Source organism: Sphingobium scionense, from assembly GCF_014197035.1.
GTDB lineage: Bacteria > Pseudomonadota > Alphaproteobacteria > Sphingomonadales > Sphingomonadaceae > Sphingobium > Sphingobium scionense.
The window spans coordinates 1-56,725 of sequence record NZ_JACIEU010000021.1; the positions used below are offsets into that span (position 1 = coordinate 1).

A 56,725-nucleotide genomic window follows, 5' to 3' on the forward strand; every position below is an offset into this window, starting at 1 on the left:
AGCGCAAGGAAGCCCGTCACATCAACGTTCCGCCATCCTGACAGGGGGTCCCTTTTGCGCGCCGATAAGGGGTCCCGTTTGCACGCCGATTGACAATTCTCGCGATACCCCGAGGCATATGCCCAGTCGAGCACAGTGCCGATCCGCTGACGAACACGTCGCGCTGTCTCAGGTTTGGCTAGCCAGATGTCCGAAAGCAGATTGCGGATCATCGGACCGGTAATCTCATGAACCGGGAGATCACCGATTTGTGGGAAGACGTAGGTTTCGAGGGTCTGGTGCCACTGCTTCCCATGCTTCTCATTCCGCCATGTCTTGCTGTGGGCGGCGATCACCTTGGCTGCAGCCTGCCGAAATGTCGGAATGCCTTCAGCCTTGCGGCGTTCAAATATCGGATCCAGGCCAAGTTCTACCCAAGCGCGGATCTCGCGCGCACGTTCCCTTGCTGTCGCCAGTGAAACTTTCGACGCGCTTCCCAGGCCAAAGTCACGACGATGGCCATTCTTTTGTACCCGGCACATCCAACTCTTGCCGCCGCCGGGCTGAATAATCAGAAATAGCCCGTCGCCATCGCCAAGCCGCCCAGGACGTTTTGCTGCCTTTACAGCGGTAGCGGAAAGCTTTCCCATGCCACCAATTCTCCCACATTCTTTCCCACATTACCAATCGGTCACTGGTGGACGAGCAGGGATAGCCGTGGACGCGAATCACGTTCAAACCCTTGGAAAACTTAGGGTTTTGCGATTTGATACGGATGCGAAAGGACAGGATGGTGGCGGAAGCGGTGGGATTCGAACCCACGGTGAGCTTGCACCCACGGCGGTTTTCAAGACCGCTGCCTTAAACCACTCGGCCACACTTCCGTTGCGACGCTTCCTAGCGAAGCCGGCGAACAAGCCAAGGGCAAAAATGACAATATTGAGGGGAATGGTCGCCCATTCGCGCCTTCGTATCGGATAGGGGTTTCGCCGGTCGCCCTGGCTGTGCCACAAAAGGTCATGGCAGATTCTCGGTTCAATTCGCTGGCCATTGCGCTGATGATGGGTTTTTCGACGGTTGTGGCGGGATTTGCTGCGCCGCAAGTCGCGATCGCGCAGGATGATGGTGATTTTCGGACCTATCTCGAATCGCTGCGCCCCAAGGCGCGCGCGATGGGCATTCGCGATGCGACGCTGGATGCCGTTTTTCCGACGCTGACGATCAATCCCCGCGTTGTGGCGCTCGACCAGAGCCAACCGGGCGGTGGCGCCTATTCACCCATTCCCAATTTCGAACCCTATCGCCGGCAGCATGTCGATGCGGCGCGGATCAGCCGGGGACGGGCGGTCTATTCCGCCAATCGCGCGCGGCTGGCGGGGATCGAGGCGGAAACCGGCGTGCCCGAGGAAATCATGGTCGCGATTTTCGGCCATGAGACCAATTATGGCTCCTACACCGGCGATTTCGACCTGATCCGGTCGCTGGCCACCCTCGCGCATGAGGGGCGCCGCCGGACCTTGTTCGAGCCGGAATTGCTCGCCACGCTCAAGATGCTGAACGATGGCGTGCCGCGCAGTCGGCTGGTGGGGAGTTGGGCCGGCGCCACCGGCTATCCGCAATTCCTGCCGTCGGTCTATCTCAAGCTGGCCAAGGATGGCGACGGCGATGGCAGGGCAGACATCTGGACCAGCCAGGCGGATGCCCTCGCCTCGATCGCCAATTATTTCGTCGCGGCCGGGTGGCGCCGTGGCCAGCCCTGGGGCGTGGCCGTCAGTGTTCCGTCCGGTTTCAACCGCGCATCAGTGGCCGCCCGCACGACGGCGCCGCGCTGTCCGCGGGTATTCAACCGCCACAGCCGCTGGCTGACGATGGCCGAATGGCGCAAGCTGGGCCTGTTCCCGGCCAGTGGCATCTGGCCGGCGGACACTGTCATGGCGACCCTGCTGGAGCCGGATGGGCCGGGCAAGACCGCCTATCTGCTGACCAGCAATTATCGCGCGATCCTGGACTATAATTGCTCGAATTTCTACGCTCTTTCCGTGGGGTTGCTGGCTGATGCGGTCAAGCAATAGGAACTGGCTCACACTGGGCGGGGCAGGAATCCTGCTGGCGTCGTGCGGCGGCGAGCAGGCCAATGTGCCGCCGGCGCCGCGCCCCGTTCTGCCGGTGTCGGCGCCAGCGGTTGCCGACGAACCGGTCAAGATCGGCGAGCCCTATAATGTGGGGGGCAAGACCTATGTCCCGGCCGACCCGATCCATTATGACGAGGTCGGTTATGCCAGCTGGTATGGCGAAGAGGCGATGGGCAAACCGACGGCCAATGGCGAGGCTTTCGTGCCCTCGGCGATCAGCGGCGCGCACAAGACCTTGCCCCTGCCAAGCTATGTCGAGGTTACGGCACTGAACAGCGGCCGCACGATCCTGGTCAGGCTCAATGACCGTGGTCCGTTCAGCGACGATAAGCTCATCGACCTGTCGCGCGGCGCGGCCGAACAATTGGGCATTACCGGCGATGGCGCGGCGCCCGTTCGCGTCCGCCGGGTCAATCCGCCCGAGCAGGAAAAGGCGCTGCTGCGTGCCCACCACCGCGCGCCTGAGCGGATCGAGACGCCCCAGCCCCTGCTGAAGGTGCTGCAACGGCGTCTGGCGGAAGCCCCTGCAAGCCAGCCGCAGCAGCCCCAGGCCGCACGCCCCGTCGTTCAGGCGCTGCCGGCCGCGAGCAGTCCCAGTCGTCCCGGCGCGTCCTTCGATACGTCCACGCCGCGCATTCCCAAGCCGGCCTCGAAGACCACGGCACCGGCAAAACCGGTATCGGCAAAACCGGTATCAGGTGGCTATGTGGTTCAGGTTGCAGCTCTTTCTTCCCAGAGCCGGGCCGAGGCGCTGGCCAGGCAGATCGGCGCCCATGCCGTGGCCGCCGGTCCGGTCTGGCGAGTGCGCTATGGTCCCTATCCCTCGCAGGAGGCTGCGCAGGCCGGCGTGAAGGCGGCGGCGGCGAAGGGCTTTGCGAATGTCCGTGTCATGGCTAATGACGCGCGCTAATCATAGCGATGCATCCAGCGAATCTATCCAGTCGAAGGCTTGAGTTCATGAAGAAAACCGTTGCCGCCACTCTCTTCGTTGCGCTGCTGGCCCAGCCGCTGGTTGCCGCGGCCCCGCCCTATACGAGCGAGGCGCCGATCGCCTATATGAAGGATCTGTCGTCGGGCGCGGTGCTTTACGACAAGGGCGGCGAAACACGCATGCCGCCGGCGTCGCTGGCGAAGATGATGACCGCCCATGTCGCCTTTCGCCTGATCCAGAAGGGCGAATTGAAGCTCGACACCAAGTTCACGGTCCGCCCGGAAACCTGGCAGCAATGGCACGGCCCCAAGGCGGGATCGACCATGTTCCTGTCGGTGGGTGAGCAGGTGTCGGTCGAAAATCTGCTGCACGGCATCGTCACCCTGTCCGGCAATGACGCCTGCGTCGTCCTGGCCGAGGGCATCGCCGGCACCGAGCAGGCGTTCGTTGCGCTGATGAACGAGGAGGCCAAGCGCATGGGCCTCAAGAACAGCCATTTCGGCACCAGCAATGGCTGGCCCGACGAGGGCGTGACCTACGTTACAGCCGAAGACCTCGCCAAACTGGCCGAGGCGACGATCGTCGAGACGCCGGATCTCTACAAGAAATTCTACGCCACCCGTTCCTTCACCTGGGGCAAGACAATGGGTGGCACCGATATCGCGCAAGGCAATCGCAACCCGATCCTGGGCAAGATCCCCGGCGCAGATGGTCTCAAGACCGGCCATACCGAGGAAGCCGGTTTCGGCTTTACCGGTTCGGCCGAACAGGATGGTCGTCGCCTGGTGATGGTGGTTGCGGGCCTGACCAGCTTCAATGGCCGCATCACCGAATCCGTCCGCTTCATGGATTGGGGCTTCCGCGCCTGGAAGGCGCAGCCGCTGTTCAAGAAGGGCCAGACGGTCGAAACGGCCGAGGTCCAGCAGGGCAGCGCATCGACCGTGTCGCTGGTCGCGCCGCAGAATATGGCCGTCACCATGCCGCGCACGGCATCGGCCAATGTGAAGGTCAAGGTCGTCTATACCGGCCCGATCAAGGCGCCGATCGTCAAGGGCCAGCAGATCGCACAGCTTATCGTCCAGACCCCGGATACGCCGCCGCAAGTGCTGCCGCTGGTCGCCGGTGAGGATGTCGCGGAAGCGGGCATTTTCGGTCGTTTGTGGAATGGTTTGAAGTCCTTCTTCGGGTGAGTTGCGGCCGTTTCATCACGCTGGAAGGCGGCGAGGGTGCCGGTAAATCGACCCAGCTTCGTGCGCTGGCGTCGGTGTTGCGGGCGCGCGGGCTGGAAGTTGTCGAAACCCGCGAACCGGGCGGCAGCGAAGGGGCGGAAGCGATCCGTGCCATGCTGCTGACCGGCGGCGCAGACCGCTGGAATGCCCGCGCCGAAGCGCTATTGTTCGCGGCTGCGCGCGCGGATCATATCGAAAAGACGATCCGGCCGGCGCTGGCCCGTGGCGCCTGGGTGCTGTCCGATCGCTTTCTCGACAGTAGCCGTGCCTATCAGGGGCAGGGCGAGTTGACGGACGAGGACATATTAGCGCTGCATCGCATCGGCAGCGCCGGATTCCTGCCCGATCGCACCTTGTTCCTGACCCTGCCAGAGGCCGAGGCGGAAGCCCGCGCCCATGCCCGCGACGGCGACGTGTCGGACCGGATCGGTGGCCGCGACCGCAGCTTTCATCGCGCCGTGGCCGATGCGTTCGTTCGCTTTGCAGCCGATGAGCCGGCACGCGTCCGCGCGATTGACGCATCGGGCGCGGCTGAGGCTGTAACTGCTCGACTGCTGGCCGCGCTGGACGACCTGCTGTCATGACGTCACTTGTCGGGCATGAAGTCCAAGCGCAGACGCTGCTGGTGGCAGCAAGCAGTGGGCGCATGCATCATGGCTGGATCTTGAGCGGGCCACGCGGCATCGGCAAGGCGAGCTTTGCCCGCGCCATGGCCATGCGCCTGCTGGCGGACGCGGCTGGCCCGAAGATTGCGGGCGAGGGGCTCGACGTTCCCGAAAGCCACCCGATCCGCCGCTTGATCGAGGCGAGCGCCCATCCCGATTATGCCGAACTCGCCCCGCTGGAAAAGGACGGCGTTACCGCGCGGAACATCAGCGTCGATCAGGTGCGCGGACTCCAACGGTTGATCCAGTCGGCGCCGTCGCTCTCCTCCCGTCGCATCGTCGTGATCGACAGTGCTGACGATCTCGAGCGCGGCGCCGCCAATGCGCTGCTCAAGACATTGGAAGAGCCGCCGGCGGACATGATCTTCCTGCTGGTCAGCCATGCGCCCGGCCGGCTGCTGCCGACCATTCGCTCGCGCTGCCGCACGATGCGTTTTGATCCGCTGTCGGACGGGGCCGTCGCCACGGTGCTTCGCCGCCAGGATGAGAGCCTGTCCGGGCCGGAGCTGGACGCGCTGTTGCGGGCTGGGGAGGGGGCTCCCGGTCGCGCTCTGCGCTATGCCGGTCTCGACCTTGCCGGGCTGGAGACATCGCTGCAGGCGATCGCCGCCAATGGCGATCCGGGCAATCGCGAACGGCTGCGCCTTGCCAAGGCATTGTCGGGTAAGGCAGCCAAGCCGCGTTACGAAGCCTTTCTGGAGCGCGCGCCGGCCTTTATCGCGCAAGCGGCTCGGACACGGTACGGCCCGACGCTCGGCAGCGCGCTCGATCATTGGGAAGCGGCCCGGCATCTGGCGGGCGGTGCGGTCATCCTGTCGCTCGACCCGGCCTCGGTCGTTTTCGAGCTGGGCGGCCATGTTGCCGCACTGGCTGAGGCGGCGACCTGAAAAGCGGCTTTGCGGCGACGCGAACAGCCGCTAGGGAAGCTGCATGTCGCAGCCTTACACCATCACCACCGCCATCTCCTATCCCAACGGCCGTCCGCATATCGGCCATGCCTATGAGGTGATCGCCACCGACGCGATCGCCCGGTTCCAGCGGATGATGGGCCGCGACGTCTTCTTTCAGACCGGAACCGACGAACATGGGCTGAAAATGGCCCAGACGGCGCGCAACCGGGGCATCGAGCCGCGCGAACTCGCCGATGAGATGTCGTCCCATTTCAAGCAGATGAACGATAGTCTGAATATCAGCTATGATCGTTTCATCCGCACCAGCGAACCCGATCATCACCGCGCCAGCCAGGCCATCTGGCAGGCGATGGAGGCCAATGGCGACCTGTATCTGGGCCGCTATGAAGGCTGGTATTCGGTCCGCGACGAAGCTTTCTATGACGAGAAGGAAATCACCGACGGCGAGGGCGGCGTAAAGCTGTCGCCGCAGGGAACGCCGGTCGAATGGACCGTCGAGGAAAGCTGGTTCTTCCGCCTGTCCAAATATCAGGACAAGCTGCTGGACCTCTATAACAGCCAGCCCGACTTCATCCGCCCGGAAAGCCGCCGCAACGAAATCCTGCGCTTCGTCGAGGGCGGCCTGTCCGATCTCAGCATCTCGCGCACCAGCTTCGACTGGGGCGTCAAGGTGCCCGGCGCCGACGGCCATGTCATGTATGTCTGGGTCGACGCGCTGACCAACTATATCACCGGCTGCGGCTATCCCGACGATGCCGAACGGATGGCGTGCTATTGGGCCGAAGGTGGCGATATCACCCATATCATCGGTAAGGATATCGTCCGTTTTCATACGGTTTATTGGCCAGCCTTCCTGATGAGCGCGAAGCTGCCGCTACCCAAGCAGGTGTTCGGCCATGGCTTCCTGCTGAACCGCGGCGAGAAGATGTCCAAGTCGGTCGGCAATGTCGCCGATCCGATGGAATTGGCCGAACGCTTCGGCGTCGACCAGCTGCGCTATTTCCTGCTGTCCGAAGTGACTTTCGGCAATGACGGCAGCTATAGCGCCGAAGCGATCGTCCAGCGCTCCAACAGTGACCTCGGCAATGCGTTCGGCAATCTCGCCCAGCGCACGCTGAGCTTCATCGCGAAAAATCTGGAAGGCCGCCTCCCGGCCATCAACGGCCATGACGCCGCCGATACGGAATTGTTCGCGCTGATCGACAAGGTGGTGCGCAGCGACATGCCCGCCGCCATGGCCGATCTGGCGCCGTCGGTGGCGATCGATGCCTGGCTGCGCGCCGCCTTTGCCTGCAACCAATATATCGACGCGCAGGCGCCCTGGTCGCTGCGCAAGACCGATCCGCAGCGGATGGAGACGGTACTGGCCACCCTCTATATCGCCATCGCCCAACTGGCAGTCGCGATCCAGCCGGTAATCCCGGCCAGCGCCACCGCGCTGCTCGACCATATGGGCGTGCCAGCGGACAAGCGCAGCTATGGCGCGATCGGCGATCATTGGTATAGCGATCTGGCCGAAAGCGATTTCGTGCTGGCCGCGCCCAAGCCGCTCTTCCCGCGCCTGGAACTAACCGAAGCGGACGCCTGACGCATGTTGATCGACAGCCATTGCCACCTCAATTACAAGGGGTTGATCGAGGATCAGCATAATGTGCTGGAACGCGCCCGCGGGCGCGGTGTCGATCTGATGCTCAATATCGCCACCCGCGAAAGCGAGTGGGACGATGTGCTGGGCACGGCGGTGCGCGAGGCGGATGTCTGGGCGACCGTCGGCATCCACCCGCATGAGGCGGACGAGCATCCCCATGTCGACACCGCCAAGCTGGTCGATCGCGCGGCCCATCCGCGCGTCGTCGGCATCGGCGAGACGGGACTCGATTATTATTACGACCATAGCGATCGCGAGCGGCAGCAGAAGAGCTTCCGCAGCCATATCGCCGCCTGCCGCGAGACCGGCCTGCCGCTGATCGTCCATACCCGCGAAGCGGAAGAGGATACGCTGGCGATCATGCGGGACGAGATGGGGAAGGGGGCCTATAGTGGCGTCATCCACTGTTTCACCGCCAGCGGCGCCTTCGCCGATGCGGCGATGGACCTCGGTTTCTACATCAGCATTTCGGGCATCGTGACCTTCAAGAGCGCGAAGGATCTGCAGGAAACGGCCGCACGCCTGCCGCTCGACCGGCTGCTGGTGGAGACGGACTCGCCCTTCCTTGCCCCGGTGCCCCATCGCGGCAAACCGTGCGAACCGGCCTTTGTCGCCGACACGGCGCGCTTCCTGGCCGATCTGCGCGGTGAGAGCATCGGTGATCTGGCAGCAGCCACATCGGCCAATTTCCTGCGCCTCTTTGCCAAGATCGAGGGTCAGCCGCAGGCATGAGCCTCAAGCTGACCATCCTTGGCAGCGGCACATCCTCCGGCGTTCCCCGGATCGGCAATGACTGGGGTGCCTGCGACCCGACGGAGCCGCGCAACCGCCGCACCCGCGTCTCGATCCTGGTAGAGAGCGCGACGACACGGATATTGATCGACACCTCGCCCGACATGCGCGCGCAGTTGCTGGCGGCCGACGTGATCGACATCGATGCGATCCTGTGGACGCATGATCATGCCGATCACAGCCATGGCATCGATGATGTTCGCCAGTTGTTCCACCACCGTGGCAATCCGATCCCCGGCTATGCCCGCGCCCAGACGATGCGCCTGCTCCAGGCGCGTTTCGCCTATGCCTTTGCGGGGAGGGGGGGCTATCCCCCGATCATCAGCCCACATGATCTGCCCGACGGCCTTAGGATCGGCGATATCGACATTGCCTGCACCGATATGCCCCATGGCGACATCTACTCGACTGGATTCCGCTTCAGTCATGGTGAAAGCCATATTGGATATGCTACGGATTTTCATACCATAACACCTGGCATGCTAGCCTTGTTCGAGGCGCTCGATATCTGGGTGGTCGATGCGCTGCGTGCCCGGCCCCATCCCACCCATGCCCATCTGGAAATGACATTGGCGGGGATCATGGCGACCCGGCCCAAGCGCGCGATCCTGACCCATATGGACCAGAGCATGGACTATGCGACCCTGTGCGCCACGCTCCCCAAAGGGGTGGAGCCGGGCTATGACGGGCTGGTGATCGACCTTAACGACGGAGCACCCCACTGATGGACGGCACGGATCAGGCGATGTCCAGCATCTGGTATCTGCTCGCCCTGGTCCTGGTCGGCTCCGCGCTCATTGGCCGCCGCATCGCGCTGGGCAGCTTCGTGCGGATGGCGCTGCTCTGGGTGCTGATCTTCGGCGCCCTGCTCGGCCTCTTCACCTTCGCCCAGAAGGCGGGACTGATGCCGGCACGGTTCGCAGCGGAGGAGGGGGCCTTGCTCCAGCCGCAGAACAGTGCCGAGGCCATGTCACAGCCCGCGCCGCAGCCGGCCCCACCACCGATCCAGTCCGATGGGCAGGTGGTGCGCATTCCCGTGGCGCCGGACGGCCATTATTGGGTCGAGGGCATGGTCAACGGCATGTCCGCCCGCTTCCTGATCGACAGTGGCGCGACCATCACCGCCCTTTCGGAAAATACCGCTCGCGCCACCGGCCTCAATATCGACATGAATGCGCCCCCGATCCCGCTCAACACCGCCAATGGCAAGATCGACGCCCGCCGCGGCAGCATCTCGACGCTGACGGTTGGGCCGCTGCGCGCCAATGATGTCGAGGTCGTCGTCTCGCCGGCGCTGGGCGACGTCAATGTCATCGGCATGAACATGCTGTCCCGTCTCAAAAGCTGGAGCGTTGAAAATGGTGAAATGGTGCTGACGCCATGACGTCACATTTGGCTCAGGGGGATGGGGCACCCGACAAGCGAACCCGGCTCAAGGCGATCATCGGCGGTTCCACCGGCAATCTGGTCGAATGGTATGACTGGTATGCCTATGCCGCCTTCACTCTTTATTTTGCGCCGCACTTCTTCCCGAGCGAGGATCGCACCGCCCAGTTGCTGAGTGCCGCCGGCATCTTTGCCGTCGGCTTCCTGATGCGACCGATCGGCGCCTGGCTGATGGGCGTCTATGCCGACCGCCATGGCCGCAAGAGCGGCCTGACGCTGTCGGTGTCGCTGATGTGCGCCGGATCGCTGCTGATCGCAGTGACGCCAGGCTATGAGGTGATCGGCGTTGGCGCGCCGCTGCTGCTCGTTCTTGCCCGGCTGATGCAGGGCCTCTCGATCGGCGGCGAATATGGCGCCAGCGCGACCTATCTCACCGAAATGGCCGGCAAGGACCGGCGCGGATTCTATTCCAGCTTCCAATATGTGACGCTGATCGCCGGGCAACTGGTGGCGATCTGCGTGCTGCTGCTGCTCCAGTCGATCCTGACCGAGGCACAGCTTGACGCCTGGGGCTGGCGCATTCCTTTTGCCATCGGTGGCGGGCTGGCGGTCATCGTCTTCTGGCTGCGGCGCGGCCTCGCCGAAACGCAAAGCTATCACGCGGCAAAGGCCGAAGGTGCCCCGAAATCCGGCTTCATCGAACTCATCACCAGTCATCCGCGCGAGACGCTGACGGTGATGCTGCTGACCGCCGGCGGCACGATCGCCTTCTATGCCTATTCCATCTACATGCAGAAATTCCTCGTCAACACGGCCGGTTTCTCTCGGCAAACTGCATCGGAAATCAATGGGATAACATTGTTCCTTTTCATGTTGTTGCAACCTCTGGCCGGCGCCTTGTCCGACCGGATCGGACGCAAGCCGCTGATGATCGGCTTCGGCATCATGGGCGTGTTCTGTACCTATCCGATCTTCGCGACCCTGGCCGTGACGCGCGATCCCTTGGTCGCCGGGCTGCTGGTCATGGCGGGCCTCGTGATTGTCACCGGCTACACCTCGATCAACGCCGTAGTGAAGGCCGAGCTGTTTCCCGCGCATATCCGCGCACTGGGCGTGGCACTGCCTTACGCGCTGGCCAATACCTTGTTCGGTGGCACGGCGGAATTCGTGGCGCTCTGGTTTAAACAGTCCGGGATGGAGTCCGCTTTCTATATCTATGTCAGCGTCATGATCGCGATCTCGCTGACCGTCTATGTCCGCATGCGCGACACCAAAGCCCATAGCCGCATCCTGGAGGATTGAGATGGGTGAAACGAAAGACCTGCCATCAATCCGATCCATGATTTAACATAATATATATTATCGAACTTAAATTTGTGGAGCCCGGATGCCCCCGCTCCAGATCGGCGATTCCATCCGGTCAGCATGGACAGGAAATCTTTGCGCAATTTCCTGTCCATGCCATGTCGCAGACATAGCTAAGCCGGGCTGATACCTTCTCTCCCGCTATGTCGGATCATAGAACTCAGGGCCGCAACACCCAGCCGCCATCAACATGGACCGTCTGGCCGGTAATCCAGCGCCCCGCTTCGGAGCAAAGGAGCAATGCCGTGCCGACCAGTTCGTCCGGCTCGCCGCGCGGACGCAGGGCACAGCTCATCTGCAGGAACTGGATGAACGGGGAATCGTCGGGCACCAGCATCTTGCCGGCGTCCGATGTGACATTGCCCGGCGCGATCGCGTTGCAGGTGATATTGTCCTTGCCGAACTGCTTGGCGAGCGTGGTGGTGAGCCCCACCAGCGCCAGCTTGGAAATGCCGTAGAGACCCGTCGCCGGGAAGGCGCCGCCCGAGGTCTGGTTGATGATGCGTCCGCCGCCGCGCGCGCGCATCGAGGGGATCACCGCGCGTGCACACAGCAGCGCGCCGTTCAGATTGACGGCAAAGGCCCGGTTCCAGGCCTCCAGGCTGACGGCTTCGACATTGTCGTAACTGATATCGACCATCAGCGCGGCATTGTTGATGAGGATGTCGACACCGCCAAAGGCATCACTCGCCGCCGTCGCCATGGCCAGCGTCGAGGCCTCGTCGGCGACATCGACTTGGACGGCAACGGCCCGCCCGCCACCGGCGACGATCTCGTCAGCCACCGCCTGCGCGCCTTCGCCATTGAGGTCAGCAACGACGACTGCGGCGCCGGCCGCCGCCAGCCCCAGCGCATAGGCCCGGCCGATGGAATTGCCGCGCCCGCCGGCGCCGGTGACGATCGCAACTTTGCCGTCGAGGCGGAACTGATCGAGGGTGAAGGACATGGTTGGATCTCCTGAAATGGTCAGTCGCCGCAGGCGGCGGCTAGGAAGGGGGTCGCAGCCTGAGACAAGGATTCAGCTCCGGCATGATCGGGTAGGCTGGTCATCAGCAGGCCGACATCCTTGCGCAGCAGCGGTGCGCCATGGGCAAAGGCGCCGGGGGTCGGCAGCCGGGCATAAACCTCGAAACCAAAGCTGCGGCCGCTGCTCGCCTTGATGAGATCGCGCAGGGGCGCGTCGTCCAGGTCCAGCGCCCTGCCCGCCTCCATCGCGGCATGGGCCAGCCCCATATTGGCCGCCATCAGCGCGTTGTTGACGATCTTGGCGCGTTGCCCAGCCCCGACATCGCCCATCCGCACGATCAGGCCGGCAAAGCTTTCCAGCACCGGCCGGGCCGCTTCATAGGTCTTGGTCGTGCCGCCGCACATCACGGTCAAACTGCCTGCCGCGGCGGCCGGGCCACCGCCGCTGACCGGCGCATCGAGGAAGGCGATGCCGCGTGCCGCGCAGCGTTCGGCCAGTGCCACGCAATGGTCGGGCAATATGGTCGAATGGATGACGATCCGACTGCCCGGCCGCATCGCTGGCAGCAATTGCTCGACGATCGCCGCCACACCGGCGTCATCGACAACACAAATGCCGACATGATCGCAGGTCGATCCCAAAGCCGCGATATCCGGGGCCGCCGTTGCGCCATTTGCGAGAAAAGGCGCCAGCGCATCGGGGCGGCGTGCCCAGAGCTTGAGCGGATAGCCGGCGGCGGTGATGCGCTCGGCCATGGGGCCGCCCTGGCTGCCAAGGCCGATGAAGCCGATCCGTTCCATCCCGCTCATCCTGCGGTGATCCCGGCATCGATCGAGATGCAATTGCCATGGAAGCCACGCCCTGCCGGCGAGGCGAGCAGGGCCACCATGTCGGCGACGTCATCGACCTCGACCGTGCCGCGCATCCCGGAAAAGCGCTTGAGCAGTTCGAAGTCGCAGCCTTCGGGTGGCCGAAAATTGGTGGCGATATTGGTGATCATGCCACCGGGCGCGACGGCATTGATACGGATCGGCTGCTTCTGAAACTCCATCGCCATCGCCTTGGTGAGGTTGAGAAGGCCGGCTTTCGACGCGCAATAGGCGGCCGCATAGGCTTCGCCGATGAAGGCGGCCGAGGAGACCACGTTCACGATCGCGCCGTTCACCTTGAGCAGATGCGGGATCGCCGCCTGCGACAGCAGGAAGGGCGCGGTCAGGTTGACCGCGAGCGTCTTGTCCCACAGCGGCTTGGGCATGTCGGGCGAATTGGAGAGATAGATGAGGCCGGCGACATTGCACAGCGCATCAAGCTGGCCGAAATGGGCGACAGCCGCATCAACGGCGGCCCGACAAGCATCAGGATCGGCCAGATCGACGATCGCAACCTGATGATCGCCCTGGGGAAGCAGGTTTTTCGTTTCGGTCAGCCCTTCGGCGTTGACGTCGACCAGGCAAAGCCTTGCGCCGGCCTGCGCCAGTTTCAATGCCGTCGCACGGCCCAGCCCGGACGCAGCCCCTGTCACCAGCGCAACCTTGCCGGTCATGTCGATTGCAATGCTCATGGCTTGCCCCCCTCCTTCTCGTTCCAGGCCAGCCCCTTGGCGACCTTCCCGGCCATTTCCAGCACTACGCCCTGGATCACCGATGCCTTGGGCCAGCCGGCATGGACAGCATATTGGAGGACGAACTCGTGCAACTCGGCAGCGGTGCAATTGCCGCTCGCCATGGCGGCGTGGAAATGGCTGGCGATCGGCACGGTGGCAGCAGAGTCCGCAACGCCAACCAGGGTCAGGAAGCGGCGTGACCGCTGGTCGAGGCCCGACCGGCCCCACATCTCGCCGAACACGAAGTTCAATATGCCATCCTGCAGATAGGGAAGGCCATTGCCGACACGCGGGCCATCGAAGGTCATCACCGCGCGAAACTCGGCAAAGCCCTGCTCCATCCGCTGCTGCGGATCCCAGGGCGCGGCCCGGATCGGCGACAAGGCAACCTGCGCCAGCCCCTCTTCCGCTTCGACCCGGTCGATCGCCGCATCGATCGCGCCACCCTTGTCCCAGCCTGCATAGACCGCGACATGCAGCGCGGCCTCGCGCAATTCGGCCTGGGTCAGCGCACCGGTCGCCAGCGCACCGCGGACATAGCCGTCCAGCCGATCAGTCGGCGCGGTCGCGCCAGCGGCAGAGGCCAGCGCGATCAGGAAGCGCGCGCGCCGATCCAGCCCCGGACGCGACCAGATTTCGGCATAGATGAAATCGCGCCAGCTTTCCGCCACCGGCGATCGGGGCGCGGGACCATCTCGCCCGGTCAGTTCGGCCTGAAGGCTGCTGCCCAGTGCGCTGCGCGCTGCGGGATCGCACAGGCTCATTGCCCGCCCTCCGGTGCGGCCATGCTCATCCAGACATTCTTGGGCTGGAGGAATTCATGCAGCCCCTCGACCCCGCCCAGCCGGCCATGGCCGCTCTTCTTGAATCCGCCGAAAGGACAGTTGGGCTGCATCGCCTCGCCCGAACCATTCACATGGATCATGCCGGCCTGCAGCTCGCGCGCCAGATGATGGGCACGGCGCAAATTCTGCGTGTGGACATAGGCGCCAAGGCCATAGTCGGTGCCGTTGGCCAGCGCGATCGCCTCATCCTCGTCATCGAACGGGGTCGCGACCAGCACCGGACCGAACACCTCATTCTGCGCGATCTCACACTGGTCCGGCACGTCGGCCAGGATCGTTACCGGCAGGAAGAAACCATCGGCGAAATCCCCGTCCAGACGCTGGCCGCCCGCGATGATGCGGCCGCCATCGGCGACGCCCCGCGCCACCATCCCGCTGATCCGATCGAGCGCAGTCTGGCTGATCACTGGCCCCAGCACCGTCGCGGGATCGAAAGGGTCACCCGATTGCACATGGCCGGCCATCGCGCCGATCAGGTCGAGATAGCGATCATAGATGCCGCGCTGGACCAGCAGGCGCGTGCCGTTGACACAGCCCTGTCCATTGGAGGAAATCGCCCCGGTCAGCCCCTTCTTCGCCGCGAGCATCAGGTCGGCATCATCGAACACGACCACGGCCGACTTGCCGCCCAGTTCCAGGCCTACCGGCTTGAGCGACTGGGCCGCATTGGCAAGCACCTGGCGCGCGGTCGCGCCCGATCCGATGAATTCGATCTTGTCGATGCCGGGATGGCTGACCATCGCCGCGCCGACATCGGCGCCGCCCGTGACCAGATTGACCACGCCGTCGGGCAGGCCGGCCTCATGCAGCAGGTCGATCAGTTGCATCACGCTATAGGGGGCAAGTTCCGGCGCCTTGATGACCACGCAATTGCCCGCCGCCAGCACCGGCGCCAGCACCATGGTCGCGGCGAACAGCGGACCGTTCCACGGCACGATGATACCGATCACGCCATAGGGATCATAGCTGACATAATCATGGGCCGGCGCGCCCCACATCGGGATGGTGCGTCCATGCAGCTTGTCGCACCAGCCGCCGAAGTAACGGAATTTCTGGGCGGCATCATAACCCATATAGGGCGCGACCATCGCCACCGATCCATTCTCGGCGATCAGGCTCGGGGCGAATTCTGCCGACTTCGCTTCCAGCAGCGCCGCGATGCGGAACATGAGGTCGCGCCTTTTGTCGCCCGGCATGGCGCGCCACGCCGGAAACGCCTTGCGCGCAGCGGCGGTGGCCCGGTCGACATGCCCTGCATCCGCCAGCGCCAGTTCCTGCGTCACCTTGCCGGTGCCGGGATAGACATGGACGTGGCGCGCCGGGCCGGTCGGCACCTCCCGCTGCCCGCCGATGATGACGGGGTAACGCGGCAACGCGTCGATCACGGGATTTCTGAATGCCATGGCTCTCTCCTCTTTCGGCAAGGACGGCCCCTGCACGGCGCCGCCACCGAATGTGCAGCGATTCTTGAGAGGGATATTAATATGCGCATTATTAGATCATCAAGGCGATGATCCCGAGTATCGCCCTTGCGAAATTTCATTCAATATGCGCATTAATTTGCATGAACCTGATCCAGCACAATGCCCAGACAGAACCATCAATCGGTAAGCGGCAGATCGTCCGCAATGCGGCTGATGCCCTGCGCCGACGTATCCTTGCCGCACCGGCCGGCGAACAGATCGGCTCCCTTCCGACCCTTGCCCGCGAGCTGGAGGTCGGCATCGTCACGATCCAGCAGGCTGCGCGCATCCTGGAGCATGAAGGCCTGCTGGAGGTTCGGCGGGGACCGGGCGGCGGCTATTATGGCCGGCGACCACAAATGGCCGATCTGGAACGGATGCTCGGCGCCTATCTGTGCGGTGAGCCCGGCTCCTGGCGCGAGATACTCGATATCACCTCGCTGCTGTTCAATCGGCTCTGCGCGGCGGCGGCCCGATGTGATGACATGGCGCTCCGCAGGGAACTGGTGGATCTGCGCGGCCAGATCGACACGTGCGACAGCATGGACGGGCTGGGCCGACTGGAAGGGCGGCTTCAGGATATCTTGTTCCGAATGGTCAGCCAGCCCTTATTCGAACTGCTCACACGCGTCGCGCTGGGAAGCGCACGCGACGTCGAGCGAGAGGGCAACGGCACGGACATGTTTGATCTGAATGCGTGGCGCCATGGTCGCATGCGCATTATTGATGCGATTGCCGGTCTGGATCCTGCTCTTGCGCACTTCGAGGCGGATCGGCAGAATCGTCAAATTCTGGCCGGCCTGTTCGGGTTTGAATGATCTGAACCAACAGATCATGTGATTGATCCGATCGCCGCCGATCAAGTCATTTTGAACCCGCGTCAAAAAACGATCAAGTGGGCTGGCTATGCCTCAGCCGAAACTTTATCGCCAACCTTTCCTCGTCTCACATCAGGATCTTCATGTCCGACACCAGCAAAGCCAGTCCCGCCGATATCATGCCGATCGCCGATGTCATGGCGCGGCTGCGCGATCCGGAAACGGGCTGCCCCTGGGACATTGAACAGGATTTTGCGAGCATCGCCCCCTACACGATCGAGGAAGCCTATGAAGTGGCCGATGCGATCGATCGCAACGACATGGCGGACCTGCGCGACGAACTGGGCGATCTGCTGCTGCAGGTCGTGTTCCACAGCCGCATCGCCGAACAGGCCGGCCATTTCCGCTTGCAGGATGTGATCGACAGCATCGCGGCCAAGATGATCCGGCGCCATCCCCATGTCTTTGGCGAAGGCGCCCGCCGCGAAGATGGCCACGCCCAATGGGAAAGCATCAAGGCGGCCGAGCGCGCCGACAAGATCCCCGACCCGAGTGCCATGGCCGGTGTCGCGCAGGCGCTCCCCGCGCTGCTGCGCGCCGAAAAACTGCAGAAGCGGGCCGCCCGCACCGGCTTTGACTGGCCCGACGCCCAGGGCGCGATCGCCAAGATCCATGAGGAACTGGACGAGGTCACCAGCGCGACCAGCCATGCCCATCGGGAAGAAGAGGTCGGCGACCTGCTCTTTGCCGTCGTGAACCTCGCACGCCATCTCAAGATTGACCCCGAAGTCGCGCTGCGTGGCGGAAATACCAAGTTCGATCGTCGTTTTCGTCAGATGGAGGCGATCGCTGGCGATGCGTTCGTCGGCCTGTCGCTAGACGAGAAGGAAGCGCTATGGCAGCAGGCGAAGCAGGCGGAATAATCAGGCCGGTCACGCCGGCGGATGATGACGCGATCTGGGCAATCCTGGAACCAGTGCTGCGCGCTGGTGAAACCCTGGCGGTCGATCGCGCCATCAGCCGCGAAGACGCGCTTGCCCTCTGGCTGTCCCTGGACCGCACCGTCCGCATCGTCGAGGAGGATGGCACCCTGCTCGGCATCTTCTACATCCGCGCCAATCAGGCCGGCGGTGGCCGCCATGTCGCCAATGCCGGCTATGTCACCGCAGGTCACGCAACCGGACGCGGCGTTGCCCGACGCATGTGCGCCGCCTCGTTCGATCTGGCGCGCGACCTGGGTTTCAGCGCGATGCAGTATAATTTCGTGGTTTCCTCCAACAGTCGCGCGGTCGCGCTGTGGCAGGCGATGGGCTTTGCCATTGTCGGCCGCGTGCCCGGCGCCTTTGTCCATCCGGCACTGGGTCCGGTCGACACATTTGTGATGCATCGTTACCTTTGACGCGCGGCTTGTGCAGCGGCATAGGGCGCGCAATCGCGACCATCGCGCATAGGGGGTATCTGGTGTCAATTTCGCTGTCCGGGCCGGCCATGGCCCCTTCCCTTCTTTTGCCTGGTTGCACACGATGAACGGCTCCACCACGGGCTGGCTGGAACGCCGTTTCCAGATCTCCGAACGCGGCAGCAGCTTGCGCACGGAAATCGTCGCCGGCATCACCACCTTCCTCACCATGGCCTATATCGTGCTGGTCAATCCGGCGATCCTGGGTGAGGCCGGCATGCCGCTGGTCGGCGTGGCCGCCGCAACCTGTTTCGCCGCCGCTTTCGCCAGCATCCTGATGGGGATGGTCGCCAATGTGCCGCTCGCGCTGGCGCCGGGCATGGGGCTCAACGCCTATTTCACCTATTCGGTGGTGCTGGGCCTCGGCATTCCCTGGCCGGTCGCGCTGGGCTGCGTCTTCCTCTCGGGCGTCGCCTTTCTGGCGCTGACCCTCGCGGGCATCCGCCAGATGATCCTGGCCGCCATTCCGCCCCATCTGCTGGCCGCAGTCGCCGGCGGCATCGGCCTCTTCATCGCGTTCATCGGCCTACGCAATGCGGGCATCGTCGTCTCCAACAGCGCCACCTCGGTCGCGCTCGGCGATCTTCGCTCGGCGCCGGTGCTGCTGACCCTGTTCGGCCTGACGCTGATCGCCGGCCTGTCGATCCGCAAGGTGCGGGGCGCGATCCTGATCGGTATCGTTGCCACCACCCTGCTCGGCTGGCTGGTCGGCGCCCTGCATTTCACGCCGACGCCCTATGATGCGTCCGCGCTCGGCAGCACCGCCTTTCATCTCGATCTTGGCGCGGTCTTTGCCGGTAGCCACGGCATTGGCGTGCTCGAGATCATCTTCGTCTTCCTGTTCGTCGACCTGTTCGACAATCTGGGCACGTTGATGGCGGTGACCAAGCGCGCAGGCCTCGCTCGCCCCGACGGAAGCGTGCCCAACCTCAACCGCATCCTGATCGCCGACGCCGCCGCCACCATGGTCGGCGCGACCGCGGGCACCAGCACCGTCACCTCCTATGTCGAAAGCGCGGCGGGGGTCGCAGCCGGCGGCCGCACCGGCCTTACCGCCGTCGTCACCGGCATCCTGTTCCTGCTCACCATCTTCGCTGCCCCCTATGCCGGCCTGGTGCCGCTCTATGCCACCGCGCCGGCCTTGATCCTGGTCGGCAGCCTGATGATGGCGCCGTTGGTGGAAGTCAGTTGGGAAGAGCCGTTCGAGGCGGTCCCCGCCTTCCTCACCCTCGCCCTCATCCCGCTCACCTTCTCGATCGCCAATGGCATTGCCTTCGGCATCGTCGCCCATGCGATCCTGAAGCTGCTGCGCGGCGCGATGAGCCGCACCGACTGGCTGCTGTTCCTGCTCGCCATCCTGATCGTCATCCGCTTTGCCTGGGTCGCCGCTGCATGAAATTTCTCCTCGTCCTTGTCGGCCTGCTGACCGCCGCGCCCGCCCTCGCCCAAAAGCTGGACGACCAGCCCCGCACCGCGATCATGACGGCATTCCCGCCCGAACATGCGGCGCTCGTCGGCCGTATCGAGCAGCCCCGCACGGTGCGCGTCAATGGCGTGCCGGTGACACTCGGCCAGATGGGCGGAAAGCCCGTGCTGCTGGTCGAAAGTGGCGTCAGCATGGTCAATGCCGCCATGACCACTCAATGGCTGGTCGATCGCTTTGCGGTGAAGCGCATCCTCTTTTCCGGCATTGCGGGCGGGATCGATCCGTCGCTGCATATCGGCGATGTCGTCGTCGCGGCCGATTGGGGCCAGTTCATGGAAAGTACGATCGCGCGCGAGGCGCCGGGCGGCTATGCGCCGATCTTCCGCACGCCGGGCAATGACCTGCCCAATTATGGCATGATCTTCCCGCGCGATGTGGAAGCCGGCAACGATGTCGAGGCCAAGAGCTGGCACCGCACTTTCCCGGCCGACCCTGCCCTGCTTGCTATCGCCCGCGCCCTTTCCTCGTCGGAAAGCTTGGCCCGCTGCGCCGATGCGACCGCCGCCAAATGCCTGCCTCACCAACCCAGCCTGCATGTCGGCGGTCGCGGTATCAGCGGTCCCGCCTTCATGGATAATGCCGCCTATCGCCAATATCTGTTCGCCACCTTCCAGGCGCAGGTGCTGGACATGGAAAGCGCTGCCGTGGCGCAGGTTGCCTATGCCAACCGCGTCCCCTTCCTCGCCTTCCGCAGCTTGTCGGATCTGGCGGGCGGCGATGCGGAACAGAACCAGATGAGCGCCTTCATGGCGCTCGCCTCGGCCAACTCCGCGCGCGTGGTGCAGGATTTCGTGGCGCGACTGCCCGATTAACGGTCGCGCTTCAGGAAGCGGGCGAGGCCGGAGTCGGACAGGCGGACATCCACCTGTATTTCCGCCTCGCTCGGCCGGGTCGCCAGCACCTCGCCATGCTCATGCAGCCAGGCGAGGGCCGCCCCATCGGCGATCGGCAACCGCAGGCTGTGGACCCGGGCACCGCGCGTCAGCCGGCTGCTGATCGCCCGCTGCAACCCGTCGACCCCCTCGCCGGTCAATGCCGAGATGATGACGACATCATCATGACGCGCCGCAATCTCGCGCGCCTGCGCGGCATTCTCCGCGTCGAGCAGGTCCAGCTTGTTCCATGCCTCGATGATCGGTGGTGGATCGGCCTCGCCTTCGCCGCGCTCCAGCGCCCCTTCGCCAGCGACGCCCAATTCGCTCAGCACATCCAGCACATCGTCGCGCTGCGCCTCGGTATCGGGATGGGCGATGTCGCGGACATGGACGATGATGTCGGCCGACAGCACTTCCTCCAGCGTCGCGCGGAAAGCCGCGATCAACTGGGTCGGAAGATCGGACACGAAACCCACCGTGTCGGACAGGATCGCCTTGTCGAGGCCCGGCAACACGATCTGCCGCATGGTCGGGTCCAGTGTCGCGAACAGCAGATCCTCTGCCATCACTTCCGCGCCGGTCAGGCGGTTGAACAGGGTAGACTTGCCGGCATTGGTATAGCCGACAAGGGCAATCACCGGCCAGGGCGCGCGCTGGCGCCGGGCACGATGCAGGCCGCGCGTTTTGGTCACCTGATCCAATTCGCGCCGGATTTTGGCCATGCGGTCGCGGATCATGCGCCGGTCCGCCTCGATCTGGGTTTCGCCCGGACCGCCCAGGAAGCCGAAGCCGCCGCGCTGGCGCTCAAGATGGGTCCAACTGCGCACCAGGCGCCCGGCCTGATAGTCGAGATGGGCGAGTTCGACCTGCAACCGCCCCTCGTTGGTGGCGGCGCGCTCGCCGAAAATTTCCAGAATAAGCCCGGTCCGGTCGATGACCTTGGCGCCGGTTCCCTTTTCCAGATTGCTCTGTTGCACCGGGGTCAACGCATTGTCGACGATGACCAGCTCGGCCTCTTCCTGTGTCACCAGCGTGGCGATCTGGTCGACCTGGCCGCTGCCGAACAGGGTGGCGGGCTTGCGGTCGCGCACGCGAAAGCTCTGGGCGGCGCGCACATCGATGCCGATGGCCAGCGCCAGGCCGCGCGCTTCCTCCAGCCGGGCATCGCTGTCGCGGCGGTCACCGCCATGGGTTTCGGCATGCACGACGACGGCGCGCGCACCGCGCGCCACTTCGTCCTCGGAGTCGCGATTGAATATGGCCATGTCAGCTTAGAGCATCTGGCCGCGCTCCGGTCTACCCGCGCGGATCGGCGGGAAGACCGGATGCGGCGTGGACGATCAGTCGTCCTGCTCGTTCTCGCCCGACAGGTCGAGCGCGTGGAGCGGTTGCACGGTCGAAATGGCGTGCTTGTAAACGAGTTGCACCATGCCGTCGCGTTCGAGCAGCATGCAGAACAGGTCGAAGGCGGCGATTTCACCCTGGAGCATCACGCCGTTCACCAGGAACATGGTGACCGGGCTACCCGACTTGCGAACCGCGCTCAGGAAGATTTCCTGCAGCAGGCGGGGCTTGCCGTTACCGTCGCTCGCCTTGCGCAGATCGGTCAGGTCCATCGACTGGGCCGGCATGACCGTCGAAATGGCATGCTTGTAGACCAGTTGCGACTGACCGTCCCGGCGCAGCAGCACGGAAAAATTGTCGAACCAGGTGATGATGCCCTGCAACTTGACGCCCTTGACCAGGAACATGGTCACGGGGGTCTTGGACTTGCGCAGGCTGTTGAGGAAAATATCCTGAAGGTTGTTCACTTTGTCGGCCATGGTCGTTGCCAGTCCTTTATTGGCGGGACGTTACCCGCTCTCGCACCTCTGGGCGGAGGTGTCTTGCCTGCCCCCGCTTGTCGAGGGCAAGGCAATTCTACCGCAATTGCGAAGGGGCGTCCATGCCTGACATCGCCATCGGGAATTTCCCTAGCGTCAGCTATCCTTTCCGTCCGTGATCCCCAGCAGCTTCAGTTTGCGGTGCAGCGCAGAGCGCTCCATGCCGATGAAGGTCGCCGTGCGCGAGATATTGCCGGAAAAGCGGCGGATCTGGATGCGCAGATATTCCCGCTCGAAACTTTCTCGGGCTTCGCGCAGCGGCGCGCCCATGATGGCGGACTGGCCGATTCCATCGCCGCCGCCACCGCTGGTGAGTTCAGCCGGCAACATGTCCAGTTCGATCCGGCCGATCCGATCGCCCGGCGCCAGAATCATCGTCCGCTCGATCACGTTGCGCAACTGGCGGACATTGCCCGGCCATTCATTGGCCTGCAAGGCCGCCATGGCGTCGCTGGCCATCTCTGGCGGACTGACCCTGCGGTCGGCAGCAAAACGGGCCAGATAATGCTCGACCAGCGGCGGAATATCGTCCCGTCGCTCGGACAGCGGCGGAATCTGCAGCGGCACGACGTTCAGGCGATAGAATAGATCTTCGCGGAAACGCCGTTCCTCGATTTCCACCGACAGATTACGCGCGGTCGAAGAGATGACGCGCACATCGACCTTCACCTGTCGCTGGCCACCGACACGGGTAAAGCTCTGATCGGTCAGCACGCGCAGGATCTTGCCTTGGGTGGTCACCGGCATGTCGGCGATCTCGTCGAGATAGAGCGTCCCCCCATGCGCCTGTTCCAGATAGCCGGGACGCACGAGACCGCTGGGATCCTCGACACCGAACAGCTCTTCCTCGACCCGATCGGGATCCATGCGGGCTGCTGCAACGATGATGAACGGCGCATCGGTGCGACCGCTCCAGCTATGGAGCATGCGGGCGGCGACCTCCTTGCCAACGCCGGCCGCGCCGGAAATCAGCACACGGCTGCCGGTGCCGGCCACCTTCTTGATCGTTGCCCGGACACCGTTGATCGAGGCCGAGGTGCCGGTCAGTTCGTCATCCTGACCAAAGCGCGCGCGCAGCGTCTGGTTCTCGCGCCGCAACCGTTCGGTCTCGGTCGCGCGGGCGACCAGGTGCAGCAGCCGATCGGCCTCGAATGGCTTTTCGATGAAATCGGCCGCTCCCTTGCGGATTGCGGCGACGGCCGTGTCGATATTGCCATGGCCCGAGATCATGAGAACCGGGATCGTCGGGTCGCGCCGCTTGATTTCCTCCAGCAGTTCCAGGCCGTCGAGCTTGGAGCCCTGCAACCACACATCGAGCAACACCAGCGACGGGCGCCGGCTGTCCAGCGCATCGATCGCGCTGTCGCTATTGGCGGCCGTGCGGGTCGAAAAACCTTCGTCCTCCAGCACGCCTGCCACCAGATCGCGAATGTCCTCTTCGTCGTCGACAATCAGAATATCAAGCGCCATTGGCCATCACTTTTCCTTTGGGCAGGGCAACCACCTGCCCCTCTTCTAGTTTTTCCAGGGCTGTGACGGAGAAGCGCAACGTCACCCGCGCACCCCCGCCTTCCGCATCATCGAAACGGATTTCACCCATATGTTCTTCGACAATCTTCTTGACGATAGCCAAGCCTAAACCCGTCCCCTTCGACCGCGTGGTCATATAGGGTTCCAGGATGCGCTCGCGCTCGGGCGGCAGGCCGATGCCATCGTCGCGAACCTCGATCACCAGCGCGCCCTCGACCTGATGCAGGTGCATGCGGATATTGCCACGCACATTGCCTTCTTCGGGCGCGGGCTTCGGCTCGATCGCTTCGACGGCATTTTTGACGATATTGGTCAACGCCTGCCCAAGCTGACGCCGATCGCAGACCATTTCCATGTCGCCGTCATCAGCCTCGAATGCGAAGCGAATGTCGGGATGGGCCACCTCGTGGAGGAACAGGGCGTGGCGGGCAATATCGCCCAGCGCCTCGCGCCGAAACACGGGTTTGGGCATGCGCGCAAAGGAGGAAAATTCGTCGACGATACGGCGCAGGTCTCCCACCTGGCGGACGATCGTACCGGTCAGCCGCGCAAAGGTCGGCTTGTCGCTCGTCACTTCCTCGCCATAGCGGCGCTGCAACCGTTCGGCGGCCAGCTGGATCGGCGTCAGCGGATTCTTGATCTCATGCGCGATGCGCCGTGCCACGTCCGACCAGGCCGCACGGCGCTGATCCGACAATTGCTGGGTGATGTCATCGAACGTCAGAATATGACCGGACACATCTTCGGACACCTTGACCGCCAGCGTGCGCAAGTCCCCCTGCGCACGGACCTGCACGATGCCGGCATCATCCTGCGATGCCACCAGATCCGCCAGTTCGGCCGAAATCTCGGCCAGCGGCCGTCCGACCGGATCATCACCTTCGCGCACCAGAATTGCGGCGGCCGAGCTGTTCAGCAACTGGATCACGCCACCCCGGTCGACCGACAGCACGCCGGCACTCACGCCCGACAGGATCGCCTCGATAAAGGCGCGCCGTTCATCGAGCTGGCTGTTCGCTGCGACCAAGGCCCCCGTCTGAGCCTCCAGACGTTGGGTCATGCGGTTGAAGGCTGACGCGAGCGTGCCGATCTCATCCCGGCTCGCCGGGCTGGTGACGCGGGCCGACAGGTCGCCGGCCGTAATCCTGCGCGCGGCCGTGACCAGTTCGTTCACCGGCCTGACCATCCAGTCGGCCACGGCCAGCGCAATATAGACCGCAATGCCGACCAGCAGCAGCGAGCCTACGAACAGCAGCAGATTGAACCGCAATTGCAGCGCGCGCGACTGGGCAGCGAACAGGTCATAATCGCCCAGCACCTTCTGCGCCCGTTCCACATTGGAGAAGGAGGAACTGCCGGCGTTGCGGGTCGCGTAAAGATAGATTTTGGAATTTGGATAGAGCAGCGTCACGGCCTCGATCTGGTTGGGCTTGGCCGCCACCACCACATCTTCACCGGAAGCAAGGCGCTTCATCACCTCGGCCGACAACATTTCCGACGCCGGCCGGCTTTCGGGATCGACCGTCGCCGCAGTCCGCGCCACGCCGTCCTTGCCAATCTCGATGATCGCCGATCTGTTGAGCTTTCGCGTCACCACCTGATAGATATAGCCCTCGGCAAAGCGGGGGCTCGAAACGCTCGACTGGCCCAGATAGTCGCGCAGATCGCTCGCCATGGTCAGCGTCTCGTCGCGGACCTCGCGCAAATTCTGCTCATAATAGCCGCGCGCCAGGTCGCTGGCATTTTGCAACATGCCGCGCGCGCTGTCCGAAAACCAGAATTGCACGCCATATTGGAACAGCAGCGAGGCGAAGATGACGACCAGCAGCATCGGCACGCTGGCCACGACCGAGAAGATCGCCACCAGCCGGACATGGAGCTGGCCATCGCTGCCGATCGCCGACTTGGCAGCCCGGCGCTTGGCCACACGACGCCCCAGCAGCATCAGCAGCGCGATCGCGGGCACCAGATTGGCAACCAGCAGCAGCGCCACGATCGGCGGAGTCAGCAGCGTATAGGACTGGTCCTGGCCCGAGAGCAGGCCATAGGTCAGGCCGGCAGTGCCGAGGAACAAGATAAGCGTGACAATTTCGAGTGCAGCCGCCAACCGGCCGTTGCGCAGATAAGGCCGGACCAACCTCGCCCACGCCGGCCCCCGTCGGGGGATTGTCACCGCACCAGTCATAGTGGCTTCGTTACAACAATGCCGTGCCCGATCAAACACAGTTTTTACATAAAACCATGTCGCTGGTCGATGCGATTGGGCGCTTCGTCCCGCGGCCTCTAATCGCTCAGCCGCAGTTGCAGCGGATCGAGGCCGTAATCGGTGAGCTTCTTGCGCAGCGTATTGCGATTGATGCCGAGCAGGCCGGCAGCGCGGATCTGGTTGCCATCGACGCTGGCCAGCGTTTCCTGCAACAGGATCGGCTCGATCACCGCGAGCAGATTGTCATGCAGGTTGGGATCGGCCTGACCAAGGCCCACGCCAAGCTGTCGCTTGGTCCATTCCCTTACAGCTTGCGCCAGTTGGCCTGCCGGCGCGGCATGATCGGCGGGCATCGCGTCAAGCGGGAGCGCATGGCGCAACATATCCGCCGCGATCACATTCTCCCGGCTTAATACGGCCAGGCGCTGCATGATATTCTGGAGCTCGCGGACATTGCCCGGCCAATGATAGGCCATCAGCAATTGCGCCGCGTCGTCGGACAAGGCCTTGCGCGGCAATCCGTCCTGCGCGGCCCGATCCAGGAAATGGCGCGCCAGCAGGATCACGTCCTCGCGCCGCTCGCGCAGCGGCGGCAGCGATACCGGTACGACATTGAGCCGATAATAGAGATCCTGCCGGAACCGGTTCTCCTCGATCAACCGGGGCAATTCCTTGTTGGTGGCCGCGATGATGCGGACATCCACACGCACCGGCTTGGATCCGCCAACCGTGGTCACTTCGCCTGACTGGAGCACGCGAAGCAGCCGCGTCTGCGCCTCCATCGGCATGTCGCCAATCTCGTCCAGGAACAAGGTGCCTCCCTGCGCCTGCTCGAACTTGCCCGCCGTGCGCGCATGGGCGCCGGTAAAGGCTCCCTTTTCATAGCCGAACAGTTCCGCTTCGATCAGTTCGCGGGGAATTGCGGCCATGTTGATCGCAACAAAGGGGCGGGTGCGCCGTTGGCCCAGGCTATGGATCGCCTCCGCCACCAGTTCCTTGCCGGTGCCCGACTCACCCAGCACCAATATGCTGAGATCATTGGATAGAACCCGGGCGATGGTGCGATACACTTCCTGCATCGCCGGCGAACGACCGACAAGCGGCAGGCCGTCATGGGGCAGCCCAGGCTCGGCGGCATCCGCCCCGCCTGTTCGGTGCCCCAAAGCATCAGCAACGGCGCGCGTCAATTCATTGAGATCGAAGGGTTTTGGCAGATATTCGAACGCCCCCTTCTCGGTCGCCCGGATCGCGGTGTTCAGGGTATTCTGCGCGGAAAGAATGATAACATTCAGATCCGGTTTGCGCTCGATAATCTCCGCGACGCCGTCCAAGCCATCGCCATCCGGCAACATGACGTCGGTAATCAGAATATCCGGAGAGAAACTCTCCATCAGCGCTGTCCGTTCACGAATGGACCCGGCGATCTTCACCTTATGCCCCTGACGTCGCAGTGCTTCGCCGACCACCACACAGATGGCGGGATCATCATCAACAACCAGGACCGCGCCCGTCACCGCCATCAGCCCATTCCCATCGGCAGCAGGATACGGAAGGTGGACTCGCCAGCCTCCTGATCGCGTGAATATTGCACGAACCCACTCATGTCCCGTACCAGCTTGTCTACCAGGGCAAGACCAAGCCCCTGGCCGTCCCGCTTGCCCGTAATGAAGGGATTGAAGAGATGGTCGAGGATATGCTCCGGGACGCCCGGGCCATTGTCGATCACGACAATCTCGATCGGCAGCACGGCACTGCCTTTGCGGTCACCAACCAGCACCGACATGCCATGCCGGAAAGCCGTCTCGACGCGGATGCAGGGGCGCTCGACATGTTCCAAGGCCTCGGCCGCATTCTTGAGCAGGTTGATCATCACCTGCACCAGTGCATCATCATTGATGATCGCGAATGGCAGAGATGGATCATAACGTTTTATAATCTTTATATTCTTGGCAAATCCAGCGGCCGCGATATGCGATGCGCGATCGATCAGCGGATAGATATTGCCGGGACCGCACTCCAGCGTGCGATCGGTCGTGAAATCCTGCATCCGATCGATCAGGGCGGCGATCCGATCAACCTCGTTGCAGATCAGTTGGGTCAGGGCGGCGTCGGTTCCGCCGTTGCTCGTCTCCAGCAACTGGGCGGCCCCGCGAATGCCGGACAAGGGGTTCTTGATCTCGTGCGCCAGGATCGCCGCCGCACCGACCGCCGATCGCGCACCGCCCGCCGTGCCGCGATGGCCGATCTTGCGGGCCTGACCCTGCGCATGGATCGACACGACCCGCCAGCCATCATGGTCGACGATGGGAGAAATCATCAGGTCCACTTCCATCTCGGCGGTGCGACCGGCATGGACCTTGATGTCATAGGCGGCGATCGGCTTGTTGCTGTGCCAGATATCGAACCGGGCACCGGCTTCCGCAATGCGCACGGTGCGCGCCACGTCGCTGCCGATGATGGCCGACCGCGCCATATTCAGCAGGGTTTCTGCCCGTACATTGGCATCGGCAATGCTGTTATTCGGCCGCACCACCAGTGTCGCCACGGGCAAGGCGGTCATCAGTTCCGACAGAGAAGGCCCATCCTGCTGCATCTGAAGCGGCGGAAGGGACGTCAATGGCATGGTCATGCAGCCTGTAGCGCAACCGTCGGTTCTTCCGCTGCGATCAGCGGCTCGTAGAAAGCAGCCAGCATATCGAGCACCCGCTGGGCATCGGCCTCTTGGTTGACCGTGTTGCGGAACTCGGCCGATCCGGTCAGGCCCTTGGTATACCAACCGATATGCTTGCGCGCCATGTTGACGCCAGTCATCTTGTCATAATGATCCAGCATCATGCGATAATGGTCTGTTATCAGCTCATATTGCTCAGAAAGACTTGGGTCGGAGCGACGCTCGCCGGTGGCGAACCAGTGCATCACCTGGCCCAGCAGCCACGGCTTGCCATAGGCGCCACGGCCGATCATCACGCCATCGGCACCGCTCTGGTCGAGCGCGGTTTCCGCGTCCTCGATCGAGCAGATGTCGCCATTGACGATCACCGGCAGCTTGACCGCGTCCTTGACCGATCGGACGAAGCCCCAGTCGGCACTGCCCTTGTACATCTGGCAGCGCGTGCGGCCATGGACGGTGATCAGCTTCGCGCCCAGATCCTCGGCGATATGCGCCAGTTCGGGCGCATTCAGGCTCGCATGATCCCAGCCCATGCGCATCTTGACGGTGACAGGAACGTCGACCGCCTCGACCGTCGCCTTGATCAGCGATGCCGCCAGCGGCAGGTCGCGCATCAGCGCGCTGCCCGCGTCGCCATTGACGACCTTCTTCACCGGGCAGCCCATGTTGATGTCGATGATCGCCGCGCCGCGATCGGCATTGAGCTTGGCCGCTTCGGCCATTTCCGTCGGCGAACAGCCCGCCAACTGCATCGACACCGGCTCCTCCAGCGGATGCCAGGCGGCCTTCTGCAAAGACTGGCGCGTTTCGCGGATCATCGCCGCGGTGGCGATCATCTCGGTGACGTTGAGGCCCGACCCGAAACGGCGAACCAGCGTGCGGAAGGGCATGTCGGTAACGCCGGTCATCGGCGCCAATATCACCGGCATATCGACCGTCACCGGTCCAACGGAAATGGGGGAAAGCCTGCGCGTCATCTTCTTCACTGCCTAAAAAACAGGCAGCCCTTAGCCGAAAATGGCCGCGGCGACAAGGCAGGCACCGGACTAGTGGTTGCGCTTTAGAGGTTGGCGAGCATGGGGCAGAGCGTCTATGCGCCGCTGCATGACATCGAACAGCAGGATCGTCGCGCTGATCGTCGCCGCCGGGCAAGGAAGCCGGGCGGGCGGTGACATCCCCAAGCAATATCGGCGGATCGGTGGCAAGGCCGTGCTGGCCCACGCCCATGACGCCCTGACGGCGCATGGTGGCGTATCGGCCATCCACATTGTGCTGGGCGAAGGCGAGGAAGAGCGTGCTCAGGCTGTTCTCGGCGACCGCGTCGCCCATTTCGTCACCGGCGCGGACAGCCGGCGCGGATCGGTCCGGGCCGGACTGACGGCGATCGCCGCATCCGGCGGCGCAGACATCGTGCTGATCCACGATGCCGCCCGCCCCTTCCTGCCCCCTTCGGTGATCGACCGGTTACTGGCCGCGTTGGCGGATGCCGAAGGCGCCATCCCTGCCTTGCCGGTCGCCGACACGCTGGTGCGCAGCGATGGCGCGCTCATGGGCGACGGCGTCGATCGCACTGACCTGCATCGCGTCCAGACGCCGCAGGCCTTCCGCTTCCAGGCTATCCTGTCCGCTCACGACGATTGGGACGAGGCGCGAGAAGCCACTGACGATGCCCAGATCCTGCGCGCCTGGGGCCATGACGTCATCTTGGTGCAGGGCGATGAAAGGCTTGAGAAATTGACCTATCCTGAGGACTTCGCGCGCGCCGAGGCGCGCATCGTGGGCGCCCGCACCACCCGCGTCGGGATGGGCTATGATGTCCATCGCCTCGCGCCAAACGAAGAATTGTGGCTCGGCGGCGTGCTGGTCCCACACGACCGCGGCCTTGCTGGCCACAGCGATGCCGATGTCGCCCTCCATGCCATCGTTGACGCGATCCTCGGCGCGCTGGCCGATGGCGATATCGGCAGTCATTTCCCGCCGTCCGACCCGCAATGGCGTGGCGCCTCGTCGGATCGTTTCCTCGCCCATGCCCGCGATCTGGTCCTGAAACGGGACGGCCGGATCGACCATGTCGACCTCACCATCATCTGCGAAGCGCCCAAGATCGGGCCGCATCGCGACGCCATGCGCGCGAAAATCGCCGAGATACTGGACGTTCCCGTCGATCGCGTCAGCGTGAAGGCCACCACCACCGAGCGGCTGGGTTTCGCTGGTCGCGGTGAGGGCATCGCCGCACAGGCGGTTGCCACCCTCTCCCTCCCCACGCTATTCTGAGCCCATCATGCCCAACACCATCCTGCCCGCCCAGCTCGTCGACCTCGCCGAAAAGGTCATCATCGCCAACCGTCGCGCCGGTCGCACCGTGGCCGTTGCGGAAAGCTGCACCGGCGGCCTGGTGTCGGCGGCGCTCACTGAGATCGCTGGCTCATCCGACGTTTTCGAAGCCGGTTTCATAACCTATTCCAACGACATGAAGGCGGAACTTCTCAAAGTCTCGCATGACGTGCTGGATACGTTCGGCGCGGTCTCCATCGCGACCGCCTGGGCCATGGCGCAAGGCGCGCTCAAGAAGAGCCACGCCCATGTCGCGGTCGCCATCACCGGCATCGCCGGGCCGGGTGGCGGCAGCGAGCAGAAGCCGGTCGGCACCGTAGTCTTCGCGCGGGCGGAACGCGGCGGCAGCCCCGACAAGGTCGTGGCCGACATGCATCATTTCGAAGATAATGGTCGCGGTGGCGTCCGCCTTCAGGCGGCGTTGTGCGCACTCGAACTGCTGCTACCCGACTCGCCAGCGCCATAAAGCGCCGCCGCGCGTGTCTCGAACGCGCCGATCATCTTGCGCAGTGCCTTGTCGAAAAACTGGCCGGCCAGCATCTCGAAGATGCGGTTCTTGAATTCGAACTCGACCTCGAACTCGACCAGCACGCCGCCCTGCCCGTCGTCCCGGAAGCGCCACTCATTATGAAGATGCTTGAGCGGGCCGTTGAGATAGTCGACCCGGACATGGTCCGGACGATGCTTGTGGACGCGAGAGGTGAAGCTCTCGCTGACCCCCTTGAAGCCGACGATCATGTCCGCGACCATCTCGCTCTCACTGTCCGATCGGATGCGGATCGCGCTGATCCAGGGCAGAAATTGCGGATAGGCCGAGACGTTCGACACAAGGTCGAACATCTGTTCCGGACTATAGGGCAGTTGGCGGGTCTCGTGATGCTTGGGCATTCGCCGATCAGGCCTTCGCGGCGGCCGCCTTGGCCAGCTTCGCCTCGCGCGCGGCGCGCATCTCGGCGAAATCCTTGCCGGCATGATAGCTCGACCGGGTCAGCGGGCTCGACGCCACCTGCAGGAAGCCCTTGGCCCGCGCGATCGCCGCATAGGCGTTGAAAGCTGCCGGAGTGACGAATTCCATCACCTTGGCATGCTTGGGCGTGGGCTGCAGATACTGGCCCATGGTCAGGAAATCGATATCGGCCGAACGCATGTCGTCCATCACCTGGTGGACTTCCAGCCGCTCCTCGCCCAGGCCCAGCATGATGCCGGACTTGGTGAAGATCGAGGGATCGAGCTTCTTCACGCTTTCGAGCAGGCGCAGCGACGCATAGTAGCGTGCACCCGGACGGATGGTCGGATAGAGCCGGGGCACGGTCTCCAGATTATGGTTGTAGACGTCCGGGCGAGCCTTGACGATCATCGCGACCGCGCGCTCATGCTTGTTGCGAAAATCCGGCGTCAGGATCTCGATCGTGGTGCCCGGCGTCGTGCGGCGCAGCGCCTCGATGACCTTGACGAACTGGCTGGCGCCGCCATCGGGCAGGTCGTCGCGATCGACCGAGGTGATGACGATATGTTCAAGTCCCATCTCCGCGGCGGCATCGGCCAGATTCTGCGGCTCGTTGACGTCCACCTTGCGCGGCATCCCGGTCTTGACGTTGCAGAAGGCACAGGCACGGGTGCAGACATCGCCCAGGATCATCACCGTGGCATGCTTCTTGGTCCAGCATTCGCCGATATTGGGGCAGGCCGCTTCCTCGCAGACTGTCGCCAGTCCTTTTTCCCGCATCAGCTTGCGCGTCTCGTGATAGCCGGGACTGGTCGGCGCCTTGACACGAATCCAGTCAGGCTTGCGGACGCGCTCCGGCTTGGCGGGCTGACCGGGTACGGGGATCGGGGCAATGTCGTTCATGCGCCCCAGATAGCGATGCCGGACCGCTCTTGCCAGTCCTCTCTTTGTGCGGCACACCCACGCCATGACCGATTTTGCCGACATGCTTCAGGGCTATCGCCGCTTCCGGGAAACCGGATGGTCCCAACAGCGCGAGCGCTGGGACGAACTCAACGAAGGGCAGAGCCCCAGGGTGATGGTGATCGCCTGCTCCGACAGCCGAGTCGATCCGGCCCAGATCTTCGATACCAGTCCCGGCGAAATCTTCGTCGTGCGCAACGTCGCGGCGCTGGTGCCGCCGTTCGAGACCAATCCGGGCTGGCACGGCGTATCGGCCGCGCTCGAATTTGCAGTCCAGGTGCTCAAGGTCGGCGAGATTGTCGTCATGGGCCATGGCAAGTGTGGCGGCTGCAAGGCGGCACTCAGCCATGACCTCAAGGACGCGCCGCCCGGCGAAGGCGGCTTCATCCATCACTGGATTGAATTGCTCGATGATGCCCGGGAGGTCGTGGTCGGCCGTTATGGCGACCAGCGCGACCGCGAGGTCGAGCGTGCCATGGAGCAGGAGGGCGTCAAGGTCAGCCTGGCCAACCTGCGCAGCTTCCCCTGCGTCCGCGCCAAGGAGAAGAGCGGCGAGTTGAAGCTGGTCGGCAGCTTCTTCGCCATTGCCGACGGCCAGCTCCACATATTGGACGAGCAGACCGGCGCCTTCGCCCCGGCCTGAAGAGGGCCAGACAAGGAGAATTTCCATGCCCATGCGGCAGGAAGGGCGCGGCAATATCGCCCTGCTGATCGATGCGGACAACGCGTCGGCGGCCCATTTTGACGCGGTCATGACCGTGTTGGCGGAGTTGGGCACGGTCAATATCCGCCGCGCCTATGGCAATTGGAACAAGGCGACGCTCAAGACCTGGGCGGCGCTGTCCGTGGCGCAGGCGATCGAGCCGCAGCAGCAGTTCGATCTCACCAAGGGCAAGAATGCCACTGACATGAAGATGACGATCGACGCGATGGATCTGCTTTCCAGCGGGCGCGTCGACGGCTTTGGCCTGATGTCGAGCGACAGCGATTTCACCCCGCTGGTGACGCGACTGCGCCAGGACGGCATTCCGGTCTATGGTTTCGGCAACACCAATGCGCCTGAAGGCTTCCGCCGTGCCTGCACCCGCTTCATCGATGTGGCAGCGCTGCGCCCGGTGGAGGTTCCGGTAGCCAAATCGGCTGCGACGCCCAAGAAGAAGGCTCCGACCAAAGGCAGCGAGGCTGCGCGGCCTGCCGCTGCGCCACCCCCTCCCCCGCCGGCGGCGACCGCTGCGCCAGCAGGCACCGGCGCGGCGGTGGACCCGGAGGTCGTGCGCCTCTTGATCGACGCCTATGACGAGGCGAAGCGGGACGAGCGGGGCTTTGTCGCATTAGGTCCGGTCGGCCAGCGGGTCGGCAACCGCTCCAGCTTCGACGTGCGCAACTATGGCTTCAAGCGCCTGTCCGACCTGGTCGCCGCCATACCCAACTTCACCAGCGAAGTGCGCGAAGGCGGCCAGACCTGGATCAAGCGGATTCGCTGATGCCGGCCGTTGCGTGCCGCCTGATGATCCATGGCCGGGTTCAGGGCGTGTTCTATCGCAACTGGACGGTCCAGACCGCGCGCAGTCTGGGCCTCACCGGCTGGGTGCGCAACCGGATGGACGGCAGCGTCGAGGCACTGGTCCAGGGGGAGGCGGACGCTGTAGATCGCTTCATCGCGCTGGCACAAGATGGGCCGCCGGTGGCAAAGGTCGCGCGGATCGAGGCGATGGATGTGCCGCGCGAAGCGCTGGGCGGCTTCGAGAAGCGGCAAACCGCCTAAACGTCGCCCCCCTTTGCTGCCGGTGGGCCACCCAAACTTCTGCCCTTTCCTATTTGGACTTTCCTTGCTCTACTCTGGTGCCCGTCCCACTGCGCAAGACCGTGACCCAAGTGTCGCGTCATCATGACCTTGGCGTCACCCCATCATGACCCGACCGTTGCGTCACTGGAACGCAACGGTCGCGTCGATGGTGCGTTGCGCTGAACTTTCTCGTGAAATCGGCCAGAAATGCAGGGCAAGAACGGTGTGAACTTTGCCGCTGACGCGTCACCATGATCCTGTCGTGACCCAAAACCCTGCGGATCCGACCCTCATGTCGCCATTCATCATCAACCAGAAAAGAAGCAGCAACAGTCGAAACCTACATGCCACTGTGACGACCGGGCAACAAAGCACGGCGTCACAGCAGGAGAATGCAATGAGTTTGATCCTTATGGCGCTTGCCGCCGCCGCGACCCACAATGTCTCGGTCGAGCATCATGGCAACCAGGTCGGTGCCACCTACACCGCCCGTGCCGACATCAGCACCAAGACGGTCGGCGCCAAGACGCCCAACCGGATGGACAGCCAGCGCTGCCAGTGGACCGCGACGATCGTCGTCGACCGCAAGCTGGACCATGGCCCGGCGCTCGCCCGCACCGTGTCGAGCGACAAGCGTTTTTCGGGTAGCGAGGCTGGCGCCTGCACCCCCGGTCGTCAGTCCGGCGAACGCAACATGGCCCAGTATCAGGACAAGATCGAGGCGCATCTGATCGCCGTGGCGGAGGCCGATCGCGCGCCGCTGCTGGCTGAACTGGACTCGGTGCGCGCCCTTGCGTCGAACTGATCGCGTCACGACCGTGGCATGGCTGGGCGGGCTTGGCCTCGCCCTCCATGCCCTGCCGGCGGCCGCTCAATATGCCAGCGGTCCCAGCGCGACGATTGAGGTTGCCAGCGACGAACGCCGCCGCGGCCTCAGTTGGAGCGACGGCGATCCTGTGCTGCGCGGCAGCTTGTCCGTGCCGGTCGCGCAAGGCCTCTCGCTCGATGGCGCCGCGACCAGCCTCTGGGGCAGCGATCGCCATGGCGGCGCCGACGCCGTCATCGACCTTGGCCCCTCCTATGTCCATCAACTGGGCGGCTGGCGCCTGTCGCTCGACGCGCGCTACCATCTCTTCCCCGGCGCCGATCATCAGGGCTATGGCGAATTTGGCGCCGGCGCCGGCTTCCTGATCGGCCCTGCCAGCATCGACATCGGCGCCCAATATGCCCCGCGCCAGTCGGCGATCGGCGGCGACAATCTCTATCTGTCCTCCGCCGCCTCCTTCGCCATTCCCGGCACGCCGCTCACCGCCTCGGCACGGGTCGGCCATAGTTCCGGGTCGGATCGCGATCCGCTAGCCTCGCAACGGCTGCGGCCGGGCGGCGATTATTGGGATTATGGCGCGGCCATCGCCTGGTATCGTGGCCGCTGGTCGGCGGAGCTGCGCTACAGCGACACCGACATTGACGGGCGCGACGCGCGCCACGGCGGGTCGGCTCTCATCGGGAAGGTCGGCCTAACCCTGTAGCACCAGCGATATGAGTTCGGGCGAGGAGACGCCCGCCGAGCGCAGGAAACCCTGATAATAATCACAGCCTTCCCGTGCCAGCAGGTCGAGTTGCTGCTCCGTCTCTACCCCTTCGGCGATCACGTTCAGGCCCAGCGATTTCGCCATATGGATCACCCCGCGCACGATGATCCGGTCGCGCGCCGACCCGGCGATGTCCTGAGCCAGACTGGAGTCGATCTTCAGATAATCGAGCGGCAGGCCCTTAAGGTAAGCAAGGCTCGAATAGCCGGTGCCGAAATCGTCGATCGCCACCGCCAGCCCTTCGGACCGCAATGCCGTCAGCAGCGCCGCCGCCGCGTCGACATCCTGGATCAGCCCGCTCTCGGTGATCTCCACCGTCAGCCGCGACCGGGGAAAGCCGCTGCGGTCCACCTGCCCCAGAAAATCGGCCATGAACCCCGGCTGCGCAATATCCGCCGCCGTGACATTGATCGACAGGCGCAGATTGGACAGCGCACTCGGCCATGCCGCCGCCTGCCGCAGCGCCTCGGCCTGGATATGCGCCGACAGCGGCAGCATGTAATCGGATCGCTCGGCCGTGCCGAACAATATGCCAGCCCCCAGCGGGCCATAGATCGGGTGGTTCCACCGCGCCAAAGCCTCGACCCCGCTGATGCGATGGTCATAGACCGGATATTGCGGCTGGAACACGATGCCGATCTCGCCCCGGTGCAGCGCCAGCCGCAGGTCGGTTTCGAGCTGATCGGCGTCGAGCTGGCGACTGCGCTTCTCGGCGGAAAAGATGCGAATGCCCTCACCCCCGCCCTGCCGCGCATCGGCCAGTGCAGCGCCCGCTCGTCGCAGCAACTGGGTCGCATCATCCTCCGCCCGTGCCTGCGCGATACCGCAGCGCGCAATCAGGCGGATCAGATGATCCCCCGCGCTGAACGGCCGGCTGATCGCCTCGATCAACTGCCGCGCCAGATAGGTCGCCCGCTCCGCCGCCGCCGGCTCGCCGGTCAGGCCGACCAGAAACTCGGTGCCGGCGATCCGCGCCACCATCGCATGGCCCGCCACGGCATCCACAATCTGCTCGATCCGTCGGGCGATCCGTCCCAACAGCGCATCCCCCACCACCTGGCCATAGGCTGCGTTCATGCGATCGAACTGGCTAATCGACAGCAGCACCACCGTCGTCGGCAGGCCCGACCGACGATCCAGCCAGTCCAGCGCCGCCTGACGCGACCGCAACCCGGTCAGATTGTCGCGGCTCGCGACATCCTGGTCCTGCGCGTCGGACAGCCACTCCACATCGGCCGCCACCGTGCCATCGACGAAGCGCAGATGATGCACCAGCCGATTGCCCGGCCGCCCAGGCACGGCATGGGCGAACGCCGCCGGACGGCCCGACTGCATCATCCCCTCCAGTGCGTTCAGCACCGCCTTGCGTTCATTGCGCGCCAGCCGGTGGATCAGCGTCGATGGCGTCGGCTGCCAAGCCTCGATCCCCAGATTGCGGGCCAGGCTTTCGCTCAGGCGCAGCCCGGCGCCATCGCGGTCCATCTCCCAGTAAAGCGCGTCCCCCCGGCGGATGCGCTGCGCCCGCTGACTTTGCATCGCGCCGCCGCCCAGCCGCTCGACCAGTCGCTGCGCCGATGCCAGCGTTGCCTGCAACAAGGGTTGCGTTACCGGTGCGACCAGAAAGTGGGTTGCGCCGGCGTCGAACAATTGCGGCAGGCTCGCGACTGCTGCCGGATCGACCAGCACCACCAGCGCACAGCCGCCGGCGTCCACCGCCGGCACCAGCGGCGCGATCAGCTTGGCCGCCGTCCCGCCGCGCATGTCGACCAGCGCGATCTGGGCGTCGCTGCGCAGAAAACGCTGCGGCGCATCGGTGGCACGCCGCGCACCGATCGCGCGCCAGCCCGCCTCCTGTGCGGCACGGCACAGAGGGTCGCGGTCGCCGGGCGACAGGATGAAGATGCTGCGCTGTCCGTCCGGCGCGGCCTGCCCGCTCACTCTTTTTTCGACTCCCTGACAAGGCGCATGCCGCTCTTGTAACAGCAACCGGTTACCGACCTCTTCACCGCCCCGCAACCGGCCTGCTTGCGCCAACCATGCCCATGGCCTAGCTAGGGGCATGGCCATGGTGGATCCTGCCGCAATTTCCATGACCGACGGCCTTGGCCGCCGGATCGACTATCTGCGGATTTCCGTTACGGATCGGTGTGACCTGCGCTGCCGCTACTGCATGGCGGAGCGGATGCAGTTCCTGCCGAAGAACCAGGTTCTGACGCTGGAAGAAATCGCGCTCCTCGCCGATCTCTTCATCGCGCGGGGCGTGCGCCGCATCCGGCTGACCGGTGGCGAGCCGCTGGTACGCCGCGACATCATCGACCTGATCCATCGAATCGGCCGCCATCTCGATGCCGGCCTCCAGGAACTGACGCTGACCACCAATGGCACCCGCCTCGCCGACCATGCACAGGCGTTGCACGACGCCGGGGTCCGCCGGATCAACGTGAGCCTCGACACTCTGCAGGCCGATCGCTTTGCCCATGTCACCCGCGGTGGCGACCTGGCGACCGTGTTGCGCGGACTGGACGCTGCGCGGACCGCTGGCATCGCGATCAAGATCAACATGGTCGCGCTCAAGGATATCAACGCCGACGAAATCCTGCCGATGCTGCGCTGGTGCGACGGCCAGGGCTTCGACCTGACCCTGATCGAGACCATGCCGCTAGGGGAAACCGGCGAAGATCGCACCGACCATTATCTACCGCTGTCACATGTGGCGAAAGAGATTGAAGCCCACCATATACTTACCCCGATTGCAGCACGCACGGGCGGCCCAGCACGCTATCATACGGTCGACGGACTGGGCGTGCGCCTGGGGCTTATCACGCCTCTCACGCGCAATTTCTGCGCCGACTGCAACCGCATGCGCCTGACCTGCGAGGGCAAGATTTACATGTGCCTGGGCCATGACGACCATGTCGATTTCAAGGCCGCCCTGCGCAGCGGCGGCTTGGCAGCGGTCGAACCGCTGGTAGATCGCGCGCTGCGGCGCAAACCCGCAGCCCATGACTTTCGGATCGGCGCCGGCGCCCCGTCCGCCGCCGTTCAACGGCATATGAGCGTCACCGGCGGATGAACAGCGAACCGCGGCGCGCCCTTGTCGCGTCCCCGACCCAGGCTGCACGGGCAGCGGAAGAGCGGTTGCGCGCCGCCTATGATTTCGTGCCGCTGGAACAGGCGGACACGGTCATCGCCCTGGGCGGCGACGGTTTCATGCTGCAGACACTGCACGCCATGCTGGAATCCCGCCGCATATTGCCGGTCTTCGGCATGAACCTCGGCACCGTCGGCTTCCTGATGAACGAATGGCGGCTGGAACGGCTGGAACAGCGGCTGGAGAAGGCCAAGAGCTTCAAGGTCAATCCGCTGCGCATGGTGGTCGATACGGTCGATGGCGAGCGTTTCTCCATTCCGGCGATCAACGAAGTCTCGCTGCTGCGTGAAACCCGCCAGACCGCCAAGCTGGAAGTCCAGGTCAACGACCGCCCCGTCCTGCCCGAACTGGTGTGCGACGGCGTGCTGGTAGCGACGCCGGCCGGGTCGACCGCTTATAATCTTTCCGCCCATGGCCCGATCCTGCCGCTCGGCTCCGCACTCGTCGCGTTGACACCGATCAGCCCCTTCCGCCCGCGCCGCTGGCGGGGCGCGATCCTGCCGGAAAACACCGCGATTCGCTTTACCGTGCTGGACCCGGTGAAGCGCCCGGTCAGTGCCGTCGCCGACCAGCGCGAAGTTCGCGACGTCGCACAGGTGGAGGTCAAGATCGACCGCGCCACCCCGCTGACCCTGTTGTTCGACCCCGAACATACGCTCGACGACCGGATCGCCGCCGAACAATTCATCGCGTAAATTTCTGCAATTTCGCACTTGCCATTTGAAACAAGCCGCTGCATATGCGCCACCTGCCCGGCGCAAGCGGGGCTGCTCCCCGATAGCTCAGCGGTAGAGCATTCGACTGTTAATCGAATGGCCGTAGGTTCGAATCCTACTCGGGGAGCCATTCAGAATCATCCGAGCCGCCCGGCCTTGCCGGGGGCTCGGATGCTGGATTTCCCGGCGACAATTTCTCAAGCATATCAAATGGTTCGCGGAAGGTAACGGTCAACTGTCCGTTTGCCCAAGAGCTGTTCAAAACCAGCAGATTCAAAGCGGTGTTCTTGCCATTTTGAGACTGTAGGTTGAACGTGGAATGCGCCTTTCGGGCGAGGTTTAGAAGAGCGATCCCATCATCAACGAAGGCGTCCTCCGCATTGTTGAGGACATCCAGTCTCCGAAGGCAGCCAGCTCGTTCTTCCCGCCAGGTGGCTGCCATGCGGTCGTGCATTTCGGCAGTGATGCGGCCATCGAGATGATCTACGTAAAGCTTGTCCAATCTTAGCTGCAGCCGATCAGCCTCGCCTCTGAGGCGATCGACCGTCTCCAATCGCTCCTTGTTCTTATCACCGTGCGATTCGCGAATCGCCCGCTCGATCAGCGCGAAAATCTCATCGTCCATGTGAAGGCGGGAAAGCTGCTCAGAGAAGGCCTGAGCCAGGGTTTCTTCGCGCACATATTTTTCAGGGCATTTCTGCTTGAATCCTGAGCAGTGATAATAGATGTACCGGCCCCGCTGCATTTGCGCCACGACCGCGCAACCACAATGTCCGCAGGTGATCAAGCCCGTAAAAGCAAATCGCAACGGCTCGGCCCGCACGTTGCTTGCGCTCCGGCCATCAAGAACCTCTTGAACGTTCTCCCATGTCTCTTGGCTCACGACCGGCTCGTGAGTTCCTTGGTACAGGCGTCCGCCCCATTCAAAAGCGCCTGCATACAATCGATTGCGAAGCATGTAGTGTATCGTGCTGGTCCCGACGGGCTTCTGGCTCCGACGGTATCGAAGCCCGGCGGCCCGTGCTTTCTGGGTGACGTCCTTCAGGGCATAATCGCCCGTTTCAAACCATTCGAACACGCGCGAAACGATGGGAGCGACATCCGGGTCGGGAACAATGATCTTCTTGCCCTGTGGACCCACGACGTTTAGATAGCCGAGTGGAGCCTGCGAAGGCCAGATTCCCTGCTTCGCCTTCTCCAGCATGCCCTTGCGGGCCTCCTCCGATAGGTTGTCGACATAGTTCTTGGCCATGAGGACCTTGATCCCATGCATGAACTTCTCGGAGGAACGCGAGTCGCGTGAGAGCACCGTTCCCTCTTTTACCAGATGCAGTTCGATGTCGAACCCATCGAGAGTCACCCAATCCTTGATGTTGCGGTAAAGTCGATCCGTCTTCTCCACGAGGAGATGCCGGACGCCAGGATGGCTCCGAAGATATTTGAGCATCGCCTCAAACTGGGTCCGGCCGGTCTTTTTTGCAGTTTCGACATCGACATATTGCTGGGCGACCACGAACCCCATTCGTTCGGCATATTCGCGAATCAATGCGACCTGGGCGTCAATTGAAAAACCTTCCTTCTCCTGTTCGGCCGTCGAGACGCGCGCATAAAGGACCGCCTTTTGCGCTCCGCTCGACCGTCCGTTTGCAGGAGCTTGATTTTTGGGTTTGCGTGGACGTGCCATCACTAGTCCTGTATTTAATCTAACACACTACCCCATCCTCCCTCCCCTCCAGCCAGCAGAAGGCATGGCTAAGCGGGAGGTGGTCGGCGTGGTTTTTTCCTTTTTACAGTATCGGGTTTTCGGGGTCGACCACGGGGTCTCGACAGTTGATTCTTTGCATTCAGAGCCAGATATGGATCCGCGCCGGAGACTTCCCATTGGACAAGCATCCAGACGTAGTCCGCCAGATTGCCCAGTAGGTTCCGCGCCTCGTTCTCGGACACTGGCCGTCGCAACCTGCGCGTAAAGACAGTCTGGGCATCAAGAACGAGTTGCCGGGAAAGCGCGCTCCTTCTGATCGCCCAACGATCCTCTCTGCCGAGCGGGCTGTCTGCTGGAGGCGAGGAGATGAGATCGCCGGCGTCTTCAACGACAGGGCTCGCCTCGCCATAGGAGGTGGTATCGAGGCGCGTTCGTCTCACGGTCGTACCACCGAGCCAGAGTTTGAGAAAACATCGCCGCCAAAGCGACGCTCGAGATGGCGTGAGACCGATTCGACATACCTTCGCTGCCGCCAGCTCGTGGGGCTATGGTAGACGCCGACGGCTTTCCAATAATCGTGTGTGATGCTCAAAGCGGACAGGAAGATCCATCTGGCTGCCTGCACATTGAAGCATGCGTCGTTGGCAAGCCAAAAGCGGATATCGCCAGCGGGGCGTCCAGTGAGCGCCGAGAGTTTTGGAACCCAGAAACTGTTGACTTGAAGCGGCCCCAGATCGTGAGTGCCGTTATTGTTTAGCACCTCGGCTCCGAGCCATCCGGCCTCCTGATCGCGGAGACCCCAGAGGGTCTTTTCTAGCCATGGCCGGCCCGCCGAAGCGACTTGGATGCATCGGGCGATCTCACGTTCCGTGGCGGCAGACCCGATCGGTGGAGACGCCGCTGCCGCTGAACCGGACGGGAGGACGAGGCCTGCTACAAGCGCCGGCAAGGCATAGAGCCCTGACCGCCACCGCAGGCGCATAAGGGGGAGTCTCATATGCGCTTCCCCCTGACCAGGACGGGTTCAACGCGAATGAGGGCGAGAAGTTGATCTCCCGATATGATCTGGATATGAGGATGGCGATTGAGCAGCGTTCGGGTCGATGGTCCGGTTCGTCCAGTATGAATGAACAGCCCCGGCATGCTCTTTGCGGCACATAGCTGCGCGAACGCCTCAACATGTTCCGGCCGTATCGTATCTGCGTAGCGCTTGGCTTGGACAAGCCAGACCCAACCGCAAATTCTTACCTCCCCGTCGATACCTCCCTCGCCGGTGTAGCGACGGTTTCGGACTACGTGGATCGCGCGACGCTCAAAGCATTCCAGAAGGAGTTCCTCGAAAGCCAGGGGATCCATGTGGCGCAGCCGGGCGAAAACAACCGCCGGAGGTTGGGAGCGATCATGGCCCTGCAATTGCCGGCACATGATGCGTGCCTGTCGACGTCGCCATCGGTGCTTTACCGGAATACGCGAGCCGCGAAGGCACCAGAAAAGGAGCACAGCCCCGACGATGACAAGCCATATGGCCCAATCAGCGATCATGGCCGCCTCCGTGATCCTGGGAAGCAGCATGGGAAGGCTCGGGAGCCGGCTGGGGCGCCGTCCGAGCGACGCTCCCCTCTTCCCGGTCATCGCCTCGCTGGGAACTTCGTTCGAGCAGGGATGTAACCCACCGGTCCATGAAGGACGCAGCCGACAACGCGCGATCCGCGATGCGCTCAGCCAATCCGGAAGGCTTTGCTCTTTCTGCAGACTCACGTTGCGCCGCCGGCTTGTCCTTGCGCTCCTCGCGATCCGCGCGTTGTCCGTCGCGGAGCCTGTCCCAGCGTTCGGTGTGGCGGGCCGAACGGCCCTTCACACTGTCCCGCTCAATCCGCCCCAAAGCCTGGAGAGAAGATGTCTTCTCGCCCGTACGCTGCTTGAGCTTTTCGACCAGCTTCTGCCGATTGTCCGTCCACAGGCTGGCGCCGAATCTCGCACGGGTGATCGCGGTGTAGAAGTTTTGCCCGGTAACCAGCGGCGAGTTGACAGGCGCCAACACATAAACCCGATCGTAAGTCTTGGACTGCGCCGAGTAGATGGTTTCACTATAACCATGGTCCCAGTTCTTGTGCTGGGAGAGATCGATTTCCTGGCTCCGACCATCCCGATCCCATCGGATCGTGGCAACCGTACTGTCGAGACGTTCTACGGTGCCTCGCTCCGCATTCTTGAGATCCAGTTCCTTGTTGACGAGGCGCCACTGGATGCGGTCGCCGGCGGCAAGGTCGCGTTGCTCCTCCTTGAAAACATTGATCTGGGCGGCCCGCCCCAGACGCGGATCCCACTGGATGGTGCGGCCATGTTCATCGACCAGATTGACCGTCTGACGCCCTCGGGCGTCTCGTCCCACACCAATCACCTTGTACTCGGCATCCCCGGCGATCCCGAGCCCGACGTTGTCGCGCGAGAACACCACGACCTGTCCACGAGAGTAGAAGCGCGCGAAATACTTCTCTTGCTCGGTCATGCCGGATGGCGCCAAAATCGATAGCCGGGTTTCCTCGGCCGCGATCGCACCTTCCGTTTTCAGTGCCTCGCGGATCTTGGTGTTCACGATCAGACGGGTTGTGTTTTCAAGCACGAGAATATTCGTCTTCTCGCGTCTTTCCGGACTGAGGCGCGTCCAGTCCGCCACGAGCGACACGGCAAGCTTTTCGCTGTCGTCCGCGGTCATCACTTTGTCCAGCGAGCTAAGCGAACCGTCGTAGTTCTGGAGCCGCGCCAGCCGCACGGCCTGTGTCATCTTGTCCGTTTCCTGCCGAACCGGCTCCCGCAATTCCGCCTTGGACAGGCCAAGACGTTGCATCAGCCAGAACGGCTTGCCCTGCTCGATCGCTCCCGTTTGGCGGGTGTCACCAATCAGTAGAAGACGAGCGCCGGTGCTCCTACTGATCTCGAGCAAACGCACTGCCTGGCGGTTGCCAAGCTGTCCGGCCTCATCGACGACAAGGACATGGCTTTCATCGAGCCTCGCGCCGCCGTTTGCCAACAGGCTGGCGACCGTTCGTGATTCGATGCCAGCTTTTTTACCCAGTTCGGCTGCGGCCGACGAGGTCGGGGCGAGAGCTATGAAGGTCGCATCCTCACCCGCAGCTTCCCGTAACGCGCCGATGATGGTCGACTTGCCCGAACCGGCAACGCCGTGGACACCCACGATCCGGTCCTCGCTCCGACCCAGGTGAAGCAAGGCCGTCCGCTGCTCGGGGTTGAGGTTGTGGGCAAGACCTGCATCCCTGAGGGCTTCGATCGATGCTAGCGGGCTGGCGTCGGTGATGGCTAGGGCGAGATGATCGGAGAGCGCCATTTCGAGGCGCGCCGTCCTGCGTGACGTCCGACCGCGGGTGTGGATCTCGTCGCCGGTGCGGTGCCGGGTTTCGAGAAGTTTGGCCCGCGCCTGATGCTCCTCGATCACGGGACGGATATCAGACAGCCGAACCTCGCCGACATGTGAAGCCAGGGCCGTCTGCAACAGCCGGCCGAGATTGTTGACCGCCTCCTTGCCTTCCGACTGGCGCAGGCCGAACAGCATGGCCCGCGCCGCCGTCTGGGCCTCTACCTCGATACTGCGCTCACCGATCCTCTCGGCGTCGGCTCTCAGTTCCTTCACCGTCTCGGCATGTTGCCCGAGCTGACCGTCCCAACGCTGATGGAGTTCATCGAGAGAGGTTTTCTGTTTCGGCCCGCGGGTGGCATAGAATGATTTCTGCCGGGCCGCCTGCCCCGTCAGGCCGTGCTCTTTCGCGTGGGCTTCGATCTGCTCGGCGCGCTGCGACATGTCGGTGATCAGGTCTTTGGGCACACCCCTGATCTCGAACAGGCCGCGACGCGGGTCGTATTCGACATCGTAGCCGCGCTCGCGGAGGAGATGTGCCAGCTCGTTGCGATACACCTGCCCGGCCGCCATCTGCTCGGCGAACATGGCACGCGTTTCCAGGCTGACTTTCTTTGCTCCATCCCGTTCGTCGGTGATGTTCATGACGACGACATGCGTGTGGAGATGCGGGTCGAGCTCACGAGAGGCGTGCTCCGTGAAACGCGCCCAGATCAGCCGGCTGGTCGTCTTCTCGGTAACCTCCCCATCGACGCGATGCCGCATCGTGGCATGTTCTTCGAGATAGGCGAGTGCGACACCGACCGCCTGCTCATGGGCATCGATGATCCTGTCATCACCGGCGACCAGCGCCATGATCGATACCGATTTGGGTGCGTTGACCGCGAAGTCCCAACCCGGATGATGCTGGATGTTGCCGTCCTTACGGCGACGCCCTAGTTGCTGATCGCCGATCTTACCGGCTAAGAGTTCCTTGAAGACGGCAGGATCCACCTCGCCTTCCAGTCCCAGTTCGGTGGCAATCTTGCCTCCCCATTCGGAATGCTCGTCGGTACCTTTGGTGTAGTAATCGCCAACCGTGTAGTAGCGAGCGATGTTGGCTGGCTTGCCTTTGAGGCGGATGGGATTGATCATGCGGGCCTCGCCGCGTTGCGGGCACCGTCATGGCGGCCGTGCTGACTGAGGCGGAAGCCGGCCGGCTTCCCGAACAGTTCCAATGGTGGTGGCGGGTCGCTCGCTTCCTCTTCCCGGTCGTTTTGCGCCGGAGGAGACGCCGGTCCATCATCGGAGGGCGTGCTGACCGGTTCCGTCGGCTCGCTTGGGGGCACCAGAGGCAGTTCGGCTTCCGGATCGCCGGGGACAGCACGCCGCCGTTTCGCCGGAGTAGTTTTCGGCTTGGCCGGTGCTGTGGGCGCTGTCGGCGTCGGGGACTCAGGTGGCGTTGGAACCGCCATCCGAATGGGCGCATTGCCCCGCTCCTCAAACGCCTCACCAATGGAATCGACCCTGTTGTAACTGTCCTCAAACCGGACCACCGGCAAACTGCGACCGAACCGCAGATAGCCCATCAGGTTGGGGAGGTTTGTGACCTCGGTATGCATCACCAGCGGCCGCGTCACCTGCATGCGCGAGAGGTTCACACCGTCGCGCATGTCGTTCACACCATAGGACATGCCCTCGTTCGCCTCGACCTGTTCTACCTGGCCGAGATTTTCGCTGACATGCTTCGCCGTGGGGGTGTCGTTAGCCCGCAGCGCCACCCACGTGGAGCAGTAGCCGGTGATGGCCGCAGCATCCTGAATGCCGTAGGTCGCCTCAAGCTGGGGGTAGCTCTGGAAGCCGAGGATACCGCAGCCTCCATACTTCCGCGCGCGGGCAAGGAAGTCGCCGAGCGAGGGCAAACGCTGGAGCGTCGGCAGCTCGTCGATGACGCAATAGAGGCGCCGGTTGCGATCGGGCGTCATGCTCATGATCGCGCTGATGGCAATGTCGAGCCATACCGTGATCAGGGGGCGAAGGGATGGAAGCTGATCCGCCTTCACGGTGATGAACAGCCAGCTGTCGTCCTTCTCATTGGCGACCCAGTCACGGATCGAGAAGCCGTCTGCGGTATCATCGAGATAGGAGAAGCTGCGCATGACGGAGGCGAGTTCGGCCTGAATGCCGGCGCTGGTGCGCTCGCCCTCGGTCGAGATGAATGCTGCCGCATCGGTGCCGGCTGCAAAAGCGGCGAGATCCTTCAGTTTGGAGCGCAGCAGCGTGTCGAGCAGGATCGAAACGAGGGTGCGTTCCTGCCGTGCCAGCTTCCGCAAGACGGCGACCAGCGTACCGCGCGCCGCCTTCGCCCAGAAGGGATCGCCGGTCTTGTCAGGGATCGTGGACTCGGCGATCTGGTCGTAGTGATAGTCCCTCGGGACGTCGACCCAGGGCGACCAGCAATCCGCCCGTGCGTCGAGCGGATTGAGCAGAATATCGATCCCCGGCCGGTAGAATTTCTCGACGAAGGTTCCGGCCGTGTCATAGACGATCGCGCGGCGCTTCCGCTTCCGGATGCCGTCTAGCATCTTGACGATGATGTTGGTCTTGCCGGTGCCGGGCGCACCGCAGAGCAGGATGTGCTCCGGCTCGAAGGCGTCGGGCACGTTGACCCCACCGATCTCGAAACTGCCCTTGGCATGACGCCACAGCGCTCGGCGCACCTGCCGCACCGTTCCAAACCGCGCGCCGCGCAGGAACTGGTTGGAGCCGAGACCCCTCCCCGTCCGGGTGAAGTAGAACCAGGCCCACCCCAGCATGGCCAGGGCGAAAAGGCCGGATATCGCAGCCCCGTGCAGAAGATAGGTCTCGAAAGCTTCGAGCGTCTTGTGCGCGAGACCGGAATCGAGAAGCGCCTTAGGGCTGGTCCAGTATTGTTTGCCTTCCGGCGTCTTGAACAGGATCGGGGTGACGTTACCTGGGACGGCATCCCCCATGAAGGCAGCCTGTCCGAGCTTCATCAGAATGAAGCGCTCATACTCGGATGATTTCTCGAGCGCGTACCAGATGATTCCGCCGATCCAGATCACCAGCCCCGCAAGGAAGGTCTGGTAAAAGACCTGCGTGGTCATGCGAACGTTGTGAACGATGGCCTGCCCGCCCCTTGTCCAGGAACCGAGCGTGTCGTGACGAAAGATGCTCATGGCCGGTCCTGCTCGGGATCGAGCAGCCCCCTTTCGCGGAGGAGCCGGCGCGCTTCACCCAACCCCTTCTGGAGGATGTCCGGGGACCGCTCGCCGACCGAAGTGGCGAGGATCGCGAATGCCTGGATCGCCGTTGCATGGAGCTCGTCAAAGCGGGCATGGTAGCCCGAAGGATCGGTGCCTTCGAAGCGTTCGAGGATATCGCGACAATAGGTCGCGGCGCCGAGACCGGCATTGCGCGCCTGGACAGACAGGCGCGCATAGAGGTCATCGTCTATGCGGATAGTGATGCGTGCCAAGCGGCGGACTCCTTGTCCGACACGCCAGCAACGTGGTGAAGCGCAACCCTTGTAGCCGATTTACTAAGCAATAACAAGAATTTATCAAATCTGCCGCTGGCAGCCACTAAGTGCCAAGTCAGATCAATCGCTTAGGCTCAGCAAGCATAGAGCTTGGCTGCCGCCGGCAGACGATGTGTGCCAAAGCGACTGCCGGACTGTGCCAGTGGAAAGTGGCGGAAATCCGGGCGATTCGCGCCCGCAGCACCCGTGCGTGGGGTGCATTACACCCGCCTCCGGCGTGCGTCCCTGCTCCGCAGCGCGCTTGCCCGCTGCGCCCGTCTCCCCTGTCCGTGCGGGGCTCTCCCGGCAGGGAATCCGCGCTGGGTCAATTGTGGTCCCGATGTGGGGAAAGCGTTGCAAGCGGCTGCTCCCTGATGGATAGTCGGTGTTGGCGGGCAGACCTCCTTGAGCAAGGAGTCTAGGAATGCCCAAGATGACGGAACGCGAACGGCTCGCGAAGATCGAGGCCGATCAGCACAATCTCGCGCGCGAAGCGGAGACGGTGCGACGGGGATTGCGCGCACATTATGGGAGGCTGGTAACGGAATTGCCGGTCGAACGGTTGAGCGAGCGCGAGTTTCGCGATGTGATCGGCCAAGCGATCCGGGTCGGCGGCAGCGCTGCGATTTCGGCGCTCAAGGGGCTGACGGCACAAGGCGTCCAGGCGGAACCGTCTCCGGCGGCGGCTCGCAAGCGCGCGGTCGTTCCCCCCGCTGGCAGCGATGACGCCTCAAAGGCGGTGCATCCTTAGCGGAAAGGGAAGCGACCTTGGCGGGCGGCACGCCCGGCAAAAGGAGTGCTGCCAAGGAAACCGTTCGGGTTTCCCCCGCTCATGCGACAAGCACGACAAGGGACCGGCTGCGGTGTCCCGCGCCGGTCCCTCTCTTGGGCTGGTGGTTCGATCAGGCCGCCATGACGCGGCGCCTGCGCTTGATCGGCACATCGGGTTCCTGATCGGTCCGCATGAAAACATGGGTCGGGACACGGTGTCCCTGTTGCGGGTTGAACAGGTCATAGAGGCTGGACTGGATGCCCGACCCTTCGCACAAGAGCGCTTCCACCGGCATAAGCTCGGCGATGTTGCGATTGCGCTTGAAGGCTTTGCCATTGCCGCGCCCATAGAGGCCGAAGGCGATGCAGATAACGCCCCGCTGTGCGGCCCATGCGGCGGCGGCTGCATCCACGCCAAGGCGCTGTCCGGTGGTGACAAGCACCATATGGGGAATGCGCGTCCTGATCTGGTCGAGCCGGTTCCAGATGATGCGCCAATCGTGCCAGTCGGCGGGGCCGGACACGACAACGACGGGGCCTTGCGGGTCGTAACGGTCGCGCCGCCGTTCGGACCTTGCGCGCAGGAAATCGAGCGCCGAAATCTGACTGGCGGTGGTGACGTGGGACGCGCGCGATCCCTTGGCAGGCGACCATGGGCGACCGGCATAGGCGCGATACATCGCGGCGGCATAGTCGCGCATGGCTTCCATGGCGGCGCGCTGTTCGGCGACCGACTGGCATTCAAGCTGGGTGTCCTCCAGTTCCTTGTTGAACACCTCGCCCGGTTCCAGACGGCGGGCCATGTCGCGGATGGTATCGGCCAGCCGATCCTCGCGGCCTTCGAGTTTGTTCGCGACGAAATGGAAGCTGTTGACGAAGCCCCATGCGAGTTCGGGGGCGAGTGGGTCCAGCCTTGTATCGCCTAGCAGGTCAAAAATGGCGGCGACGATGCCGCCGCATTCCGCCTGTGCCGCTATGGGATCGGGCATGAGATGTTCGCCCGGCTCCTCGTCGGGTTCGATGACGGTGAGGGGCAAGGGATCGCCGAAAGATGCCACGAAATCGGGTGTGGCGGTGAGGTCGGCATAGAGTTCCGGCAGGTCGGCAAAGCTGCTAACACCGCGCAAGGCCGTTGGCTTGCTCATGGGAAGGTTCCTTGTGACGGGGTGATGGTTCAGGGTCCGGGGAAGCGTTGCACCGCTCCCCCGGCCCGCCTCGGGTGCCGCTTAGAAGGGCACCTCATCGTCAAGGCCGCGCCCGCCTCCGGTATATCCGCCGTCCGGCCCTGCGGTGCTGCCGCCGGAGAAACCGCCGCCGGTTCGGCCGCTGAACCCTCCGCTTGACCGTCCGCCGCCGCTGCGCCCGCCAAAGCCGCCGCCCTGCGCCTCGCGCTCCCGTTCGCGCCGCCACTGGACGTCGAAGCCGTTCGTCTCGTCCCCGAACAGGGCGATGGGAAGCGGCTCGCGGAAGCTCGGATCGTCGATCATGCCCGACAGGAACATTTCGTCATTGGAGCGCATCTTGCGTTCCCAGACGACGCCGATCTGGATTTCGTCGCCCGCGCGGTTCGTCTCGTAAATCTCATAGACGGGGGCGCTGTCGCTCTGTCGATCCTCGACGCGGCGCATGATGAGATAGGGAAAACGCATTTCGCGCGTGGCGATCTTGCCGATAATGTCGCTGGCGCGTTCGTCGAATTTGAAGCTACCGATCTTCATGACTTCATCCTTTCTCTGTGCTGTGGTCCGTTTCTCTTTCCCGGCCACATCAGAACCCTACCCCCTCCCCTCCCTTACTTCCATGTCATTGATTTCTTGACAGAAATCTATCGTACCTGGTGAGCCCGAGCATCGAACGGCCGCGCCAGCGGCCCCCAAATGACGAAGACGCACCGGCCGCCTGCGGCCGGTTCCGCCTGAATGGAAAGGGAGCGTGGGCCGGCTGACACGTCATCGCACCCGGAGCCGCCCTCGCAGGCCCGAAGGCGCAGGGCGGGGCTCTTGTCCGCAAGAAGCACGGGAGGGGCTCTAGCGAAGCTTGGCGAAAAGGGGCCGGCGCTTCTGCTGAAAACAGACAAACATCGCCGGCCCCTTTTCGCCTAGCGCAGCTTTGCCCCGACGCAATTCTTGCGGACGAAACCCGTCCTGCAACGCACGGATCCTGCGAGGGCGGCGAAGGGGGCGATGCTTGTCGGCTGGCTCCACGATCCGCATCGCGCGCCAGCGCGATTCCTTAGGCGAAGCCTGAAATGCGATGGTCGTGCAGATCGTCAATTCGTCCGGGGGAAGAAGCTCCCTCGCCGCAAGCGCCCGCGGAAGGGATCGTCACCGCGCAGCGGACAAGACCCCGGAGGGGGCTTGGTCGGAGCGGAGCGGAGATAGAGCCCGGTGCCCGCACAAGCGGGCATCCGCCCTCCCCAGCGCTGCCCGTGCAACCCGAACTGCCACCGTACGGCGGGAAGATCCGCCCCGGTCACGCAAAGGGCTCAAGCACTTCACCGCCGTCCCGCCGAATTCCAACGCAATCGCCACAGAGCCTGAGCGAAGGCACACCCGGCATCGCCTCCGCCGCATTGACGAGACGATAATCGTCGGCCGGATCGCCGCAGGCCGAGCAGATGTCGGCGGTCCCCATGCGCTCGATGGAGAGACGGGCGATGGCGGCAAGTCGCGGCTCCACGCGGTCCACGATCGCAAACCACAATTCCGAGTGCGGCGTGATGCGCTGCAGATGGAGAGCGGCTTCACCGGGATGGTGGCGCCTCAGCCGACCCAGGGCGACCTCGCGCCGGGTCTGATCATTGACGACCAGTTGCCGGTAGAGCGCCACGAGCTGCGCCGTTGTCCGTCGGCCGTTGGTGGCCAGGGCCTGCTGATAGTGAATGAGATTGACGGCGAAGCGCAGGCCGCCGGTGTGGAATTCGCGAATGGTGCTGATGCAATATGCAAGGAGGCCCCGATCGGGGAAGGATCCGGCGCTCGCCTCCATGGCGTCCAGATCATAGTGCCAGGGATTGATCGCATAATCGGCTTGCCACAGGTCGAGATAGCCGCTGTCCCGGTAGACGCGGGCGATCCGCTCGTCCCACTCCGGATGGTCCTGGACGAGGCGATCAAGGTCGTTGAAGTTCTCGACGGAGGGATCGAGGTCACGCGCGGCGGTCAGGATCCGGTTCTGGACCTCCTGCATCTCGGCGATCGGGTTGGGACGCGCGGCCCACGCCGCCAGTTCGGCCTGCGACACCGGCTCGGTCATGTCGGGAAGCTCGGCGAGAAGCGGGCTGCGCCGGATGTGCTCGGGGGTACAATAGTCGGGATCGGGCACAAGGTGGACAGCGGCACTGGCAAAGGCCCGGGCAACAAGGCGTGAACAGAAGAGCTGTTTTGTCCTTGGCCGGAGGCCGGGCAGGACCGATCGCGCCGCCTCACTTCTGGAATAGCGGGTTCCGATCTCGGAGCGGGCGAAGTCGATCACCGTACCGAGCTGAACATCGGTAAGGGGCCGACGGAGGCGCAGCACGGCGATATGGCCGTCAGGCCCGTAAAGCTCCCGCTGGATATTGTGCGCCTGCACGCCGTCGTCGGTCGAGTCGATGACCGACCCGTGCTGCACGCAGATCATCGCATGCGATACCTGCCCCTTGCTGGCCAGGCGAATGGCCTTGCTCATCTTGCCGCTGGACGCCGTGAGGATGATGTCCCCCGGCATGAGCCGTTCGACCTTGATCCGGCGGATTTCCTCGTCAGGCATCGGGCACCGTCAACCGAGGTTGCTGGAGTCGAGCGTCCCGCGGATCCATGCGGCGGGCGGCTGTTCGGTATCGATATAGTCCCGGATCGCCCGCTCGGCGTCCGCAGGCGCCCTGCCGACGCCTGCCTGTGAGGCTATGCGGTCGATATGCGGGTGCCGGGCATGAACCCAGTCGAGGACCGTGAGGGCGTCATGGCCAGCGACAGTCCGGCGGGGAAAGCTCGGGGATATCCTGAGGCTGTCCGCGGTCGTGACGGTAAGGATCGATCCTTTGACGGGGTTGCGGGCATCGAGCTTGTTGGCGGCGATCAGCGCGGTTCCCATGACGGGCAACAATGTCATGAGGCCGCTTCCCATCGACACGAAATCGTCCGATCCCTCCCGCGTAACGGCGTCCTGGATGATCCTGGGCCATAGGCCCGAGATGTCGGCGAACTCGCCTTCGGCTATGGCCGCGCGGGCGAGGCATCCGGCGTTGGATATGTGCCGCATGAGCGCGACGGCGATGGCGGCACAGCGATCGAGCCGGGGCTCGTGAAAGTCCGCGACGATGATGAACCCGTCCCCGAACTGGTGGGCGAAGAGGCGGTCTCCGTCATCGCGATAAAGGCGGTTTCCGAGATTGTAGATACCCTCCATGAGTGCCCGCAGGCCCGCTACGGCCTTGCGGCCGCGCACCCATAATGTGCTGAAGCCTTCAACGTCGATCCAGATCGACCACCGCTTGCCGTCTTCGACCGGGACGGGCTCGCCCGAACCGTCATGCGCGCTGCCCATCGCCATCATCCTGTCATTACTGCGCCGGCACACCCGGCTACGTCGGCGGGCGGCTCGCACCGCTCATGGACCAGTCCAAGCCTCTGTCCGATCGAACGATCGAGCCCCCGACGGATCTGGACGGCGACATCTCCGCCCAGCTCATTGGGCGAGAGGCCCAGCAGAGCGATCAGGCGTCGGCGCAGCTCGGGGATATATTTGAGGAACGCACGCGCCTTGGGTTGCCCGGCCAATAGCGTCTCGATCGCGTCGAAGCTCCAGAGGATGGTGATCCAGCATTCCATGAAGTCGATGGGCATGCCGGCATAGTCACGCGCCATCATGAGCCGGGTGATTGCCGGACGGCGGCCGCAGAAGAAGCCGACAAGGATCCGGACGACGAAGCGTGGCCAGGACAGCATAGCCTCCGAACCGTCAAGACCGTGCGGCATTTCGGGGCAGCGCGCCTTGTAGAGGAGGAGCAGGATCCAGAAGCGCAGGCGCAGGACGTCGCCCGGTCCGAGCAGCTCTTCGCCGGCTTCGAGACCTTCGGCATAGGCAAGCACATGGCGTTCGTAGAGGCGCGCGTCGACAGGAGCAGGATCGATGGGCGCCTCCCCCGGCGGCGGAGGCCGCTCGGGGACGCCCCCATCCTCCTCCTCGGGATCGACGTTGTCTCTTTCGTCGTCAGGTTCGTCAAAAGCGGAATCATGATCTTCGTGCCGCAGGGGGTTTTGGCCGGAGAGAAGATTGAGGAAATCGCGGACGACGTCGCTATGGGTGCCGGCGAGACTGTTCGCAGCGGCAAAGCCGGCTCGCCCGCCGCCGGATCGCGCCTGCATGAACGTCTCGTAGCTCAGCGATACACCCGCTTCGGTCGCGCTGTCGCGCTTGCCCGAAGGCCCGCGCGCGGCCGCAAGCGGAGCAGAGCAGGTCGCATGCTCGAAGTCCGCTCGCGCGAGTGTCTCGAAGGCTTGATGCATCCAGAGGTCGAAATCGCTTCCCTGGATGAACGGGGCAAGCGCGCGGGCGACAGCGCCCGTGGCGATTTCCCTGCGCCGGCCACGCAGGAGATTGCGGTGCGTCACATGGGTGATGGTCGAGTGGAAATCGCCTGCGGTGTACCGTGCGAAGCAGAGCGAGTGATGGAGCCCCGGATCGAGGAGTGCGGTGCGCATGTCGCCGGACTGGGCGAAGGATGTGACCGGAAGGGCAAGGAGCAGATCAGCCTTATTGTCGAGAAGCTCGATGTCGCCTCTATCGAAATCCGGACCTGCGGGGCACCAGATGAGCATGCCATCGTCGAGGTCGAAGGTGCCGGGGTGTCGCGCCGCGATCGCCTTGAGAGGAATGGGCGCCGATAGGGTGCGCGGCGGAAGGTCGGACAGCGAGATGGGTTCCCCGTCAAGCCAGCGATCGAGTTCGAGGATTTCCCGTGCCGTGCCGCGGGGCAGCCTTCGATAGATGCAGGCCTCGGCGTTGGCGCCCACGGCCCCGGGAGCGCCCAGCGCCGCTGTCGTGCAATTGGCGCTGCCGAATAGGAGGTGGTCATGGCGGGCGGTGGTCGCAAGGAAGATCTTGGCGTGGGTGAAGCGCCGGGTGGGCCAGCCAAGTGCGACGATGCGAGGCTTGCCGGCGAAGGGCGCATCGACTGGAAACGCGTGGCCACTGCTGTCGATCGGAAGGATGATCCGGTCCGGCGCGAGGCGATGGGAGAGATTGGCGAGAGCCGCGAGATCATCGTCCCAATAGGGGCTGATGATCATGAGCGACTGCACCTTCTCGCCCCCGACGAAGGAGACGAACTGGTCGCCGATCCCTGCTTGGCCCGGCGCATGGAGGAACGCGATTGCCGACCCGTCCTCCAGTTGATGCAGGGCCGGCCCCGGCGGTCCGTCCAGCCAGGCTGCGCGCTCGCGTGCCCAGCGCAGGGCATCCCGGGCCGGAGAGCCGTGTGGGGGCACGAGCGCCTCCAAATACCGCCAGATCGACCGGACCATGGTCCGCTCGGGCCCCTCTTCATCCTTGCATTCGATCTCGATCGCGATTTCGGCATTTCCGGCCAGGCCTGCCGCGGTCAGATTGGCGGAACTGACGAACGCGCGTGCATTCTCGCGGCCGATCTGCAGAATGATCTTGGGGTGGAAAATCCCGTCCGCCGCTGGCGGACTATGGAGCGCATATTCGCGCCCCAGCGCTGTGGGGAGGATCGATCCATCCGAGAGGGCAAGCGAGGCCATGCGCGCGTCGGTGAGAAGAAGCAGGTTCGTTGCGCCGCTCGCGATGAGCTGCGGCAGGAGGATTTGCTCGACGGCGGCGAACTCCACGGCGAAGCTCGTAGCGACCGCGCTGTGAAAGGCGCGCCCGGGACGCCGGCCGAGGCGATCGGGAAGCCTCACCGGGACATTTCTAGGGCGCCAAGCCCAAGCGGGGTCAGCCCCTCCACATCGAGGAGATGGATGTCTTCGAGAAACTGGATCGCCGGCGCGAGGCGCGGCGTGGTAGCGACCGGCTGATA

The 56,725-nt window shown here is 63.8% G+C and carries 53 protein-coding genes and 2 tRNA genes (1 of these 55 cut by a window edge); 26 read left to right on the forward strand and 29 right to left on the reverse strand.

The annotated features are described in order from the left end of the window. The coding region (locus GGQ90_RS20860) for a tyrosine-type recombinase/integrase (protein WP_188083807.1) at nt 1-629 on the reverse strand (629 nt) is incomplete at its 3' end. A 144-nt stretch (nt 630-773) separates the two neighbouring features. Beyond that, nucleotides 774-863, reverse strand: a tRNA-Ser gene (locus GGQ90_RS20865). 135 nt (nt 864-998) lie between these two features. Here GGQ90_RS20865 and GGQ90_RS20870 point away from each other — a divergent pair. The 10 genes from GGQ90_RS20870 to GGQ90_RS20915 are packed head-to-tail and all read left to right on the forward strand — an operon-like array spanning nt 999 to nt 10,975. Continuing rightward, entirely contained in the window at nt 999-2,051 is a 1,053-nt protein-coding gene (locus GGQ90_RS20870) for a lytic murein transglycosylase (RefSeq protein ID WP_188083808.1), read from the forward strand. After that, complete coding sequence (locus GGQ90_RS20875) at nt 2,035-3,021, forward strand: septal ring lytic transglycosylase RlpA family protein (RefSeq protein WP_188083809.1); 987 nt, start codon at nt 2,035-2,037, stop codon at nt 3,019-3,021. The genes GGQ90_RS20870 and GGQ90_RS20875 overlap by 17 nt, the downstream gene beginning before the upstream one ends. A gap of 47 nt (nt 3,022-3,068) precedes the next feature. Continuing rightward, complete coding sequence (locus GGQ90_RS20880) at nt 3,069-4,232, forward strand: D-alanyl-D-alanine carboxypeptidase family protein (RefSeq protein ID WP_188083810.1); 1,164 nt, start codon at nt 3,069-3,071, stop codon at nt 4,230-4,232. Then, nucleotides 4,229-4,855 carry a dTMP kinase gene (gene tmk / locus GGQ90_RS20885; protein WP_188083811.1) on the forward strand — a complete coding sequence of 209 codons (627 nt, stop codon included), beginning with the start codon at nt 4,229-4,231 and terminating at the stop codon, nt 4,853-4,855. Before GGQ90_RS20880 ends, tmk begins: the two co-directional genes overlap by 4 nt. Then, nucleotides 4,852-5,823 (forward strand): AAA family ATPase, encoded by a 972-nt coding sequence (locus tag GGQ90_RS20890; RefSeq protein WP_188083812.1) that lies wholly within the window; start codon nt 4,852-4,854, stop codon nt 5,821-5,823. The genes tmk and GGQ90_RS20890 overlap by 4 nt, the downstream gene beginning before the upstream one ends. 43 nt (nt 5,824-5,866) lie before the next feature. Continuing rightward, nucleotides 5,867-7,435: a methionine--tRNA ligase gene (gene metG / locus GGQ90_RS20895; protein WP_188083813.1), complete on the forward strand. Its 1,569-nt coding sequence runs from the start codon at nt 5,867-5,869 to the stop codon at nt 7,433-7,435. Between the two features lie 3 nt (nt 7,436-7,438). Beyond that, nucleotides 7,439-8,227 (forward strand): TatD family hydrolase, encoded by a 789-nt coding sequence (locus tag GGQ90_RS20900; RefSeq protein ID WP_188083814.1) that lies wholly within the window; start codon nt 7,439-7,441, stop codon nt 8,225-8,227. Beyond that, on the forward strand, nt 8,224-9,012 hold the full coding sequence (locus tag GGQ90_RS20905; protein WP_188083815.1) for an MBL fold metallo-hydrolase: 789 nt from the start codon (nt 8,224-8,226) through the stop codon (nt 9,010-9,012). Before GGQ90_RS20900 ends, GGQ90_RS20905 begins: the two co-directional genes overlap by 4 nt. Next, the gene (locus GGQ90_RS20910) at nt 9,012-9,671 is read left to right on the forward strand and encodes a retropepsin-like aspartic protease family protein (RefSeq protein ID WP_188083816.1); all 660 of its coding nucleotides are present in this window, start codon (nt 9,012-9,014) and stop codon (nt 9,669-9,671) included. The genes GGQ90_RS20905 and GGQ90_RS20910 overlap by 1 nt, the downstream gene beginning before the upstream one ends. Continuing rightward, nucleotides 9,668-10,975 (forward strand): MFS transporter, encoded by a 1,308-nt coding sequence (locus tag GGQ90_RS20915; protein ID WP_188083817.1) that lies wholly within the window; start codon nt 9,668-9,670, stop codon nt 10,973-10,975. The genes GGQ90_RS20910 and GGQ90_RS20915 overlap by 4 nt, the downstream gene beginning before the upstream one ends. Nucleotides 10,976-11,198: 223 nt before the next feature. Here GGQ90_RS20915 and GGQ90_RS20920 read toward each other — a convergent pair whose 3' ends face one another. From GGQ90_RS20920 to GGQ90_RS29860, 6 genes are all read right to left on the reverse strand, one after another. Beyond that, on the reverse strand, nt 11,199-11,984 hold the full coding sequence (locus GGQ90_RS20920; RefSeq protein ID WP_188083818.1) for an SDR family oxidoreductase: 786 nt from the start codon (nt 11,982-11,984) through the stop codon (nt 11,199-11,201). Nucleotides 11,985-12,004: 20 nt separating this feature from the next. Next, entirely contained in the window at nt 12,005-12,814 is an 810-nt protein-coding gene (locus tag GGQ90_RS20925) for an NAD(P)-dependent oxidoreductase (protein WP_188083819.1), read from the reverse strand. Then, a complete protein-coding gene (locus tag GGQ90_RS20930; protein ID WP_188083820.1) occupies nt 12,811-13,566 on the reverse strand; it encodes an SDR family NAD(P)-dependent oxidoreductase in 756 nt (251 codons plus the stop codon). The genes GGQ90_RS20925 and GGQ90_RS20930 overlap by 4 nt, the downstream gene beginning before the upstream one ends. Further along, complete coding sequence (locus tag GGQ90_RS20935) at nt 13,563-14,372, reverse strand: carboxymuconolactone decarboxylase family protein (protein ID WP_188083821.1); 810 nt, start codon at nt 14,370-14,372, stop codon at nt 13,563-13,565. Before GGQ90_RS20935 ends, GGQ90_RS20930 begins: the two co-directional genes overlap by 4 nt. Next, nucleotides 14,369-15,856, reverse strand: a complete 1,488-nt coding sequence (locus tag GGQ90_RS20940) for an aldehyde dehydrogenase family protein (RefSeq protein WP_188083822.1) — start codon at nt 15,854-15,856, stop codon at nt 14,369-14,371. Before GGQ90_RS20940 ends, GGQ90_RS20935 begins: the two co-directional genes overlap by 4 nt. A 197-nt stretch (nt 15,857-16,053) precedes the next feature. Continuing rightward, nucleotides 16,054-16,215: a hypothetical protein gene (locus tag GGQ90_RS29860; RefSeq protein ID WP_343053971.1), complete on the reverse strand. Its 162-nt coding sequence runs from the start codon at nt 16,213-16,215 to the stop codon at nt 16,054-16,056. A gap of 60 nt (nt 16,216-16,275) precedes the next feature. On the opposite strand from GGQ90_RS29860, the gene GGQ90_RS29865 reads away from it, so the two are divergent. From GGQ90_RS29865 to GGQ90_RS20965, 5 genes are all read left to right on the forward strand, one after another. Further along, the gene (locus tag GGQ90_RS29865) at nt 16,276-16,734 is read left to right on the forward strand and encodes a hypothetical protein (protein WP_343053973.1); all 459 of its coding nucleotides are present in this window, start codon (nt 16,276-16,278) and stop codon (nt 16,732-16,734) included. Between the two features lie 143 nt (nt 16,735-16,877). Then, on the forward strand, nt 16,878-17,657 hold the full coding sequence (mazG, locus tag GGQ90_RS20950) for a nucleoside triphosphate pyrophosphohydrolase (protein ID WP_188083824.1): 780 nt from the start codon (nt 16,878-16,880) through the stop codon (nt 17,655-17,657). Further along, the gene (locus GGQ90_RS20955) at nt 17,630-18,133 is read left to right on the forward strand and encodes a GNAT family N-acetyltransferase (RefSeq protein ID WP_188083825.1); all 504 of its coding nucleotides are present in this window, start codon (nt 17,630-17,632) and stop codon (nt 18,131-18,133) included. Before mazG ends, GGQ90_RS20955 begins: the two co-directional genes overlap by 28 nt. A 124-nt stretch (nt 18,134-18,257) precedes the next feature. Further along, complete coding sequence (locus tag GGQ90_RS20960) at nt 18,258-19,589, forward strand: NCS2 family permease (protein WP_188083826.1); 1,332 nt, start codon at nt 18,258-18,260, stop codon at nt 19,587-19,589. Beyond that, nucleotides 19,586-20,491, forward strand: coding sequence for a 5'-methylthioadenosine/S-adenosylhomocysteine nucleosidase (locus GGQ90_RS20965; RefSeq protein WP_188083827.1), 906 nt, complete (start codon nt 19,586-19,588; stop codon nt 20,489-20,491). Before GGQ90_RS20960 ends, GGQ90_RS20965 begins: the two co-directional genes overlap by 4 nt. Here the strand turns inward: GGQ90_RS20965 and hflX are convergent. The 7 genes from hflX to dusB all read right to left on the reverse strand — a co-directional run bounded on the left by hflX (nt 20,488) and on the right by dusB (nt 29,821). Next, nucleotides 20,488-21,819 (reverse strand): GTPase HflX, encoded by a 1,332-nt coding sequence (gene hflX, locus GGQ90_RS20970; RefSeq protein WP_188083828.1) that lies wholly within the window; start codon nt 21,817-21,819, stop codon nt 20,488-20,490. The two genes, GGQ90_RS20965 and hflX, sit on opposite strands and share 4 nt — an antisense overlap. 75 nt (nt 21,820-21,894) lie before the next feature. After that, entirely contained in the window at nt 21,895-22,377 is a 483-nt protein-coding gene (gene hfq / locus GGQ90_RS20975) for an RNA chaperone Hfq (RefSeq protein WP_188083829.1), read from the reverse strand. A gap of 156 nt (nt 22,378-22,533) precedes the next feature. Next, a complete protein-coding gene (ntrX, locus tag GGQ90_RS20980; RefSeq protein ID WP_188083830.1) occupies nt 22,534-23,907 on the reverse strand; it encodes a nitrogen assimilation response regulator NtrX in 1,374 nt (457 codons plus the stop codon). Continuing rightward, on the reverse strand, nt 23,897-26,152 hold the full coding sequence (locus GGQ90_RS20985; protein ID WP_188083831.1) for a sensor histidine kinase: 2,256 nt from the start codon (nt 26,150-26,152) through the stop codon (nt 23,897-23,899). Before GGQ90_RS20985 ends, ntrX begins: the two co-directional genes overlap by 11 nt. Before the next feature lie 98 nt (nt 26,153-26,250). Further along, the gene (gene ntrC / locus GGQ90_RS20990; RefSeq protein ID WP_188083832.1) at nt 26,251-27,693 is read right to left on the reverse strand and encodes a nitrogen regulation protein NR(I); all 1,443 of its coding nucleotides are present in this window, start codon (nt 27,691-27,693) and stop codon (nt 26,251-26,253) included. Further along, entirely contained in the window at nt 27,693-28,802 is a 1,110-nt protein-coding gene (locus GGQ90_RS20995; RefSeq protein ID WP_188083833.1) for a two-component system sensor histidine kinase NtrB, read from the reverse strand. Before GGQ90_RS20995 ends, ntrC begins: the two co-directional genes overlap by 1 nt. Then, complete coding sequence (dusB, locus tag GGQ90_RS21000) at nt 28,799-29,821, reverse strand: tRNA dihydrouridine synthase DusB (RefSeq protein WP_188083834.1); 1,023 nt, start codon at nt 29,819-29,821, stop codon at nt 28,799-28,801. Before dusB ends, GGQ90_RS20995 begins: the two co-directional genes overlap by 4 nt. A 115-nt stretch (nt 29,822-29,936) precedes the next feature. On the opposite strand from dusB, the gene GGQ90_RS21005 reads away from it, so the two are divergent. Continuing rightward, the gene (locus GGQ90_RS21005) at nt 29,937-31,118 is read left to right on the forward strand and encodes a bifunctional 2-C-methyl-D-erythritol 4-phosphate cytidylyltransferase/2-C-methyl-D-erythritol 2,4-cyclodiphosphate synthase (RefSeq protein ID WP_188083835.1); all 1,182 of its coding nucleotides are present in this window, start codon (nt 29,937-29,939) and stop codon (nt 31,116-31,118) included. A gap of 7 nt (nt 31,119-31,125) precedes the next feature. Then, nucleotides 31,126-31,644: a CinA family protein gene (locus GGQ90_RS21010; RefSeq protein WP_004212578.1), complete on the forward strand. Its 519-nt coding sequence runs from the start codon at nt 31,126-31,128 to the stop codon at nt 31,642-31,644. Here GGQ90_RS21010 and GGQ90_RS21015 read toward each other — a convergent pair. After that, on the reverse strand, nt 31,590-32,066 hold the full coding sequence (locus GGQ90_RS21015) for a type II toxin-antitoxin system RatA family toxin (protein ID WP_188083836.1): 477 nt from the start codon (nt 32,064-32,066) through the stop codon (nt 31,590-31,592). The two genes, GGQ90_RS21010 and GGQ90_RS21015, sit on opposite strands and share 55 nt — an antisense overlap. A gap of 7 nt (nt 32,067-32,073) precedes the next feature. Next, a complete protein-coding gene (gene lipA, locus GGQ90_RS21020) occupies nt 32,074-33,027 on the reverse strand; it encodes a lipoyl synthase (protein WP_380766479.1) in 954 nt (317 codons plus the stop codon). A 64-nt stretch (nt 33,028-33,091) separates the two neighbouring features. Between lipA and GGQ90_RS21025 the strand changes: the two genes are divergently transcribed. The 5 genes from GGQ90_RS21025 (at nt 33,092) to GGQ90_RS21045 (ending at nt 36,402) form a co-directional block, all read left to right on the forward strand. Beyond that, nucleotides 33,092-33,730, forward strand: a complete 639-nt coding sequence (locus GGQ90_RS21025) for a carbonic anhydrase (RefSeq protein WP_188083838.1) — start codon at nt 33,092-33,094, stop codon at nt 33,728-33,730. Between the two features lie 25 nt (nt 33,731-33,755). After that, nucleotides 33,756-34,571 (forward strand): NYN domain-containing protein, encoded by an 816-nt coding sequence (locus GGQ90_RS21030; RefSeq protein ID WP_188083839.1) that lies wholly within the window; start codon nt 33,756-33,758, stop codon nt 34,569-34,571. Further along, on the forward strand, nt 34,571-34,852 hold the full coding sequence (locus tag GGQ90_RS21035) for an acylphosphatase (protein ID WP_188083840.1): 282 nt from the start codon (nt 34,571-34,573) through the stop codon (nt 34,850-34,852). Before GGQ90_RS21030 ends, GGQ90_RS21035 begins: the two co-directional genes overlap by 1 nt. Nucleotides 34,853-35,270: 418 nt before the next feature. Continuing rightward, entirely contained in the window at nt 35,271-35,678 is a 408-nt protein-coding gene (locus GGQ90_RS21040; protein WP_188083841.1) for a hypothetical protein, read from the forward strand. After that, nucleotides 35,665-36,402 (forward strand): TorF family putative porin, encoded by a 738-nt coding sequence (locus tag GGQ90_RS21045; RefSeq protein WP_188083842.1) that lies wholly within the window; start codon nt 35,665-35,667, stop codon nt 36,400-36,402. Before GGQ90_RS21040 ends, GGQ90_RS21045 begins: the two co-directional genes overlap by 14 nt. Here GGQ90_RS21045 and GGQ90_RS21050 read toward each other — a convergent pair. Then, on the reverse strand, nt 36,391-38,403 hold the full coding sequence (locus tag GGQ90_RS21050) for an EAL domain-containing protein (RefSeq protein ID WP_188083843.1): 2,013 nt from the start codon (nt 38,401-38,403) through the stop codon (nt 36,391-36,393). The genes GGQ90_RS21045 and GGQ90_RS21050 overlap by 12 nt on opposite strands. Before the next feature lie 121 nt (nt 38,404-38,524). Between GGQ90_RS21050 and moaA the strand changes: the two genes are divergently transcribed. The 3 genes from moaA (at nt 38,525) to GGQ90_RS21065 (ending at nt 40,462) form a co-directional block, all read left to right on the forward strand. Then, nucleotides 38,525-39,538, forward strand: a complete 1,014-nt coding sequence (moaA, locus tag GGQ90_RS21055; RefSeq protein WP_188083844.1) for a GTP 3',8-cyclase MoaA — start codon at nt 38,525-38,527, stop codon at nt 39,536-39,538. Then, entirely contained in the window at nt 39,535-40,311 is a 777-nt protein-coding gene (locus GGQ90_RS21060) for an NAD kinase (RefSeq protein ID WP_004207502.1), read from the forward strand. Before moaA ends, GGQ90_RS21060 begins: the two co-directional genes overlap by 4 nt. 76 nt (nt 40,312-40,387) lie before the next feature. Next, nucleotides 40,388-40,462 (forward strand) — tRNA-Asn (locus tag GGQ90_RS21065). Here the strand turns inward: GGQ90_RS21065 and GGQ90_RS21070 are convergent. The 5 genes from GGQ90_RS21070 to GGQ90_RS21090 all read right to left on the reverse strand — a co-directional run bounded on the left by GGQ90_RS21070 (nt 40,448) and on the right by GGQ90_RS21090 (nt 48,888). Further along, nucleotides 40,448-42,016 carry a recombinase family protein gene (locus GGQ90_RS21070; RefSeq protein ID WP_188083845.1) on the reverse strand — a complete coding sequence of 523 codons (1,569 nt, stop codon included), beginning with the start codon at nt 42,014-42,016 and terminating at the stop codon, nt 40,448-40,450. The two genes, GGQ90_RS21065 and GGQ90_RS21070, sit on opposite strands and share 15 nt — an antisense overlap. Before the next feature lie 1,014 nt (nt 42,017-43,030). Next, nucleotides 43,031-43,579 (reverse strand): restriction endonuclease, encoded by a 549-nt coding sequence (locus GGQ90_RS21075; RefSeq protein WP_188083846.1) that lies wholly within the window; start codon nt 43,577-43,579, stop codon nt 43,031-43,033. Then, on the reverse strand, nt 43,569-46,544 hold the full coding sequence (gene mobF / locus GGQ90_RS21080) for a MobF family relaxase (protein ID WP_188083847.1): 2,976 nt from the start codon (nt 46,542-46,544) through the stop codon (nt 43,569-43,571). Before mobF ends, GGQ90_RS21075 begins: the two co-directional genes overlap by 11 nt. Next, nucleotides 46,541-48,589, reverse strand: a complete 2,049-nt coding sequence (locus tag GGQ90_RS21085; RefSeq protein WP_188083848.1) for a type IV secretion system DNA-binding domain-containing protein — start codon at nt 48,587-48,589, stop codon at nt 46,541-46,543. Before GGQ90_RS21085 ends, mobF begins: the two co-directional genes overlap by 4 nt. After that, nucleotides 48,586-48,888, reverse strand: coding sequence for a hypothetical protein (locus tag GGQ90_RS21090; RefSeq protein ID WP_086486242.1), 303 nt, complete (start codon nt 48,886-48,888; stop codon nt 48,586-48,588). Before GGQ90_RS21090 ends, GGQ90_RS21085 begins: the two co-directional genes overlap by 4 nt. 466 nt (nt 48,889-49,354) lie before the next feature. On the opposite strand from GGQ90_RS21090, the gene GGQ90_RS21095 reads away from it, so the two are divergent. After that, entirely contained in the window at nt 49,355-49,681 is a 327-nt protein-coding gene (locus GGQ90_RS21095) for a hypothetical protein (protein ID WP_188083849.1), read from the forward strand. A 151-nt stretch (nt 49,682-49,832) separates the two neighbouring features. Here GGQ90_RS21095 and GGQ90_RS21100 read toward each other — a convergent pair whose 3' ends face one another. The 6 genes from GGQ90_RS21100 to GGQ90_RS21125 form a co-directional block, all read right to left on the reverse strand. Next, complete coding sequence (locus GGQ90_RS21100; protein ID WP_188083850.1) at nt 49,833-50,846, reverse strand: DUF2493 domain-containing protein; 1,014 nt, start codon at nt 50,844-50,846, stop codon at nt 49,833-49,835. Nucleotides 50,847-50,927: 81 nt separating this feature from the next. After that, the gene (locus GGQ90_RS21105) at nt 50,928-51,419 is read right to left on the reverse strand and encodes a DUF736 domain-containing protein (protein WP_188083851.1); all 492 of its coding nucleotides are present in this window, start codon (nt 51,417-51,419) and stop codon (nt 50,928-50,930) included. 754 nt (nt 51,420-52,173) lie between these two features. Continuing rightward, nucleotides 52,174-53,451, reverse strand: coding sequence for a YiiX/YebB-like N1pC/P60 family cysteine hydrolase (locus GGQ90_RS21110; protein ID WP_188083852.1), 1,278 nt, complete (start codon nt 53,449-53,451; stop codon nt 52,174-52,176). 9 nt (nt 53,452-53,460) lie between these two features. Then, nucleotides 53,461-54,228 (reverse strand): hypothetical protein, encoded by a 768-nt coding sequence (locus tag GGQ90_RS21115; protein ID WP_188083853.1) that lies wholly within the window; start codon nt 54,226-54,228, stop codon nt 53,461-53,463. Nucleotides 54,229-54,233: 5 nt separating this feature from the next. Further along, a complete protein-coding gene (locus GGQ90_RS21120; RefSeq protein ID WP_188083854.1) occupies nt 54,234-56,606 on the reverse strand; it encodes a phospholipase D-like domain-containing protein in 2,373 nt (790 codons plus the stop codon). Next, on the reverse strand, nt 56,603-56,725 hold the end of the coding sequence (locus tag GGQ90_RS21125; RefSeq protein WP_188083855.1) for a hypothetical protein. 1,392 nt of this gene lie beyond the right edge of the window; the window shows 123 of its 1,515 coding nt (coding positions 1,393-1,515); its start codon lies off the right edge, out of view; the stop codon is at nt 56,603-56,605. The genes GGQ90_RS21120 and GGQ90_RS21125 overlap by 4 nt, the downstream gene beginning before the upstream one ends.

Excerpts from the sequence above, each read along its gene's own strand:
- GGQ90_RS20870 (WP_188083808.1), top strand. The coding sequence starts at position 999 with ATGGCAGATTCTCGGTTCAATTCGCTGGCCATTGCGCTGATGATGGGT.
- GGQ90_RS20875 (WP_188083809.1), top strand. The coding sequence starts at position 2,035 with ATGCGGTCAAGCAATAGGAACTGGCTCACACTGGGCGGGGCAGGAATC.
- GGQ90_RS20880 (WP_188083810.1), top strand. The coding sequence starts at position 3,069 with ATGAAGAAAACCGTTGCCGCCACTCTCTTCGTTGCGCTGCTGGCCCAG.
- GGQ90_RS20890 (WP_188083812.1), top strand. The coding sequence starts at position 4,852 with ATGACGTCACTTGTCGGGCATGAAGTCCAAGCGCAGACGCTGCTGGTG.
- metG (WP_188083813.1), top strand. The coding sequence starts at position 5,867 with ATGTCGCAGCCTTACACCATCACCACCGCCATCTCCTATCCCAACGGC.
- GGQ90_RS20900 (WP_188083814.1), top strand. The coding sequence starts at position 7,439 with ATGTTGATCGACAGCCATTGCCACCTCAATTACAAGGGGTTGATCGAG.
- GGQ90_RS20905 (WP_188083815.1), top strand. The coding sequence starts at position 8,224 with ATGAGCCTCAAGCTGACCATCCTTGGCAGCGGCACATCCTCCGGCGTT.
- GGQ90_RS20910 (WP_188083816.1), top strand. The coding sequence starts at position 9,012 with ATGGACGGCACGGATCAGGCGATGTCCAGCATCTGGTATCTGCTCGCC.
- GGQ90_RS20915 (WP_188083817.1), top strand. The coding sequence starts at position 9,668 with ATGACGTCACATTTGGCTCAGGGGGATGGGGCACCCGACAAGCGAACC.
- GGQ90_RS20920 (WP_188083818.1), bottom strand. The coding sequence starts at position 11,984 with ATGTCCTTCACCCTCGATCAGTTCCGCCTCGACGGCAAAGTTGCGATC.
- GGQ90_RS20925 (WP_188083819.1), bottom strand. The coding sequence starts at position 12,814 with ATGAGCGGGATGGAACGGATCGGCTTCATCGGCCTTGGCAGCCAGGGC.
- GGQ90_RS20930 (WP_188083820.1), bottom strand. The coding sequence starts at position 13,566 with ATGAGCATTGCAATCGACATGACCGGCAAGGTTGCGCTGGTGACAGGG.
- GGQ90_RS20935 (WP_188083821.1), bottom strand. The coding sequence starts at position 14,372 with ATGAGCCTGTGCGATCCCGCAGCGCGCAGCGCACTGGGCAGCAGCCTT.
- GGQ90_RS20940 (WP_188083822.1), bottom strand. The coding sequence starts at position 15,856 with ATGGCATTCAGAAATCCCGTGATCGACGCGTTGCCGCGTTACCCCGTC.
- GGQ90_RS29860 (WP_343053971.1), bottom strand. The coding sequence starts at position 16,215 with ATGCTCCAGGATGCGCGCAGCCTGCTGGATCGTGACGATGCCGACCTC.
- GGQ90_RS29865 (WP_343053973.1), top strand. The coding sequence starts at position 16,276 with ATGGCCGATCTGGAACGGATGCTCGGCGCCTATCTGTGCGGTGAGCCC.
- mazG (WP_188083824.1), top strand. The coding sequence starts at position 16,878 with ATGTCCGACACCAGCAAAGCCAGTCCCGCCGATATCATGCCGATCGCC.
- GGQ90_RS20955 (WP_188083825.1), top strand. The coding sequence starts at position 17,630 with ATGGCAGCAGGCGAAGCAGGCGGAATAATCAGGCCGGTCACGCCGGCG.
- GGQ90_RS20960 (WP_188083826.1), top strand. The coding sequence starts at position 18,258 with ATGAACGGCTCCACCACGGGCTGGCTGGAACGCCGTTTCCAGATCTCC.
- GGQ90_RS20965 (WP_188083827.1), top strand. The coding sequence starts at position 19,586 with ATGAAATTTCTCCTCGTCCTTGTCGGCCTGCTGACCGCCGCGCCCGCC.
- hflX (WP_188083828.1), bottom strand. The coding sequence starts at position 21,819 with ATGGCCATATTCAATCGCGACTCCGAGGACGAAGTGGCGCGCGGTGCG.
- hfq (WP_188083829.1), bottom strand. The coding sequence starts at position 22,377 with ATGGCCGACAAAGTGAACAACCTTCAGGATATTTTCCTCAACAGCCTG.
- ntrX (WP_188083830.1), bottom strand. The coding sequence starts at position 23,907 with ATGGCGCTTGATATTCTGATTGTCGACGACGAAGAGGACATTCGCGAT.
- GGQ90_RS20985 (WP_188083831.1), bottom strand. The coding sequence starts at position 26,152 with ATGACTGGTGCGGTGACAATCCCCCGACGGGGGCCGGCGTGGGCGAGG.
- ntrC (WP_188083832.1), bottom strand. The coding sequence starts at position 27,693 with ATGGCGGTGACGGGCGCGGTCCTGGTTGTTGATGATGATCCCGCCATC.
- GGQ90_RS20995 (WP_188083833.1), bottom strand. The coding sequence starts at position 28,802 with ATGACCATGCCATTGACGTCCCTTCCGCCGCTTCAGATGCAGCAGGAT.
- dusB (WP_188083834.1), bottom strand. The coding sequence starts at position 29,821 with ATGACGCGCAGGCTTTCCCCCATTTCCGTTGGACCGGTGACGGTCGAT.
- GGQ90_RS21005 (WP_188083835.1), top strand. The coding sequence starts at position 29,937 with ATGCGCCGCTGCATGACATCGAACAGCAGGATCGTCGCGCTGATCGTC.
- GGQ90_RS21010 (WP_004212578.1), top strand. The coding sequence starts at position 31,126 with ATGCCCAACACCATCCTGCCCGCCCAGCTCGTCGACCTCGCCGAAAAG.
- GGQ90_RS21015 (WP_188083836.1), bottom strand. The coding sequence starts at position 32,066 with ATGCCCAAGCATCACGAGACCCGCCAACTGCCCTATAGTCCGGAACAG.
- lipA (WP_380766479.1), bottom strand. The coding sequence starts at position 33,027 with ATGAACGACATTGCCCCGATCCCCGTACCCGGTCAGCCCGCCAAGCCG.
- GGQ90_RS21025 (WP_188083838.1), top strand. The coding sequence starts at position 33,092 with ATGACCGATTTTGCCGACATGCTTCAGGGCTATCGCCGCTTCCGGGAA.
- GGQ90_RS21030 (WP_188083839.1), top strand. The coding sequence starts at position 33,756 with ATGCCCATGCGGCAGGAAGGGCGCGGCAATATCGCCCTGCTGATCGAT.
- GGQ90_RS21035 (WP_188083840.1), top strand. The coding sequence starts at position 34,571 with ATGCCGGCCGTTGCGTGCCGCCTGATGATCCATGGCCGGGTTCAGGGC.
- GGQ90_RS21040 (WP_188083841.1), top strand. The coding sequence starts at position 35,271 with ATGAGTTTGATCCTTATGGCGCTTGCCGCCGCCGCGACCCACAATGTC.
- moaA (WP_188083844.1), top strand. The coding sequence starts at position 38,525 with ATGGCCATGGTGGATCCTGCCGCAATTTCCATGACCGACGGCCTTGGC.
- GGQ90_RS21060 (WP_004207502.1), top strand. The coding sequence starts at position 39,535 with ATGAACAGCGAACCGCGGCGCGCCCTTGTCGCGTCCCCGACCCAGGCT.
- GGQ90_RS21070 (WP_188083845.1), bottom strand. The coding sequence starts at position 42,016 with ATGGCACGTCCACGCAAACCCAAAAATCAAGCTCCTGCAAACGGACGG.
- GGQ90_RS21075 (WP_188083846.1), bottom strand. The coding sequence starts at position 43,579 with ATGATCGCTGATTGGGCCATATGGCTTGTCATCGTCGGGGCTGTGCTC.
- mobF (WP_188083847.1), bottom strand. The coding sequence starts at position 46,544 with ATGATCAATCCCATCCGCCTCAAAGGCAAGCCAGCCAACATCGCTCGC.
- GGQ90_RS21085 (WP_188083848.1), bottom strand. The coding sequence starts at position 48,589 with ATGAGCATCTTTCGTCACGACACGCTCGGTTCCTGGACAAGGGGCGGG.
- GGQ90_RS21095 (WP_188083849.1), top strand. The coding sequence starts at position 49,355 with ATGCCCAAGATGACGGAACGCGAACGGCTCGCGAAGATCGAGGCCGAT.
- GGQ90_RS21100 (WP_188083850.1), bottom strand. The coding sequence starts at position 50,846 with ATGAGCAAGCCAACGGCCTTGCGCGGTGTTAGCAGCTTTGCCGACCTG.
- GGQ90_RS21105 (WP_188083851.1), bottom strand. The coding sequence starts at position 51,419 with ATGAAGATCGGTAGCTTCAAATTCGACGAACGCGCCAGCGACATTATC.
- GGQ90_RS21110 (WP_188083852.1), bottom strand. The coding sequence starts at position 53,451 with ATGCCTGACGAGGAAATCCGCCGGATCAAGGTCGAACGGCTCATGCCG.
- GGQ90_RS21115 (WP_188083853.1), bottom strand. The coding sequence starts at position 54,228 with ATGGGCAGCGCGCATGACGGTTCGGGCGAGCCCGTCCCGGTCGAAGAC.